Genomic DNA, 57671 nt, shown 5'->3' with positions numbered 1-57671 from the left:
GGAAAAATGGCATTTTCACATTCATGTCCATGATTTCTTCGAATGCCTCCACCGTCGTATCTTCAATTGGGGATACGAGAGCAATCCCTGCGTTGTTCACTAAGATATCGAAGTGATTGTCACCTGTACGCTCGATCAACAACTCATCTAATAAATGATAGAGTGTCTGAATACTTTCTGAAGAACCCAGTTTCGTACCAATCGTGAATGCTCTTCCTCCATTTTGCTCAATATCTTGTACGACTTCCTCTGCAGCTTGCTTGTTCGTACCATAATGAACGGCAACTAATGCTCCCTCTTGCGCTAAACGCAGTGCGATGGAACGTCCGATTCCCCGGCTTGCGCCTGTGACCAAAGCAACTTTCCCCATTAATCTAGTCATTGATTTATCTCCTTTTGTTTTGTATGACTTACAAGATAGTTATAACACGAGGCAAATTTTGTAATGTTGCGCTTATATTCTTCCTTGCTATGTCTTCCATCATATACAAACAGAAGCCGCAGTCAAAGGTTGTTAGCGAACATCCTTTGACTGCGGCTTCTGAACATGTATCTATGTTTCATCTCTATAAGTTACTGCATGCCAACACGAACGGATTGCACCGTTGATGTTCTCACTGCTTAATTCGAAAACTCCGTGCAGATGGGCCTTCAGCATGTAAACAAATGTGCCGTAATGCATCTGCACCATCATTTTCGGATTCATCGGGATAAACAGCTTCTCCTGAATGGCTTCCTCATATAACTCGTTCATGGGCCCGCACCATCCGCCGGTGTAGACTTCCTGCTTGACCTCTTCATAAATGTAAGGCGAGAACGAATACTGCTCAATAAACTGAAAGCCTTGAGGATATTGTTTTCCCAGTTCGATAACCTTATGCCAACCGTGTTCAAACCTGTCACGAATCGTAGTGCCCTTCTGCAAGCCTTCTCGCACATATTCTCCGTTAAATGTAACAATAGCTTTATACAATTCGTTTACGATATCTTCTTTACTTTTGAAATAATGATAAATATTCCCCGTCGACACACCTGACTCCTTAGCGATAAGCGCCATGGAGGTAGCCTGTAATTCCTTACGGATGATGATGTTCAGTGTGGTTTCAAGGACAGCCTGCTGCACCTTGTTATAGTTCTTCTCAAACATGGAGTTATCCCGCTCCCACCATTGGATCGAATGATCATTCTAAACTAACATACACCTCATCCAATCCGTAGTCAAGTTTGGCAGATCCGCCTGGCGCTAGGACAAATCGTTTTAAATAGGCGCTTACATATAATTTCTAGCGATCGTCTCCAAATATTCTTCAATGGGCACAGCATGTCTAAGCGCCATGAGATCATTGCCTGCTGTTCCGATGATCGTGCGAAATTTATTACTCTTCCCTGTCGCCAAACCGATGATGGCATCTACGATCATCTGCGGATCATCCAAGGAAGAGTTGGATTCCGCATGATTCATTACATGCTGCACTTTCGTCATTAGAGCGTCGTAATCCCGAATGTTTTCATCTTGGTTCCAAGTGATATTGCTCTTGAAATTATTTCCTGTGGAACCTCCCTGCTCGATTAATCGAAGCTCGATATGGAGCGGCTTCAGCTCGTAATAAAGGCCTTCCGTCAGTCCTTCCAAAGCAAATTTAGACATATTATAGAGGGATCCGAGCGGCACCGCTGTCGTGATTCCCATGAACGAGCTGATATTGATGAACATGCCTCCGCCATTCGCTCTGAAATGTGAGATAAATTTGCGGATCACATTGATCGGTCCTCGCGTATTAACAGCGAATTGCCAGTCGATTGCTTCCTCTTCCGCTAATTCCAATGCCCCGTAAGTCCCCATACCGGCATTATTGATGACGACATCGATTTTACCGAATGCGGCTATGGCTTGTTCTGCCGCCGTTTGAACCTCCTGCACATTGGTGACGTCGAGTTTGAAAATTTTGATATTCCCGTAACGGGTAAGCTCCGTTTCTTTGTCCGGTGTACGCATGGTTGCAGCTACATTCCAGCCCATCTCTGCAAACCGGATAGCTGTAAGTTTTCCCAGACCTGAACTGGTTCCTGTAATAAAAACGGTTTTATTCATGTGTAAAAACCTCCAAATTTTAAATTGAACGTTCATTCTATTCTGCGCGCATGGATATAGATCGAATGTTCATTCTATTATGTAACACGATTTATTTTCTGTCAAACACAAAAAAGAACAGCTGCCGGCCGCGGCAATCTGCTCCTTGGTTTGGAACTTCATTCCTTTCGTGTGATTCTCCTGCTCCCCTTACCTTTAATCCCAAATCTTAGGCCGCTTTAATCCGGCAGTTCTCATATAATCTAATAGCTGCCCTGCATGGACAGCTTCATGGTAGGCAATTCTCATCAGCATATCGCCTAATGCCCGAACATATCCGACGTCGCTTCGATCAATCTGAATGTTGGTTAAATCCTCTTGATCATAAGCTTTAATTGTATGGATAAAGGCGTTCCGATAAGGCTCAGAAAAGTTGAGTTCTTCTTGAAGTGTTGTAAAAACACGCGTCTCGTAGGGGGATTCATAGCTCTCTAGACTCCCTTTATTCAACAAGGCCAGATGATAGTAATGTTCGCTATCCAGTACATGGCGGATCATCTCTTTCATGCTCATAGCCTCCGAATCCGGTCTCCAGTCCATATATTCGTCAGGGATACTCTCCCAAACCAGGATGCTTCTGCGCCGAACCTCATTCAAATTGTGAACTATTGCTTCTACTGAATTCATGACAGCTTCCTTTCATTTCCCAATTTCCACTTTATTATATCAGAACTTACGTTCGTAATAAAGCCACCATTCGATCAGTCAAAAAAGGAACCGCCCTCTACGGGCGGCGTTCGTGTTACAGCGTACTGGAGGCTTGTTTCAACAAATCGGCCAGCATGCCGCTATCCATCTCTTGGCCGTTGCGAAACTTGATCGTTTTCCGTTCCGGTGGGCCGTCGAACAACCCTTCGGGCAGCTCTAGTCCAGTCGCGTTGAAAATCGTGAAGCTAACAGCGTCCTTCGATTTTGAAATTACCGCAGCATATTTCTTATTCTTAAGAAAATGAGGCTTGTTGTATTGGATGCGCTCCTGAACATCGGGAATCGCGTTATGAACGACTTGGCGCAAATCCTGGCACAGCTGGCCCTGCCACGGCTCTTTGACTTTCTCAATAAATTCGGTAACTTCTTGGCTCAAGTGACTTCTCCTCTCATAATGGCCTTATTCCATGGCGCAATCCGAAGCGCGCTTTAAGAGCAACTCTCGTTCTTTATCATTTCGCGTAAGGTTTGCAGCACGTTTGAATTCGATAGATGCTTCCTGTCTGCGGCCCAGCTTCATGAGGAAGTCCCCTCGTACGCTGGGCAAAAGATGATAGTTTTTCATGGACGGTTCTTGGATCAATGAATCAACAACTTCCAGGCCTACTTCCGGCCCGAACGCCATTGACAGCGCAACGGCGCGATTCAGTTCGACTACGGGCGACGGTGCGACTTGGGAGAGCGCGTCATAAAGCGCCGAAATGCGGACCCAATCCGTCTCCGAAGCCGTACGGGCACTGGCGTGACACGCTGCGATTGAAGCTTGGATCAGATAAGGACCGAAGACTTGGCCAAGACGTTCTGCCCGCGTTATGGCAGTCAGTCCCCGGCGGATAAGCAGGTGATCCCATAACGCCCGGTTCTGGTCCATCAGTAGAATCGGTTCCCCGCTCGGACTGACCCGCGCCCGGAATCTAGACGACTGAATTTCCATCAATGCGACGAGTCCATGGACTTCCGGTTCTTCGGGAGCTATCTCCGCCAGAATTCGTCCAAGCCGAAGCGCCTCATGGCATAGGACAGGTCGAATCCAGCTAGCGCCGGAAGTCGCCGCGTATCCTTCGTTGAACATGAGATAAATGACTTCGAGCACAGAAGACAATCGCGCGGCCAGCTCGTTCTTCGGCGGCAATTCGAATGGGACGCGCGCGGCCGTTAGCGTACGCTTCGCGCGAACGATCCGCTGTGCGACAGTCGGTTCCGGAACGAGGAAGGCGCTTGCGATTTCTTCGGTGGTCAATCCCCCGAGCAGCCGGAGCGTTAGCGCCACCCGAGCCTCGGCCGAAAGAACAGGATGGCATGACGTGAAGATAAGGCGAAGAAGATCATCGCCGACGGGATCGTCCAGCGCTTCCTCCCAGTCCGGTTCCTGCTGCCTGTCGATCTCCCGGCCGATCTCCTCATATTTGCGGTCGCGCAGCTTATTCCTGCGCAGGTGATCGATAGCCCTCCGTTTGGCAGTAGTCATCAGCCACGCTTCAGGGTTCTCAGGTATGCCCATCTCCTGCCACCGTTCAAGCGCAATGATAAGCGCATCTTGCGCCAGATCCTCGGCAAGCCCGACATCACGAACCATACGTGCCAGACTGGCGATGATTTTGGCCGACTCAATGCGCCAGATTCCATCGATGGTGCGGTGGACAGCCGATTCCTTCACTGCTTCGGATTCCTTCTAACCCGTGCTTGCATGTCGGTTACTTTGGCTAACGCTTCAGGGTCCTGTGTCAGCTCCGACACCTCGAACACTTGGCGCAGCTCAATGACACCTTCCCCGAAGCCATGCGGATCGGGCATCCGCATCGCCCACTCGATCGCCTCTTCCCTCGACTTCACCTCGATCAGCGTGAATCCCGCGATCAGCTCCTTCGCCTCCGTGAAAGGGCCGTCCACCACCTTCGGCTTCCCGCCCGGTTCGGGATAAGCGATACGAATCGCACCCGAACTTGGGTGTAGTCCTTCCGCTGCGACTAACACGCCGGCCCTCGCCAGCTCCTCGTTATACCTCGCCATGGCGTCAAAAAGCTCTGGATTCGGCATAGCCCCCGCCTCCGAATCTTTAGTCGCATGGACAATCATCATGAATCTCATCGAAAAATTCCTCCTAGTCTATGATTTGCCTTCATCTACACAACGAACGGAAAACCTCGGAATCGACAGGCCGAAAAAAAATTTTAGTAATTGTTCTATCATTAATAGAATGCCAATTGTTGGACACGTCGCTACTATACGACCTAATCAACCATTCGTCAAGTAATATCAACCGACTGGTCTAATTAAGATTGACTTCACCCCCTACATTCACTACGATATAGCTAACGTAAGCACTGGAGGTCCAATTTAATGGGTGAAATCAGAAATGCTGAACGCACGCGGAGAGCGATACTTCAAGCAGCAAAGGAAGAATTTTATGATAAGGGCTATGGCGGGGCTAGAATTGAAGCGATTGCCAAAAGGGCTGGGTGCAATAAGCAATTAATCTATCATTACTTTAGAAGCAAAGATCAGCTTATTAATGAAGTTATCGATGATTTCCTTACTTCACTGCCGCAAGGAAATTTTGCTCTTCCGTCTAATCCTGTTGAGATCGCGGAATTCAGATACAAAGTCAATGTGGATCACTTAAGGGATTTTCTAAAATATACAGCGTGGGAAGCTATCGAGTCGATACCTGAGAATAGCAACGGTGTGGAACGAAGAACGAATGTTCTGCAATCTTATGTTGAGGATATGAAGTCTAAACAGGAGATGGGCTTGGTGCCACAAGAGCTGGACCCTGCTCTCATCACCTTGATGATATCCAGTTTGACGATCTACCCTCTCCTTTACAGTAACGTTACGCGAATGATCACTGGATATTCTGCCGAGGATCCGGAATTTCAAAAGCAATGGGCGATGTTTTTACACCTTATAAGCGGACGCATTTTTGAAAATGTATAATCGAAACTGTGACTTTGTCACAGATTGAACTTCAACTTTATGCTAGCATCTTCAAGATAAGAAGCGAACAACTTAAGGAGCTGAACCGGTTGATATTGTCTGAACATCGATCTCGAATCATCTCATTATTTCCGAGCTTGGCAGACATTACCGAGCAGGACTGGAATCATGCTGGCATGAAAGTCATTCAGATGGAACCAAATTATATGATTGAAGAAGGACACTTTCTGGAGCACGCCATCCTGATTTTGGAGGGCACTGTCAGAATGTACAAAATAAGCGGCGGAGGCCGCGAAATCACGTTATACAGGATTCACAGCGGCGAATGCTGTCCTTTGATGACCTCTAGCATTTTAGGCGAGAGCGAATATGAGGCTTCCGCTTGCGTAGAAACGCCCGGATTAGTGCTGATTATACCTGTGGAGATTTTTCGGGACTGGACGGACCGCTATAAGAATTTCCGACAGTTCATCTTCAAATCTTTCGCCAAACGAATCGTCATCATGTCCAATCTGCTTGACAGCATCCATTTCAAATCCATTCGCGGAAGAATTTCGGAGTACCTGGTTCAAATGGCTGTTCAATCCGGTAATTCCGATACCCTTTATGTGACCCATGATAGCTTGTCCGTTGAGCTGGGGACGGCCCGTGAAGTGATCAGCAGAATGCTAAAGTCACTCGAGAAAGAAGAAATGATTAAGCTGTCGCGGGGAAAAATCACGATTATGAACCGAAGCGCACTCGAAAATTATATCGAATGATAATTTGTCCAACCAAAGCCACCCTGTCGTTCGGGTGCTTTTTTTTGTTTTTTAAATTCTTGACTATGTATGACATTTCGTTATGTGACAAAGTTACGGTTCATTACTATCCGTCCTTGTTATTATCGTATCTGTACCCAATCAAACCTCGAAACAAGAAAGGAGACATCTTATCATGAAAAACGTTGGAGGAGCAGATCGCGCCATTCGCATTCTTTTAGCTTTTGCCCTATTATCTTTGTTTGTAGTCCTGTCCGGTTACTGGAAATTATTCGGATTGGCTGCACTGCCGCTTCTGGTTACTGGTCTGACACAAAAATGTGCAATCAATAAATTCATCGGCCGCAATTCTTGCAGCATCCGATAAACGGCTGCAAGCCGAATTAACTTATATAGCAAGGGAGCTGTGCCGACTCGGCTGACAGCTCCCTGCTTTTTGAAATGGTGTTTCGTCTGTCGGATGTTCATTTGTTTACATAAGATTTTTTATGTCTACAATTTGGAAATTACCGAATGATTTTTAGCCAATGTCTCATAGCTTCTCAAAGCAATAAAAAAGCCCATACCTAAAAAGGTACGGGCGAACTCTGCTTACACTTGAGCCGTTGTGTTTTTGAGCCAGTCTTCGAAACGTGTCGTAGCAATACGCGCGTTGCTGCTATCGCTTGGTACGAGCGATTGATCATTGACCGCTGCGGATCCGAAGTAGAGCGCGTTGTCGTCCGTAACCACTTGACGCGGATCTTGAGTCGCTCTCAAGTATTGCCGGACCACTTCATCAAGAGGAATTTGATCGGGACCAGCCACATCAACGATGCCATTCACAGGCTCCCCGACAGCGAAATCCGCCATCGCAGCTGCAACATCATCCGATACCATAGGCTGCATAAGGGCTGAAGGCAAACGAACGGTGTCCCCTTCTGTCGCCACATAGGCAATGCTCCCGATGAATTCGAAGAACTGTGTTGCACGTACGATTGTATAAGGAATGCCGGAAGTCTGGATGAGTTCTTCTTGAGCCATTTTCGCACGGAAATAACCGCTTTGCAGCAGGCGATCGGTACCGACGACCGATAAGGCGACGTGATGACTTACGCCAGCGGCTGCTTCTGCAGCAAGCAGGTTCTTAGTCGAAGTTACGAAGAAATCCATAACGTCCTGATCTTCAAACGAAGGCGAGTTCGAGACATCCACAACAATCTGTGCGCCTCGAAGCGCTTCTGCCAGCCCCTCGCCAGTGAGTGTGTTGACACCTAGAGAAGGCGATGCTGCTACGACCTCATGACCAAGCTGACGAAGGTTGTTGACTGTTTTTTTGCCAATAAGTCCGCTGCCGCCAATAACTACAATTTTCATATTTATCCTCCTAATTTTTAGCCCAATCCAATGGACTAGAATAATTTTTTTTGTTGAACACTATGAAGACAACTGGCAGTTTCAATGTGTGACAAAGAATTTCATGAGTGATATTTTATTTGAAGTTATCGCCAGTAAAAGCAAGGAGCGAAAGAAAGAATAACAAGGAAACAAGTATAAAAATACCCATACTTACATAAGCAGATACTTTTTGGGATCGCGGTGAAACTGTGATGCCCCAGCTGATCAGGAAGGCCCATAAACCATTGCTGAAATGGAAAACCGCTGACAATATACCGATGACATACAGAGTAAAGTACACGGGATTCACAGCAATTTGATGCATCGTCGAACCTAGATCTTCATGTGTAATATGCCCCATATAAATTTGCAACCGCGTATTAAAAAAATGCCAAAAGACAAAAATAAAAGTAACAATCCCAGTAATGCGCTGCAGTGTGAACGCCCAGTTACGGCCGTATGCATATTGTCCGGCGTTCAGATTGGACTGATAAGCCATGTAAAGTCCATAAATGCCGTGAAACAATATTGGCAGGTAGATCCCAAAAATCTCAAGCAGCGGCTTTAACGGCAGACTGTTGATGACATGCACGTAGGTAGCGAACCCATCCGGCCCTCTTTCGTAGGCTTGGAAGTTGATCGATACGTGTACAAGAATAAAACCTCCCAGAGGAATGACCCCGAGCAGTGAGTGCAATTTGCGCCAGTAATATGAATTTCCTATCGTTTTTCACCTCTCTAAGTTGACTTATTTCCGGCAAGTGTATGAAAGATTCGAACACTTATAAGACAATCGGCGGCTTCCGTATGTGACATGTGAGATGAACCATTTTTTATATGTAAGTTGGAAAATAACAGTCAATAGCCAGTAAATTCACGAAAGCGACAAAGATTTTTGACAGAATCATGAGGCTTTGTTGAGGATCTGCACATAAACGACCCCTATATGGTAACCTGAAACTATAGAAGTGAATTTATATAAAAGGGTGTGTTAGCGGCATGCGAATCCAAGGCAATACGGTTAGTATCGAGCGAGTTCCCATCTCATTCACGAAGGTCCTCTTCGAGACGATCAAAATTGGCATTATTAAGTCGAACCTCATTGCAATGATCGCAGGGCTCAGCATGGCGTTGTTCGTTCATCATATACCGTTCTTCGATAAGATTGGTAACATTATGTTGGCATTGATCGGATCTGCCTTGGTGATCGGGGCGGCCGGAATCTTTAATAACTTGTACGACCGCGATATCGATCGCATGATGGAACGGACGAAAAATAGGCCGACGGTTTCCGGTATCATTGACATCGGGAGCGGGTTGATCATTGGGTGCTGGATTGCGATTGGCGGGCTTGTAGCCTTGTATATTGCTTCTCCCCTAGCCGCTTTCGTAGGATTTCTGGGGCTGTTTCTCTATGTCGTGCCTTATACCATGTGGACGAAACGCCGGACGATCTATAATACGGAGGTTGGAAGCTTGTCAGGTGCGATGCCTCCGTTAATCGGTTGGGCTGCGATCTCGCCTGATATTCTGCACCCCCACGCGATCGCCATTTTCTTGTTAATGGTTATTTGGCAAATGCCGCATTTCTATGCCATCGGGATTCGGCGAATGGAGGAATACCGGGCGGCTAACATCCCGATGCTGCCGGTCGTCAAGGGGATACGCAGAACGTATTTGCAAATGAACGTGTATCTGGTTGCGCTGATCCTAAGCAGCTTTTTGTTCTGGTCCTTTAATCCTTACATCGCCATAGCGAATGCCCTCCTGAGCTTAGGTTGGTTGATTCTGAGCATCAACGGATATCACCGCAAGCAGGAGGACAAGTGGGCCCGTTCGATGTTTATTTTCTCGCTAAATCACATCACGGTGCTCATGTTGATGATTATCGGCTACTCTCTCGGTGCACCTATGCTATCATAAAATGCTTGCAGGAAATAAGAACACCTCAAGGGTATCCCCTAGTGTAAGAACCGGGACCACCTTGAGGTGTTTGTGTTTATAACTCGCTAAAGCGATGAGATGACTTCAATCAATTCATCGGGAAGAGGTTCATTAACGAGTCGTTGAAGAATCTCTTTATTCGCTTCTTTCTCTTTTAAATAATGAAGCAATAAGTCAGACTTATCTTTGCGGTTCATGAGTGCATAAGCCACATACCATACTTCTGGGCTTCCAACATGAATCCCCTGCCAGAGGCTTACGGGAACAGCCGGCAGTTGGCAGAGTCCTTTATCGGAATGTATAGAGAAACTTCCTAAAATCTCAACTTGAGGGTTCTCGGATTGGACGACAAGTTTATATTTGCTTCCGAATGGATAATCTCCACTTCTCGCTTCTTGCACTGTGAGGTTCTCTAAAGCCTTCATCACCTGCTCTTTAGGAGCGTCGGTCATAATATCCCAGTCTCGAACCGCAGCTGTTAATCCCAAGCTATGTAATAAACCGCTTCCGCCTAATGCATAAGGAATACCTTCATGTTGAAGTCTTTCAGTTACAGCCAATAAATTCGTCGTGTCCGGTTTCATCGAAATACCCCGCTTTTTTTTCTGCCCACTCTGCTCGATAATTGCCTTGCTCAACCCATCCTATAATTGATAGGAAGCTCCCCTTAATATATCACAAGGCCTTTATTGATGCGGTAAACAGCTGTCGATGTCATGGACTTCCCTTTACAAGCGATCTCCCTCGTAAGTGGCTGACAAGCAATAAAATAATAGGTAAACCTACGATGAAAATCGGAAATATATAAATAATCCATACAAACTTCGCATAATCCAACAGTCCTATGATATTGGCAGGCACCAAAGAAATCGTGAAAATGGCGATCGCCGCAAAGCCGATGACTGCCCGCCAGTTCTTAATGCCAATCAATTGTGCCGTTCCATAACTGTTGATGAACAAGTAGATGGCCAATTTGACGAATACGCTGAAAATCCAGATGAACATAATCCAGACATCCATGTTTTGAATGAATTCCAAATAATTAATAAATCGAACCATACTGAAATACGGAAAAATTAAGGTTGACCCGATATTGGTTCCGAAAGTCATAATAACGAAAATCGCTGTAATAACGCCGATCATGGATGGAACACAAATCGCTAGCAGAGTGGGCTTAAGCATCTTATGCGAATTCGTAATAAAAGGCGCCAGCATCAAGATCATCATGGATTCTCCCAGGAATGAGGCATTCACCATTGACCCCTTCAGAATAGGGATTGCCCCAGAGTCTGCATATACGGGAAAAAGAAGCTCTAGGTGCAGATTCGTTATATTTAAGGCAAAAGTAATGACAATGCCGATCAGCAGCAAGGGGCCGGCCATTTCACTGAAGCGAGCAATTGCTTCAATGTTACCTGCGTAATTGATGTAAGCCATCGCTGCGACCATAAGCGCCGCGATGATCCAAATCGGCGTATCGTGAAATAGAAACTGCTTAATAAATAAGGAGAATATTCGCAGGATATCGGCAGATACTGAAAACCACACCATAACATACAATGCGCCTATCAGCTTGCCGACCCATTTACCAAAGAGCTTTTGGGCAAACTCCACCAGCGTCAGAGTAGGATGCCGTTGAGCAACTCGTACGATGATCAGCGTCACGACGAGTCCAATGACACCTGCTATTGTAAGCGAGATCCATGCGTCCTGTCTCGCGATCTCGATCGTAGGAGAAACAGTGAGCCAAATACTCATTGAAATTTCTAGGGTTGTAAGGATCCAAAACAGCTGCCAAGTCGAAATTTTCACTTTCTGTCTCCTATTCCAGGGATGCGCTTGCCAATACCTCCCGTGTTCTGAATCTTCAACTTCACTTCAACCGATATCTCAACCGCCGGGAAGTATTCGTCCCATCGGCTCTGAATTTCTTTCCAACGGTAAGGATGTTCTCTATGAATTTCTTCTCCGATGCCGAATACATCTTGTCCATATTGCAGCTGCAGCTTTTTAATCGTAGCTTCTACTTTCTTAGCTTTGATGTCATTCAGCTTCCGTTCTAACGGTATACGTTCCGAGGATGCAGAAATATCAATATCCGTGTTGTTTTCGAGAACTCTGCCGGTGCCTTCCAGCTTCACAACGGCTTTTATTTTATTGCCTTCTAGTACGGTATGAACGGATTTTTTTAAGTTGGATTCGTATAAGGATATGCTGCCTTCTCCCGTCTCTTCCGTAACAAACTGATCTTTCAACACGCCTTTCACCCAAAACATCTCCAGTGATTCTCTCCCGGTCACTTTCCCGACCATTTGCAAGTTCTTATTAAAAATAGCAACGGATCTAACTTCGAAAATTTCTTGTTTCTCTTGTTCATTGTTGGGTGTAATCTCCACCATCGGCATAGACGGCCGGATGCCATCCCGTCCGACATCGAGCAGTACATCTCGTAAGGCTGTATCCCCTAACCGGCAAAATCGGTCTTGCTCAACGGCCACAATCGCAGAGAATTGATTGAACGGACTGTTGATCTTCAGTACATCTTTCCCTTCTCCATTATTCACAACGAAGATATCCGTGCGCATACGCGTATCGGTGTTCCGTGTAAATTGATCCATGATTTCAATTAACCCTTTTTTCGCCAGCTTTTCGCCAATGAAGATGGACCTGCGGTGTCCAAGAAAAATTTTGCGCGGCAGTTTATCTTGAATTTGTTGTTCCAAATCAATGATTGTAGTTCCGTTAGCTGTGAGGACAATGTTTCCGCTTTGCCCTGACTTTCCTCCCCCGCTTTTGCTGTTGATATTGGCTGGAACAGCGATCTGTGCGCTTTTTTGAAGCTTTCCACCTTCCGACAAATCCAGGGCAGTGCCAATCCAGAACGCGTAGTCATTGATTTCATTTCGATCCCAACATCCGGAAATGATGACTGTGAGTATGAGCCAAAGAATCAAGCCAATTTTCCTCATTGTTTATTTCGCTCCGAAACGTATCGTTTATTCATTCTGATCAGCGTATCCTTCCAGAACTGCTTCCCAATAGGAGCTACCGGCTTCAGATAAGGAACTCCGAAGGACTTAAGGGTCACAAGATGAATCATGATGAACATAATCCCGATGGCGACACCATAAAGGCCAAGGAAACCGCCTAAGATGAGAAGTGGAAACCGCAGAATGCGAAATGGCAATGCCAAACTATAGCTCGGAAAAGCAAACGAGGCAATTCCGGTACCCGCAACGATCATCACGATGGGAGCGGAGATAAATCCGGCCTGGACGGCTGCTTCCCCAATCACCAGCGCCCCTACGATACTCACAGCTGAACCGATTGCTTTAGGCAGCCGTAGACCGGCTTCGCGCAAACCTTCGAACATCAATTCCATCAACAAGGTTTCGATCACGGTTGGAAACGGAATTCCTTCTCTGGATACCGAAATACTGAGCATGACGGCTAACGGTATCATTTGCGGATGGAACGTCGTAAGCGCTACATAGATGGAAGGAAGCAAGCAAGACATGATGGCGAGCAAGAACCGCAGGCTTCTGACTGCTGAGACATATAAGAATCGTTCATAATGATCTTCCGCCGCTTGGAAACCAGACCAGAAGGTCATCGGGAGCAATAAAGCATTCGGAGAGCCGTCCACGATAATAGCTACTCGACCTGCCAGAAGACTTGCAGAGACCGTGTCCGGACGTTCTGTATTCTGTATTTGGGGAAAAAAGGATAAAGACTTGTCCTCGATATATTCTTCGATATATCCGGAGTCCAGCAGCTGATTCGTATGAAAAGCATGCAGTCTTCTTCGAACCTCTTGAAGCAGCCCCGGTATAACTTTCTCTTCGATATACGCAACGACAAACTCCGTATTGGTGAATTCACCGGCTAGATGCTTTTCGAACTTGAGGTTGGGATGGCTTATTTTTCTTCGTATCATGCTTAGATTTGTTTTGAGGTCTTCGGTAAATCCTTCGCGCGGACCGCGAATAGATGCCTCATTGGTCGGTTCATTAATTGATCGTTGTTTGAACGACGTCAGGTCCGCTACATACGCAAAGGGCTTACCGTCAAGGAAGATCGCCGTACTGCCTTTCAAGATTTTGGCTACAAGTTCCGGGAAGTGATTCACGATACGATACTTTGTTAGTCGATCAGCGTCGCGGCTAATCATACAGGCCGATATGATTTGTTCCAATTTATCCGAGTCTGTCAGCTCTTCAATATAAACGAGTAGAAATTCTGGGCGGTCCGCAAGTTTTAACGGTCGAAATACGATATCCGCGCAATTGTCAAAAATAGATCGTAACACCTCGTGATTGATCGCGACACTTTCGTTAACAGCTGCAGGAGTACTTACTGCCATCTCACTTCCCCCTCTCCCCAAATCTCCGTTTTTTATTTTGTGTGGTTTATTTTTACTTTATTCCAATAAATAGAAAAAGAAGCCTGCTGCCAATTCGCAGCAGTGCTTCTAATAAGCGACTAGATGGGTTGTCTTTCGTTCTTGGACTGCTTGTACCACAGCAGCATGCCCAGCGAGATCACGCCAACAGCAAGCAGCATGCCATACACATGCTTGTACGAGGACACAAGCGGCGTCTGCGTCTGCAGCTCGAGCAGCAGTCCGCAGACGGCGACGGAGATGGATCCGCCGAAAAATTGGATCAGCTGCATGAGCCCCATGCCGGCTCCGATGAGCTGCTTGGGCAGCATCCGCGACGTCTCGTTGTTGAGCGCCGCGAGCGTCGCCGAGAAGGCCGGCGAGAAGACGATGTAGCCAAGCAGGATGACAGCCGGCGAGGTGCCAATGATGGCAAAGAAGCTCAGTAGAACAAGCGCCAGCAAGCCATGGCCGAGCAGCAGGAAGCGCACATTGCCGTAGCGGTCGATCCACCGCCCGACGAAGCGCGTCAGGAACGCGGAGAGAATCGCCCCCGGCGCTATGGTCAAGCCGATGCGCATGGCGCTGAGGCTGAACGCCTTGGCAAGGATGAGCGGCATGAGAAACAGGTTGCCGAGATTCAAGATCAGCAAGCAGAATCCGATCGTCACGAGCTTGAGGAAGGTGCCGTTTCTCAACAACGCCGGGTTAATGAAGGTTTCCTGCCCTCTGCGCAAATGCCAGGCATGAACGGCAAAGGAAGCTATGCTGACCGCAAGCCACACCCATGACAGCTGAGTGACCGCCAGCAGCAGCGTGGCTGCGTTAACGACTGTCATCAGAGCCCCGGCCAGATCGAAGCGAAACGGCGGAGCTTCTTCTCGGGGCAGCAATCGCAGCAAGACGGGCAAGATAACGAGAACAAGGCAGGTCACCGCGAACAAACCGTTCCAGCCGAAGTACTCGCTGATGATGCCGCCGACGATCGGACCGAGCCCGAATGCCATGGCGCTGCCTGCCGAGATCATGGCAATCGCGGAACCGCGGCGCTCTGCCGGGATATAGCGACTGGCGAGTACTAGCCCGAGACCGGCCATGACGCCGGCGCCGGCGGACTGCAGAATGCGAGCGGTCAGCAGCATGCCGAAGCTGTGCGCGAACAAGCCGAGTACCGAGGAGAATCCCAGCACGCACAGGCCGACGGCGAGCAGCTTGCGAATCGTCACGGTATCCGAGAGCCGGCTGTAGATGACCGTAGAGAGCGCGTAACCGATGGAATAGCTGGATATGACCCAGGAGCCGAGATCCGCGGTGATGTGTAAATCTTGAATAATGCTAGGGATGGACACATTAAACATCGTCGTGTTCATGACCACGATGAAAAGCCCGATCGTCCATACCGGCATCACAATTCTATCGTTCATATTCATACCGTCCAGTCTGCAGCTAAGATATTTGCTAGTGTTATTCCCCTAATTTACACAAAATAAAGGCAGCCATGCAAGCGGCTGCCTCCGTCATCTGTCAATTAATCCCGGTTTAAAAATAAAGAAACATGTGCGGCAAATAAATCCGGATACTGGAATAGAAAGCCATGACCGGAATCCGGGTAGATGATCAGTTGTGCGTTCGGTATTTTTTGAGAAATGATATACGAATTGATCGTGGGAACCATAATATCGTGATCCCCGTTGGCCACAAGAACGGGCTGCTTGATCTCTCCAAGCCGGTCAAAGGTTGAATCCGTTCTCCAAGCCATAGCTCCTTTGATCTGCGCTTGTACGGATTCCGGCTTGACTAACGGCGATCTGTCATCGCTTCTTCGCTGATTGAGCCGTTCCAAATACTTGGTTCCTGCGGTTCTGCTTGTTTCCGTCGGCTCGAAGAATAAATAAAGGAAATCTTCAGGTTCGTTAGTCTCCGGCTTGAACGCAACTTGGAATACTTCGGGTTTCCCGGATTCCGTACCTTCCCCTGTTCCGCCACCTGTCCCTGCCAGGATCAATCGGCGAACCAAGTCCGGACGAGTAATCGTTACGATCTGCGCGATATAACCCCCCATCGAAAACCCGAGCAGATCCACTTGCTTCAGACCAAGTGCCTCAATAAATGCAATCGCATATTCCCCGGTTCCATAGAACGTTTCGGCAACCTCTCCGGCAGATAGCCCGACACCGGCACTATCGAATAGGATCACCGTTCGTTCTTTCGCCAATGCATTCACTACGGCTGGATCCCAATCATCCATCGTTCCCCGGAAACGTTGGCAGCACACAAGCGGTACTTCCGATGGTTTGCCGAAAATGCGGTAGGCCAATCGAATTCCTTTGACATCGAGATAAGAAGTCTCAACGGTTTCAGCTGTTGCCCCAATGGTAGTCATCATACAAATCTCCTTTAAAATATTTTTATTTTGAGAATGATCATTCTAAAATGGTCTCATTCATATTATCAGAAAAGAAAACATAGATCAACATGCCTCCCCTGCTCCCTATTCAAATACTTGAACAAATTGTCGTGGATAAAAAAACCAACCCGTAAAGCGGTTGGTTCTCGGGTTGTTCCTGTTAGAAATACACGTGAATTATGACAGCTTGATGATTTGTCCGCCGTCTATGACCATACAGTGTCCCGTCATGTACCGGGACTCGTCGCTCGCCATGAACAGTGCCGCATCGGCGATATCTTCCGGCTGGCCGACCTTTCGCATTGGAATCGACATCACATAGTTCCCAATCGCCTGCGGATTGTCAATCAACGGTTGCGTCAACCTCGTTTCGATAAAGCCGGGGCATAGCGAATTGACGCGGATGCCGTGTTCGGCGAGCTCCAGCGCCATCGACATCATAAGCAGATTCAACCCGCCCTTCGATGCATTGTAGTGGGCTTGTTCAGACTCGGCAGCCAATCCGTTCACACTGGACATCTGAATGATCGAGCCCCCCGCTCCCTGACGCACCATCTCCTTGGCCGCACGTTGGGATACGAGGAACGCGCCTTTCAGGTTCACGTTCATGTGCCGGTCCCAATCTTCCTCCGTCATCTCGAGAAAGCGGGACGGCCTGCAAATACCAGCATTATTTACGACAACATCGAGCCTGCCCCATCGAGCGGTCACTTGATCGATCATGGCGTCAATCTGGGATTTACATTGCACGTCCGTAACGACCGCTAACACTTCCGCTCCTTCAGCGCGCAGCAATCCGCCGGCTTCTTCCAGCGCCTCCGCTTCGTTATCCGCGATGGCTACCTTCGCCCCTTCCCGGGCGAAACGGCGGGAGATGGCACGGCCGATGCCGTGCGCTCCCCCTGTAATTAACGTTACCTTTTCTTTAAGCCGCATATCCTTGCCTCCTCCCTTAACCGAGACGACTTAGAGCCCGATCTGCGGCAAGCAGCGTTTCTTCGATATCCGCTAGGCCGTGAGCCGTCGAAATGTACCATAAGCCGTTCGGCCGGAGCAGGACGCCTTCGCTGAGCATGAGTTCAGCGAAACGTGCATATTTGCCTGCATCTCTTCGATTGAACGTATCAAAATCCGCTACCTCTTGCTCATCGATGAACATCATATGGAAGACGGGACCGACTTGATTGATGACGCCTGGGAGGCCATGCTTCCCGAGCAGCCCGCGAAGACCGGCGGATAAAGTAACAAACAAATCTTCCATACGTTTGAAAGAGGCCCCTTCATCTTGGGCCAGCTCTCGGATCGTCGTCAGTGCAGCGGCCGTGGCCACGCCGTTCCCGTTCAAGGTTCCCAGATGACTGACCGCCGAGGTGTCGATATGCTGCATAAGCTCGGTTGAGCCGGCAACGGCGCTGACGGCCATTCCGCCGCCCATCGCTTTGCCGATGGTGACCAGATCCGGCTGGATGCCGAACCGGCCATGCGCGCCCCCAAGACTTAACCTGAAGCCTGTAATGACTTCATCCAATATAAAAACAATCCCCAGCTCCTTCGTTAAGCGGCGGACCAGCTCCAAATACCCGGGCTTTGGTTGAAGGCAGCCCGAATTGCACATAACCGGCTCCGAGATCACGGCGGCAATCTCGGAAGCCCGGCTCCTTAGCGTCGATTCCAGCGCTGCCGGGTCGTTCCATGGGAGCAGGATGATATCGTTCAGACTGTTACCGCTTTGCCCCTTCGTTCCCGGAGGTACCGGAGGTAACGCAGAAGTTCCTCCATCACCTGCCGGTTCGCTCAAACCCGCACCGGGAAAAGAGGTGAAGATCGAGTCGGACCAGCCGTGATAATGCCCGTGGAAACGGACGACCTTGCTTTTACCCGTATGGGCTCGGGCGAGGCGTAACGCTAGCATGACCGCTTCGGTTCCTGAACCGCTGAGCGCGACCTTATCCGCGCAGGGAAGCACTTCCACCAGCAGGTCGGCAAGCTCGATCTCGCCTTCATGCTGCAGCCCGTACGTATACCCTTTGCGCATCGCGGCTAAGATGGAATCCGTTAATCCGTCGTGAGCATGCCCCAGAATCAACGGTCCGTAAGCAAGTAAATAATCGATGTAGGTATTTCCATCTACATCCTGCAGCCGGGCGCCTTTGGCCGATTCGGCATATAACGGAACCGGCTTCATCGCAGCGCGCAGCGAGCTGGCGACTCCCCCGGCAAGATGCTGCCGCGCCCGCTCATAGTTAGCTTTGGAACGTTCAGTTGTTCGCATATCGGATTTACCCCCTAATACAATCTCAAATAGTTGATATTGTTTAATCCAACGGAAAAACAGGACGTTGGATTTGTTTATATGGAAAATGAGACAGGTTGGAGCTGCAGCAGCCCGGCGTATCGACCGGGATGACAGCCTTGCAAATCGATCCGAATGCCGTCTTCCAGGCTACGGCCGATTTGGCGACAATCACATGATAATCGTCTGCTTGAAGTCCCGCCGAACGGATATGGCCCGGATCCCAGGGAGCGGTTCGCTTTTCCGTTACCATGACCGTAAGCAATCCTGCTTCGATCACCGCGGTTTTCCCCATATCCGCCCGCTGTCCGGTCATATAAGGACCGATATGCGTATAACGACCGTCGAACAGCGTCCGGATGATTCCCCGTATCCGTACGGGTTCACCGTGCAGACGACCGCTTCTTCCTCCGATATGGCCGTCGTATTCGGCTCCGACACCGAGCTCGTGTGCGGCTGCAGCGGCTTCTTCGTCGCGAATGACGATAAGCGTTCTTCTTACAGGGTTGATGAGATGAACCAACGTATGGGTGGCATCCGCAGGTGCTCCGCCTCCGACATTATCCGAGCCTTCCACCAGGATGACGGGGCCTTCGGGAATCTCCATTGCGCGGGACACCGCTTCCTCCACCGGCAAATCCGCATAGGTGAACAGGTGCCTGCGATCCCAGGCCATCCGCTTCAGCTCCTCGGCATAGCACTCCGCTAGCGTAAGATCATTCTCAGTCGTCACCACGAAGGATAGACCCGCGTCCGGCACGTCACTGTAGGGGAATCCTCCCGCCACCGTAACGTTCAGTACGTTCGGCTCAAGCTCCATGGCAAACGCACGGTCCATCAATTCCTTCATCGGCCCCTCCTCGTGAGTCAGCATCACCTGAGGAACAACCAGCATACCGGGCTTGGCGAGGGCAAGCGTAGGCACAATGTTACCGCTGACCGTGCGAATCAGCAGTTGGGCTGCTTCAACCGCACGCTCATATGCATCGATATGCGGATACGTATCGTAGCCTACGAGAATATTGGCCAAGCGCGCCATTTCCGGACTTATGTTCGCGTGCAGATCCAGCGTCGCCACAATCGGCTTGGACGGGCCGATCCGCTCTCGCACCCGCCGCAGCAGTTCGCCTTCCACATCGGGAAGACCTTCAGCAACCATTGCCCCATGCAGAATGACCAGTACACCGTCCGATGTCACATCCAGCGAACCGGAGAAGGCATCAATCAGCCGTTCCCCCGCTTCCGCTGCCACAATCCCGCTCGGTGTCGCTCCGGCATACAATCCGCAGGCCAGCTGAATGTCCTCACCGCAGAGAGCGTCGATTGCGCCTCCCATCGATGTCCGCGTGCCGCCATAGCGGCTCACAAATGCTTCATTGCCGAGCACCCATTCGGAGCTGAACGCCTCCAATCCCGTGATGTCCGGCGCAAATGTATTCGTTTCATGGAAAACACCGAGAACAGCAATCTTCATCTTGTTCATCCTTTCGCAGGAAGCAGTCCGCACCAGTCAATGATCATCTCCGCATACCAGCGAATCAAGCGCTCGTAAGCATCGAGGTCGAGGCATTCATCCGCCGCGTGGGCATTCGCCCCGCTCGGACCTATGACGATGGCAGGCGTACGGCTATACAGATTAAACATAAAGGCGTCACATGCGAACGGAGCGCCTTGAGGCGGGCCGACAGGAGCTTCAAGCACCCTTTCGCCGGTACTGGCGGCGATGCGCATAAAGCTGTCTGTCCGATCGTCCCTGGGCAATTCACTCCCGCTTAAGTATCGAATCAACGGCTTAATCTGCGGTCGGCATTGCGCAAGCGTCGGATAATGAGGCGATTGAGCTTCGTAATACGCCCATAGTTCAGCCATTATCTCCTCTCCGGTCACTCCGGGATAACCTTCGATCCAGAAGTTCAATTCGCCCGTCGCGGGAAGCTTCTCTTGCAGCTCGCGGCTTGCGTCGCCGGAGTAAATGCTTAGCAGCGTTACCTCTGGCTCCCGGCCCCCTTCCCATAAGGGATGTGCGGGCATCCTGCCGAAGCGGTAGGCGCGGAATGCTTTCAGCATGGCGGCGAACTCCACCGTCGCATCCAGTGCGCTCACGAGCTCCTCCCCTGCGAAGCCGATCCCGCTTCTCCCTTCGAAAGACGCCTTCCAGATGCCGCCGCCCAAATGTGCCGTATACAGCCGCATATTGGATGGCTCGGGAATGATCGCCATATCCGCATTCGGTCCCCGCAATCTCCCGGCCAGCGACCCGTTGGCACCCCCATGCTCTTCATCGACAACGCTCTCGATATGTACCGTCCCCGCAATGGGAACGTTCAGCGAGATCAGGCATTTCACCGCCATCATGGCGGCGGCCATGCCGCCTTTCATGTCGTATGCGCCACGGCCGTACAGATAGCCGTCATGCACTTCACCGCCATAAGGCGGATATGTCCAAGCCTCATTCCCCTCATAAACCGTATCCGCATGGCCGGAAAATAGCAACGATCTGCCGTTCCCGCCAAAAAAACTTCCCGCAACATTGGGACGGTTCGTATACACCCTGCTGTCCATATAAGCGGGATGGTCCTTTAAGCCGGGTACGTCCGTAAGCGGGTACATTTCTACCGCAGCCCCGGCTTCTTGTAACCATCGGGCCATAAACCGCTGATATTCCGCTTCTTCCCCATGCGGCGGGTGATTGACGCTTGGTATTCGGACGAGTCGGGCCGCCAGTCCGACGGCCTCCTCCCGATGCTCTTCCACCCATCGCCGGACCGCTTGCGACAATAGATCTCGTTCCATCCCTCATCCCCTCCTGAAAGGTCCTTTATTGCTGCGTTCTTTTGGCCGGCGCATAGGCAATGACGTCGATCTCCACCAAGTACGCTCCCATATCGACAGGCGCGGTTGTTCTTGCGGGGTAAGGCTGTTGGAATATCTCAGCATAAGTCCGGTTGTATCCGGGGAAATCCTCCGTTCTGCTGACATAAGCGTTCGATTTGACGACATGATCCAGCGTAAGTCCCACCTGCTCCAAGATGATTTCGATATTCCGCAGACACTGCCGGGTCTGATCTTCAATGGTCGGACCGGCAACAGCAAGCGTAACGGGATCCACGCCAACCTGGCCGGAAACATATACGAAATCTCCCGCGATAACGGCATGAGAGAACGGCAGCGGGAATTGCGGTGCCTGAGGAACGTTGGAAGCGATAGACATTGTAATCAACCTCTCTTTATGAAAGTTATTGGATACGCCCGCGAGCGTCGACGGTTATCGGTCTCTCAACCTTCCCATGACGCACGCCTTGTAAGGTGTTGTGAAGATTAGTTACCGTACAGCAATGATTGGGAATGAATTCGAGCCGGTCTCCGATAGCAAACCTCGCCCCTTCGGGAACTGCAACGATGCCGTGCTCCTCGCTAAGCCGTTCAATGAACACCGACGGATCGTTTCGGAGAAAGCCGTAACCCGGGCGGTGCGGATTGGTGTCGCTGCTGAAGGTTTTGGAACCTGCGTCGATAATGATGGTCCCGGGCCGGGGCGCAGCGACAACGGTAGCCAAGATGCTCATTGCAAGATCATCCATCGTGATGGAACCGATCGCCAGCTGGGCGATGTCGCCGAATACGTAAGCGCCCGGTCTCGTTTCCGTCGCGCCTGTCTGTTCCGCAATAAACTTGGAGGTCGGAGTCGACCCGACGCTGATGTCGGGAATGTGAATGCCCGACTTGGCAAGCAGCTGCTTCGTCAAGACAAGTCCGCCGACTTCGTCAGAAGCTGTTTGCCGAAGCTCGCTTAGGCTTTTCTTGCCGTAGGCATGACCGCCATGCGTCATCAGCCCGCGCACCTCCACACCGGGCATCTCTGCAATTTGCCGGACCACATTGGCGGTCTCCTCGCCAGGCTCGCCGCCGCAGCGGTTCAGGCCGGTATTCACATCGATATACAGCGGAATACGGCGCTGAAGCGATTCGCCTAATCGGGATATACCTCGGGCTACGTCAGCATGATCCGCGGATACGGTAATCTTGATCCCGCGTTCGATCAACGCACGCAGCCTGGCAAGCTTGGCTTCACCGACAATCGGGAAGGCGACAAGTATATTCTCGATTCCCGCATCCGCAAGCACTTCAGCTTCGCCAAGCTTGGCGACCGTCAGGCCGCAAGCGCCGTAATCCATTTGTTGACGTGCGATCCAAACGTTCTTGTGTGTCTTGAAATGCGGTCTCAGTTTCACTCCGGCCTGTTTGGCCAGCTCCGCAGTGAGCTTGATATTTCGTTCAAGTACGTCCAGCTCAATAAGCACAGCCGGTGTTTCCAGCTCCGCTACGTCCAATAATCCGGCTATGATAACCGCCTCCTACTCAATCGCTTTGTCCACTAAGCCACCAACAGCGTTCACGTTCGACAAAAAAAGCCTGACGATTCCCAGCGTCAGGCAGCTATCTCAAGACAAAGAACTACGCATTCAGCACCTGTCCGTCCAGCACTAATCTTTCACGGAGCTTGGCGTAGTCGATCTCCTGCACGGCGCAGCCGGCCTCCAAGGCGAGTGCCGCCGCCGTTGCCGCTGATTGCCCGAGAATCATGAAGACGGGCTCCATGCGGATCGAACCGTACGCAATGTGCGAGGAGGACAAGCACACCGGTACGATCAGGTTCGTGCACTCCTCGCCCTTGGGGACAATCGAACGATAAGAAATCGGATAAGGTCCGATCGGATTTATTTCTACATTGCCTTCGTTGATACAACGTCCGTCCAACACAAGCCTGCGGCAATTATGGGAATCCATCGTGTAAGTGGCCAGACCTACGGAGTCTTCCGCTACGGTATATTTGCGGCAATGATGCTCGGTCATCACGACCTCGGCGATCATTCGGCGGCCTTCCCGAATATAGAGTTGATGCGGCCATCCGCCCGTCTCTTTGAACTCGTCGGCAGGCAGTCCCCATTGGCGCGCTTCAGCTCGTACGTAGGCCGGGAGCGATTCGTCGTTGGCGAGAAAATAGAGCATTCCCAGATTATAATTCACATGGTCCTGAAAGATCGCCTCCCGAGCGGCATAACTCCCCTCCGGCCAATCGTAATTCGCTCCGATATGATCGGTGCTGATTGCGCCTCGGTTGTTCAGGTCGGACTTGCCCCTCGGCATAATTTTATTCAGCTGCAAGGCATCCCACACACCGGATTGTATGTAGCGAGACAGCAGCGCGAACCGGTCGGGATTGTAATTCGGCGGCTCGGGGAACGCGATCCGATTGTCCGGAACATTCGTCATACATATACGGAAATTGTAGGCCTGAACGCTGCGGTCCCCCTGCCCCTGATAGCCCGGCGGTTCATCGCTGATGCCCGGAAGCAAGCCGCTGTCCGGTTTCCCTGCGATCCGGTACGGATCGGTCCAGGCATAGAAATTATGCTTCGGATGCCCGAAGTGCACGCCGTTCAACGTCTCTCTGTAGACCGAGTTCGCTTCCCTGCCTACATGATAGGACACACCGGCCCGAGCCAGAAGATCTCCCTCATACGTAGCGTCAATGAAGATGGAAGCTGTGAAGGTATTGCCGTTTTCCATCCGCATGCGGACGATCCTGCCGTTCTCCATCTCGACGGAGTCCAGATGCTGCAGGTAATAAACAGGCGTCTCCGCTCGTTCCAACCATTCTCGATAGATCGCTTCCGCTACATGCGGCTCGAAGGCCCATGCGGCTCCGTCCGGCTCATCGCTGCCGTAATGCTTGCCGATCGTACGGTAAAACTCCCGGGAAATGCCGCCGATAGCCTCTTTGTTCCCAACATCCGTGCGGCCAAGCCCGCTAGCCGTCATTCCTCCGATATGGGAGCCGAACTCGGCTATGACGGGGCGAAGCCCCATCCGGCTTGCTTGAACGGCGGCGGCTATCCCCGCAGGCGTTGCACCGTATATACACAAGTCCGCATGGATATGCTCCGGCGGTTCGTTCGCCGCTTGCGGAGCATAATAGAACAATTTACTGAAATCAGCCATCTTTTCCTATCTCCTATCTCATGGACTCTGCCGCAGTTTCAAACCATCCGCCAACATAACCGGTGATATCCCAGTTGCCGTCCGACCGCCCCTTCAAGGTTATCGAATCGCCGGGATTCGCGGATTTCAGTTCTCCCTTGAGACCGGCTGGCGTCCTGAACGCCGATCCGGATTGCGGCGTCAGCTTCACCGAATAAGGAGACTCCACCGCAACCGTGATGAACTGCCCCTTCTTGGACGGCGGCAGCGAGAACGCGGAAGCGCCGGAAGCCCCTGTATTCGTGACGAGATGTCCGTTGGCACCCGGATCAATCGCTGCAGTAGACGCCAGCGCCAGCTCCGGCTGCGGGTGCAAGTCGGCGAACACGCCGTCTGCGGCCGGATCTACATACAGCAGACGCTGTGCGCCTCCCTTAGCCGTGCAGTTGACGAACCTGATGTCCCGGATAGCCTCCGAACTGTTTTTCTTAATCGAGAATCCGCGAACAATGAAAGGAACAGGCCGCTCCTCAATCGACGAGCATTCTACAAACTCCACATTGCCAATAGCTTTTCTTGGAAACTGCGGCACGGTCGTTACGATGAAAGAAGAACCGTAGCCATATGGATCTTCGGGCGCATTCACCGTATTGCAATTGACCGCCCGGCAGCGTACGAAGGATACTTTAATGCTTTCCGGGGAGCTGGATAGGACCGAAAAGCCGGCGTATTGCTCTTTCTCAGCCACGCAATCGATGAATGTCACCTCTCCCTTGACAGCATTCGCTCCTTCAGCGCCGTAATTAACGGAGCTGCCGAAGGAATTGCCTTTGGTGCGGCAATGCTCGAAGGTAATATCGACGCGCTCATTGGCTGCGGTCATCCGGTGGAGCGTGACGAGGAAGCCCCGCCCGACATTGCCTTCGGCCACACAATCCACGAAGCGGATTTTCTTCAGGACATCTTGACCCGAATTATTGTTGGGCTCGATATCGACTCCGCTCTTCGGCGCTGTACCGGTCGTGTTCGTGAATCTGCAATTCTCCACCAGCAATCCGTCCACGCTAATGACGGAAAGCCCCTGCCTGCGGTTATTGTTAGCCGTGCAGTGCCGCAGGACAATATCCTTGCAATACGGCTGGGACGCTTCGTAATTGCCGATGTAGAAGCCGTCCCCCCCGCTGTCATTCGCCTGGATCCCTTCGATGACGACGTTCTCCGATCCGCTGATATCGAAGATATGCGCCTGCTCTCCGGAGCTGAAAGCTGCTTTGTTCATCCGCAGGGTAGCCCCGTTGCCGATGATTTGCACATGCTTCGCATTCTTAATTCGGATCAGCCGTTCATATGGAGCCACTCTTTTTAGCGTGTCGATCGCTTGGATCACGGTGCCGGGTTCGAACTCGATGACAATGTCGCTCGGCACGATCAGCTGGCCGGACAAATAATATCCGCTCCGCTGCTTCGGGATATAGAGTCTCTTGCCGGCAGCGGCGTTCAGCGCATTTTGCAAAGCTTGTGTTTCTACGGTTGTACCGTCCCCTACGGCGCCGAACCAGGAAAGCACGATGGTTTCGCCGTATACTCGCTTGAATCTTCGGCCCTGCGTTGTCACGACAACCGTTCCGGTATTGTCCACCGAGGTCGTATCCGCCATGTCCAGCAGATAAAAGCCTTCCTTGCCTGCATCCGTCACATAGTAGGCGGCATCAGGAAGCTGATCTGCGGAGGTACTGAGTTCGCTCAACGTGAGGGGCAAGCAAAAGTCGAGATTGCGCAAATCGTTCAGCTTTATTTTCTCATTTAGCGACCCATACACGTTCCCGGTAACGGACGATTGCGCTGACGCTACGCTTTGGAACCTCCCGTTCAGCAGGCCGCCGGTCGCAAAAGCCACCCCCGCCGCTCCAATCGAAGCGAGCAGCTTCCTGCGGTTGAACCTCACTCCTGCTCTGTCTTGGGCGGAAACTTCCGCTATTTCGTTATTCGGATTTGACGGTTGCTCACTCATACTCATAACCCTCCTAGCAAGATGTTGGATTAGTTCCCAATATTAAGCCGGCGTAACGGTTAGTTGACCTGTGTCGGTAACGCCCACGATGAAAACACTTCCACCCGGAGATTTCAGCTTCACAGACGAAGCGCTAAGCGCACCCGCCGATCCGATCGGCTCCCAGACGCCGGGCGTGCCGTCGGATACGCAAATCCATCCAGTCGGGGAGAGAACAGACGGCTGAGCGTTCCACAGGATGGAACCTCGTTTCCATGTCCCCGAGACAGGTGCGGCTGCAGCCCATCCCGTTATGGCATCCTTCGTCTGAATTTCCGGCGAAGTCCATGCTTTCAGATTAGCACCTCCGAATACGGGAGTTCCCGTGCCTGCGAACACGTTTCCGGTTGTAATCCGAAGGTCGGAGCCGGCCGCCGCCGCATCGATTTGCACGCATTTCCCCGCACATTCCGTCACATTGCCATCGAACAGCGTCTCCGTCACCACACCGCCGAACCAGTAACCGACACTGCCGATATTGACCAGCTGGTTACCGGCGATCAGATGACGGCCCGTCGCCTGCGGCCCTGCGAACCGGACCGCTCCGTTGGACGAGTTAATATCCTTGATCAGGTTGCCAGTGAATTGGACGGAAGAGCAGTTGGTAAACGATACGGCTATCGCCCGTGACGATTCGATCCGGTTGCCCGCAACGATCGGGGCTGCCGTATTCGCGATATTCCAGCCTGCGGCGCCGGTCGCATAATCGCGGTTGCCGCTGATTTCGAGTCCCTTGGTCACATTAGAGCATTGGATCATGCGGGCATCGGAGACAGACCCGTAGAAATCGTTGTCTTTGATGGTCACCTGCTCCGTGATCGCCGGAGCGCTGTTACACCGGAAGAAATACCTCGCTTGGCCCTTGTTCCCCGTAATGGTGATCCGCTTATTGGGATAGGACGTATTGGGATTGTATGAGTTAATGAAATAAATTTCGCTGTAATACTCATTGTTCGCGATCCAAATATCTTCTACGATATCCGAGCCTGTTGAAGAGCTGTTCGGCTCCAAATCGATGGTGGCCACATACGGAAAGGGATCCTTGATGACATTGCCTGAGATCCATACCTTGCGCCCGGAAACGACAGCAACCGCGCATCTCCTTGGATTGCTGAGCACGTTGTCCAGGATATGCACATTCTCACTGGGTGCAAGATACACGGTGCCAACACTGGAGCCGATATAGACACAATCTCCATATGGAGCATGCAGCATATTGTTATGAACGAAAACATTGACGGAATTGGCGATTCGGACAAGATGGGATTGCTCGTCGGCCGTGCCGGTCGTATAACCGCCGTTCAGGTAAAGTCCCGTTACATGCAGTCCGCCGCCCTGATAATTATGGATGAGAAACATGCGTTTCTGATCGGACCCGTTGGAACCGCTCATCTGGATTTCCGGCATGCCGATACCGATGATGGAAGCCGTTAGCGCTACCGGACCGCTCAGCTTATAGAATGCCGTCGGTTTAGGAACAATCATCGGTTTACCGGTAGCGGCAGCGTTCACGAAGGCGTTCGTGTCATCCGCAATGCCGTCTCCGGCGGCGCCGTAGTCAAGTACATTAACCCAGCACGGGTCGCTTGTGTTTAACAAATCTAACCCTTTCCGCCCGTACACATTACCGGTCACCGTACTTGCTGCCGCTGCTGCCGGCGATCTGAGCAGGCTCCATACAGCCCCTCCGGCAGCCGCTGATATTCCAGCCGCCCCAAGAACGCCAAGCAAGCTTCGGCGGGTCATTGTACGGGATGGCTCGTTATCTTCCTCTTGTCCGGCGCTTTCCAACTGGTGCTGAGTGTCGGTCGTCTCTTGAAGTTTGACATCATGGAGCTCTGAATCCCTCATCATAATCCCTCCTACATCGTAGTTATTCGGATCTATGCGGTTCGAGTCATTGGTGTACAATACTTCTCGTTTCCAGCTTACACGCTCTTCCTTCCTCTAACCGGACATGGCCTCCGAATCTAACAGCAGGCAAGCGGTCAAGGCAGCCGACCAGTGAAAATCACGGATCGGATCGATCTTCCGGCGTATGTCGTATTGCTGCAAAGGCGGGCCTTTCCGGCAGCAGGCGGACGGCGGCCTCTTGTCTTCGGCATCGAAATATTCAAAGATGACACCATGCCGCTCATACCAGAACTGCACGGCAGCAATGGTTCTCTCCGCCAGCTTGCTTGCTTCCTCCTCTTTCCCCTGCTTACGCAGACCTCGGATAACGAGGTAATTCGTACTGATCCATACAGGCCCGCGCCACATATCCGTGGAATACGCAGACTCGGAGACGGCGGTGCTGGGAATGGGCAGTCCGGTACCGAAGTGCTGCGGATTGTGCAGCATCGCGAGCAGGCGTTCTGTTCTTGCTTCGTGTATATCTTCAAGCAGCAACGGCATGAATCCGCTTACGGCCTTCACCTTCGACTTCCTTCCGTCCATGCCTAGATCGTAATAAAATCCGTCTTCCTCATCCCACAGTTGACTGTGGACATTCGCCGACATGTCAGCTGAACGCCGGGACCATAGCAACGCTCGCTCACGATCTCCCAGCTCTTCGGCGATCAGTGCCATATATCCCATATCGGCGGCCGCATAGGAGGAGAAATCCACGGCATCCAGCTGAGCCGCTTCATCGAATCTCGGAGAATTATCCATACCGGATTCGCCGGACCGGCAGAGCGGGTTGCCCTCGATCATCCATTCCAGAAGACCGTTCCGATTACCGTCCCGTTGTTGAAGTATCCATTCCATATAACGCTCAAGCCGGGGCAGCGCATAGGCCAGATCGGTCCTTCGCTTCGTATATCGGTAATTCTCCCATACCCCCCATGCCAATATAGGAGGCTGGGTGATGGAAGAAACGGTGCCGTCGGCTCTGCTCATATGCGGAATCATTCCGTCATCGCGCTGGGTCTCGAGCACGCTCCGGAGGAACATCCAGGCGGTACCGGCGTGCAGCCTGTTCATGGCGAAGGAATGAAACACGGAATCCCACAGCCACATGGCTCTGTGCGGCACCCGGTCGGGCGTCGACCATATCTGGCCTATGGATGCTTCGGCAGAAAGTGTATTCACTTTCATAACGCTTAAGCATTTATGCAGCAGCCTTGCTCTTGCAGGATCGCTAAGCTTGGGCAGCTTGGCATAGACGGCCAGCCGTTCCTTCGCCACCTGATCTCGATCCAGCTGAAGGGCGCCAACTGCGCGATCCGTCGCTTCGGCCGAACTCCTGCCGAAAGCCAGTGCCCAGGACCTTCCATCCGCCGCCACCAGAAGCGCGATGACATCCCCAGCTCCGGCATCCTCCGAGATCGTAAGCTGTCCGCCATCGGTGCGCCCCTCCATCCGGAGCCTCGTCCCAGCGATAAGCTCCGGGCCGCCGTCTGCGAACGCTAAAGCCACTTCACCATCGCCCGGCAGATGGCCGGTCAGCGTATGCCAAGCTGTATACGTCATCATCACCTCTCCCCCGGCAGTATCGGCAATCAGTACGTCGCCCGTAGCGACCCGTACCTTGCCGGAATCAGCGGGCCGAAGTTTAAGCAGCCGCCGGGCAGGCGTATGAATAAGCAGATCGTAGCCTGCCGACCCTGCGGCAGCGACAAACTGCGAACGTGTATCGGTATCTCCGTCAAGTCCTGAGAATGCAAACAGAGCTCCTTCTCCCCAAATATCGGGCATATCGGGCATATCCGCCCATACCGGCACATTGGCTTCCATCTCCAGCTCCCCTCTCTCTTCCTAGTTCATCGGCCCGGTTGACCGGGCCGCAGCAGCGCGAAGCGCCGCCATCATCCTTTTAACCCCGAAGACGCCACACCTTGCACGAATTGCTTCTGGGCGAAGAGAAACACGATCAGTACCGGAAGCAGCGTAATGACGGAACCGGCCATAATGATCGTCGTCTTGTTGTCCACTTCATTGCGCAGAAACAGGAGTCCGAGCGGCAGCGTATACAGCTTTTTGTCCTGCAAATAAATAAGCGGCTCCAGCGTGCTGTTCCACGAAGAGATGAAGGTAAACACGGCCAGGGCGGATAATGCAGGCTTTGTCAGCGGTAGGTAGATTTTGTAGAAGATGGTCCAAGGATTCGCCCCGTCCACCCAGGCCGCATCATACAGCTCCCTCGGAAGGGTCTTGTAAAATTGGTGCAGCAGGAAGATACCGAACGCGCCTCCCAGGAAGCTGCGCAGGTACAGCGGATAATACGTATTCAGCATATCCAGCTCTTTCCATATGAAATAAGTTGGAATCATCGTGACTTGCGACGGAAGCATCATCGTGCCTAACATCGCCAGAAAAATAAAGCTGCGTCCTTTAAATTCGAAAAAGGCAAGTCCGTAAGCGACTAACGCGCAGGAGACGACCATCCCTACCATATCAAGTACGGTGACAATCACGCTGTTCATCGAGTACCGCACAAAATTAACCTCGACCCAAACCTTATAGTAATTGCTCCACTCGATCGGTTCGGGCCATAATTTGGGCGGCAGCGTCAATTCATCGCCCGGCTTCATTAAAGAGGTAGAGAGCATCTGCAGGAACGGCACCAGCATGAACAGCATGCCGCCGATCAAAACGATATAGGCAGCCCACTGCAGACCAACAGACGGTTTATTCATAGTGGACCCACCTCTTCTCCATTTTTTTCTGAAACAATGTGACCAGCAGGATGATTGCGAATAACCCCCAAGCCCAAGCGGATGCAGCGCCCATCTTGGCGTTGAGGAACGCATCGCGGTAGATCAGAATGTTCGGCACCATATTCCGGTCATGAATGGAGTTGATGTCCCCCTTCTCGCCAAGCATAACCAGAAACACGTCGAACGCGTGAAATGCTGAAATCGTCGACAGGATCATGACCATATAGACCATCGGAGATACGATCGGGATCGTTATTTTCACGAAATATTTCCAGCCGTTGGCACCGTCGATCCGGGCCGCCTCCATAATGTCTTTGGAAATGTTCTGCATCCCTGCGAGAAGCAGGACCATCGAATATCCGGCCCCCTTCCAAATGTTGACGATGGCGATCGAGCCGATAACCAGCCACCACTTTTCGCTGCGGACCCAATTCACCCTGTCCAGACCCAGCGAATCCAGCACCCAATTCAGAATCCCGAACTCGTTATTGTAAATCCAGAGCCACACCAGCCCTCCGGCGACCCACGGCGTAATGACCGGCAGAAAGTAAATCAGGCGAAAAAACGTTTTTCCGCGAATTTGCAGATTCAGCATATAAGCCAGCAGCAAGGAGACCATCGTCTGACCAGGCACGAACAGCAGAGCGAAGTAGAACACATTGCGCAGCGCGATCCAGAACACGTCGTTGTGGACCATTAACGACCAATTTCTCAGCCCGATCCACTGAGGCGCGTTGAACAGATCCCACTTGGTAAATGTTAAGTAAAACGAGAAAAAGAACGGGAACAGGAAGAAGACGGCCAACTGTAAGAGAAAAGGTAAGGTGAAGCAGAAGCCCCACCAGCCTTGTTTGCGCATCGAAACACCTCATTCGACCGGACCCGGAGTCCGTGCTTATTTATTCTCGTCCAGAACGGACTGCACTTTTTGCTGGATTTCCTTCGCTCCATCAGCCGGTGCTTTCTTACCGTCGAGAATATCGTTCAATATCGGAGTCGCCGCTGCGCGCCATTGATTCCAGGACGGATTCTCATCCAGTGTGCCTCCGGCCTCCTCGACGCCTTTGGTGAAAGCCTTCTTATTGGCCGGCTTGCTGGTCGACTTCTCGAGAGCTTCGAGCACCGATTTCTTCACAGGCAGGCTGGCGCCGCTTTCGGATAGAAACGTTTGTGCTTCGTCACTCAAATAATATTGAAGGAACGTCCATGCCGCTTCCTTGGCTTCCGGCTTCGCTTTGGAGTAAATCAGCCATTGGTTGACCACCATAGGGACGAACCGTTTGCCGTTAAAGCCAATGGGAACCTTAACGACGTCCCAGTCCAGATTAGGCTTGTTTTTGTTCAAGCTGACTTGACCGGAATATTGCAGGAAAGTCATGGCCGTTTTCTCACTTTGAAAATAATTCTGGTTCGTCTGCATCTCACGGGTCGGGCTGATCTTATCCTTATGAATCGTATCGGCCCAACGCGTCAAGCCTTCAATCGTTTTGGGATCGGTGAATGTCGCCTTCGTCAAGCCCGCATCAAGCGCTGAGCCCCCGACCGACTTGATCCATGGAATCCAACCCTGGGCAATGGAGCTGGCCGTCTGGAAACCGTATACATCCGTCTTGCCGTCCCCGTCCGTGTCCTTCGTCAATTTCTTGGCTGCATCGATCATATCCTGATAGGTCCAGTCGTCGGTTGGGAAAGGGACATTGTTCTCCTGGAAGATTTTCTTGTTATACACGAGCGCGTTCGGGTTAACACCGTGCGGAATGCCGTAAACTTTGCCGTCAGGCGTCTTGGCGGAGAGCAGAGAATCGATATAATCCGCGGTCTTCAAATCCCGCTTGATGTAGGGCTCGAGATTTTCGGCAACGCCCCTGGCACCGTAACCGAGGATGACGGCATTTTCTTGAAACCAAATGTCCGGTGCGTTATTGCCCGCGATATTCGTGACGATTTTGGTTGTAAAATCAGCCCATGGCGCTTCTTCAATCTGCAGCTTGATGTTGGGATATTTGGCTTGGAAGCCTTCGATGATTTTCTTGCTTGTGATATCATAGCTGCCGGGCAAGCCGATCTTTAAAGTGACTTCTTTCGGCGCGGCTGAAGGCGCACTGGACGCTGCGCCGGACGGACTTGCAGCAGGCGTATTCGTAGTTTTGTCTGAGGAGCAGGCTGCAGTGGCAAATACAATCAAAACGGATGCGGATATAAGGTTGAACTTTTTCATAGTAGAACCTCCCTTTTGAATGGACGAAAGAACTTGGTATAAGCCATCTTATTACACGTGTTCGTAAATAAGCGCACTTAGATGCTTCTTGTCGACTTGCGCACATTCAGCTCGCATTTGATCTCAATATCCTCCATGCGATCTTCGCTTTGCCTCTCTTTGCCGGCAATGATTCCCAAGGCAAGTGCAGCCAGCTTCCCTATCGGAGGTCCAACCGTCGTTACGGGAATTTCCAACCTTTCCATTTCTGGAATCTCGTCATATACGATTAACGAGTAGTCGTCGGGCACACGAATCTCTCTGTCTCTGAACAGCTTGATCAGACCGAACGCGAAGGATTGGCTGTCGACAATGAAAGCCGTCGGTTTATCGGGACTGTCCAGCAGCCCAGCAACCCGATGTTCGGGAAAAGGATCCCCCTCTTTGACGGCAATCACATAATGCTCATGGTACTCCAGCCGCTGTTCCAGAACGCCTCTGGTGAAACCCAGCTGCTTGTCGGAGGAATCCCCGACGAAGGTGATTCTGCGGTGACCGTTAGCCGCCAAATAGCGTACTGCCTCATAAATTGCACCGCTGCGGTCCACACTGATCCGGTGCGCGCCCTTCAGGGCGCCGCCGCCCATCAGCAGCATTCGTCCATGGAAGAGCTCCTTCTGTTTGATGAAATCCAGGTCCGGCTGCCAGCCCGGAGGGCTCCAGAAAATGATCCGGTCGACAAAATGCTCGTTGAACGCACGCAGTCCGCGAGGCGGATCGGCGAGCGAAATCATCACGTCCAGCCCCCGCCTGGCGGCTTCCTGCTGAATCTGCAGGCTGAGGTGATGAAAGAACAGCGCTTCCGACTTCGGCCACAGCAAACCGATGGTCTGTGTCTGCTTGTCGGCCAGTCTGCGGGCGGCCTGATTCGGGATATAATTCATCTGCTCGGCGATACTGACGATCCTTTGCCTGACTTCTTTGCTGACTCCCGGAGAGCCGTTCAACGCTTTCGATACGGTGGGGTGGCTCACCCCTGCTGCACGGGCGATATCCTTAATGGTTACTTTCATGGATTGGATTTGCTTCCTTTCAACCTACACATGTCTATTATGTTTCTAAGTATATTACACGTGTTCGTAAATAGGAATACAAAATTTTCGGAATATTAAAACTTCACCAAACCGTCGATTCCGATCTGGCGTCCGGTGCGCATGGAGACATTGCCTGCGATCCCCGTCAATATCGAGACGGCGCCGTCGATATGCGAGGCTGCCCGGTTCAAACGATCGGGCTCCGGTTCGCCGAACAGATCGTTCAACAGAATCGGATCTCCGCCGCCATGCCCTCCGCTTCTTTCTTCAATCTCTACTTCATAAGCCTTCTGGAACATGGGCTGGACGGTCAACTGCTTGTAGGAAAGTGCCCCTTCATCCTCCTTCGCCCCCGCCGAGTTGATGTAGGATCGTTCCACGACCTTCAGCTCCATCCTTCCTTTGCTGCCATTAAATACGACATTGAACCCTTCCCAAGGCTGGTAAGCGTTCAACGAATAAGTGAGCACCGCCTTGTTCTCGTAACGCACCATAACGCCCAGCGTATCTTCAATACTAATTCCGTCGCCGAAGACGCTTTGGTCCCGCTGATAACCGTCTGCGATCTCCGCATCGAGATACAACGACTTCAAATGATCGTTCGTATCCAGATGAAGCGCGAACGGATCATTTCTGGCCGCTTCGCTGCCGAGTGCCCGCTGGTAAAATTGCGTGACTCCTCTGCGCTCCGCGTTTTCGCGTCCATAATACATCAGACCGCCCATAGCGAATACCGATTGCGGGCGGGTTCCCAGCCAGAAATTAACCAGATCGAAATGATGTGTCGATTTGTGGACGAGCAGGCCTCCGCTGTTACGCTTATCCCTGTGCCAGCGGCGGAAATAGTCTGCGCCATGCTCGGTGCTGAGCAGCCATTCGAAATGCACGGAATTCACTTCGCCGATTGCGCCATCCATGATCAGTTCGCGGACTTTGCTATTATGCGGAGCATAACGGTAATTGAAGGTGACTCTAAGGCTGCGTCCGGTCCGCTTCACCGCATCGAGAATTTCTTGGCACTTGTCCTCATCTACCGTCATCGGCTTCTCGGTAATGACGTCGCAGCCAAGCTCCATGGCACGGATAATATACTTATGGTGCGTCCTGTCGATGGTCGTTACGATGATGGCGTCGGGCTTTTCCTTCTCAATCATGGTATCGAACGCTTCGGCGCCGTAGACGGCGATCTCCGGATGGGCGTACTTTTCTCTAAGCAGCCGGTTCGCATAAGCTAACCTTACAGGGTTGATGTCGCAGAAGGCCACCAGCTCTGTACGATCACGGAATCCTCCGGCAAGTGCTCCATAAAAAAATTCGGCGCGACCGCCTGTACCGACCAGTGCATATTTTTTTCTATTCATAGCTACTTCCCCTTTCACTTATTATAACGCTTTCATTGTAACGCAATAAATCATTCCTTTCTGCTGATTATTTGCGATTATATCCCACTTTCTTTGCATTTTTTGCGCATTTCTTCGGAAGATCGTGCTATAGTGTGGAAAAGGAGGGATAACCGGATGCAGAAGGAATTGTTCATCCACCACCATACGCGGCACGGCTTCTACACGATGCAGAAAAACCACTTTCACGACCAATATGAAATTTATTATTTAATCAAGGGGGAGCGGACTTATTTCATCAAAGATCTCACCTATCGAATCGGAGAGGGCGATCTAGTTTTCGTTGATAAATATGAGCTCCATAAAACAGGCGATACACGTCTGCCCAATCACGAGCGCATTCTGATTAATTTCGCCGACGGCTTCCTGCGCCATTTCAACCAGCCGCTGTTGTATGAGCCGTTTCGGATGAAGATCAGGCTGCTTTCGGTTCCCCTCCAGGACCGGGAATGGGTGAGCTCGCTGCTGTTCGAGATGCTGAAGGAGTTCAACGATGGTCTGTCAGGATCCGAAACGGCGCTTCAGGCTCAATTGGCGAGATTTCTAATTTGGTGCGCACGCCGATTGAACCGCGGCAGCGGCGCGGATTTCGAACATGAGAGTCCCGCCCATAAGAAAATTGCCGATATCGTCGCCGACATCAACGGCAGCTTCGATGAACCTCTATCCTTGGAATCCGTCGCCAAGGAGCATTACATCAGCCCCTATCATCTAAGCCGTATGTTCAAGCGCGTAACCGGCTTTTCCTTCGTCGAATATGTCAACAGCATCCGGATCAATGAAGCTCAGCGGCTTCTTCGGGAGACCGACTGGAAAGTTACGTTGATCGCTCAACGCGTCGGATATGATAACATTAGCCACTTCGGACGCGTCTTCAAGGAGATAGCCAAGACGAACCCGCTTGAATACCGTAAAACATCTAAGCGCGAGGATCATTAATGCGAGGACAATTCATAGCCTTAGTCTATGATAATCATGTCTCCCCTGTTTGACATGAAATTTAAATAACCCTAAGATGGTTAGTAAAACAACTTTTTTCATAACGGAAAGCTGGTGTTCGTGTGCAATATAGTATCGGCGTTGAGTATGCCCTTCATTGCCTTGTTTATCTAATTGATATTCCGCCCGATTCCACCATTGGGATTAAAGAACTCTCCGCTTTTCAAGGCGTTTCAGAGACCTATCTGTCCAAGATTTTCAGTAAATTGACGAAGGCGGGCATTGTGAGTTCGGTGCCTGGTGCCAAAGGCGGCTATAAACTCGCGAAATCTCCGGATGACATCTCTTTCTGGGATGTCGTAGAAGCCGTTGAAGGAGCAACACCGATCTTTCAATGCAAAAATATTATCGAGAACGGCTATCTTTACAGGGATAACAGGGATAAGTCCTACTCGGCTTGTTCCACAGGCTCTTCGTCCTGTACGATCAATCTCGTTATGCTCGAGGCTGAAGATACGATGCGTCATTTCCTTCGCGGCAAGTCACTCACCTGGCTGAACGAAGAGCTTGACCGGGTTCTGCCTCCCAGAAATCGACAAGAAACGCGAGCCTTCTTCGCCAAAGACAGCATGTAAAAAATCCCCGCTAAACAACTTCTGACTAGAAGCTGCAAGCGGGGATTTTGAATGATTTGCGCTGTACGTACTTTTTAAAATAATGTCTTCGTCATAATGAAATCCGTTTGTTCTTCTTCACCCATATAGAAAGAGTGAGTCCCTGTTTGAACAAACCCCATCTTCTTATAAAAAGCGATAGCATTTTCATTTTTTTCCCATACGCCTAGCCAGATGATCCTTTTATCAAGTTTCTTCGCAATCTCCATAGCTTTATTGTACAAATATTTGCCAAGCCCACGGCTTTGGAAGCTGCTTCTCACATAAATCCTCTCGATTTCAAGCGATTCCTCCCCCATTTCTTCCGACTGAGCATCATGGGTATTGACCTTCAAATAACCTGCAAGTTCATGATGATCATAGACCAAAAAGAATTGCGAGAAAGGATTGGATAATTCCTTTTCCAGTTGTTTTAGGTTAAACGCCTTATCCAAATAGGCTTTCATGTTCTCGGGTGAATTCTGATCCTTGAAGGTCTGATTAAACGTTTCATAACTGATTTCTTGGAGCTTGCTTGAATCTTCAAGGGTACACTCTTTTATACTTATAGTCATCGTTAAGTCGCTCCTTCTGCAATATAAATCAATACATTCTTTCGTTTCCCTTTTTGACAAATTCCCAATCTTTCTCCACATTTTTTCTTATTCTTTGAAGAAGAACCAGAACCGTTTCTGCTTCCTGATCCGAAAATCCCTCTAATGCAACACGATCCGAATGCTCATTTTCTCTTTTGATAAAAGGATAAACGGTCTTCCCTTTCTCCGTTGGAAACAACTTTCTGATTTTTTTATTTTGTGCATCGTCTGTCTTCTCTACAAATCCGTTCATTTCAAGTTTCTTGATCGCACGGGCCGCTGTTGTTCGGTCCACTTTTATCATCTCAGCTAACTTTTCCTGAATGATTCCCGGGTTTTCACAGATTCGCACAAGATATAGATACTGCCCCTTGGTTAAGTCATACTCTTTAAACTCGATATTGCTTATTGAATCTAATGCCCTTGCTATCATGCCAATTTCACGAAGGATTTCTTTCATCATGAACTCCTTACCACATATTTTGTTGCATATTCAACAAAAACGGAATACTTCTACTTTACCTCAAAATTGTTGCATTTGCAACAAAGATGATTCGGAGATCATGCGCATACAAATCTCTCAACTTATTTTTTTGGGGCAGCTGCAACCTATTCGGAACGACTCCCGTCTGAAGGATTGTCAACAAGATTGACGATAGATTACAGATTCGGAAGGAGCTTTATGATATGAAAAAGAAACTAACGGTCATATTAACTTTGGCTGGGATCTTGGGCACAACGGCCGCAGTCGGAGCTGAAGATTTGGTAGAAAAGGTTACAGGGTACCTGCAAAAAGATGTAAAAGTTCTTGTGAACGGACAAGACAGCACACTTACCCCCGTCTATATTGATGGCAAAGCGTATCTCCCGGTGCGCGATGCTGCGACCAAACTTGGATATACAGTAAGCTACGATGAAGCGAACCAAGAAATCGAGCTTAACGAAGCGGCCGACCTGATGCGTGCATCCGGCGTGGTCGTAAGCGTGCAGACTACCGAAGACGGGAAATCCCGTATTGAACTGCTCGGCAGCACATGGGTCATCCTGCATGTCGACAACTCGACAGCTATAAAAAGTCTAGACGGCAAAACGCTAACACCTGCCGACTTGAAAGCCGGCACACAAATCGACGCGGAATTCGGTCCAGCCATGGCCATGAGCTTCCCGGGCCAAGCACAAGCCGTTAACATTAACGTTCACGCGGATCGCTTAGTTAAAGAAGATACAATTAAAGAAGTCAAACATACGGATGACGGCTGGAGAGTTCAATTAGGCGACGACTTGATCTTGAACGCAGGGAAAGAAACTCGCGTCATGACATCCCAAGGCGAATCCGTGAATTGGGAAGACCTGAAAGCCGGAACGAAAGTTAAAGCTTACTATGGCCCAATTCTAACGAAAAGTCTTCCTCCGCAAAGCCCTGTGTACCTCTTGGTTGTACAGGCTCAAACCGCTGTAACAGGCAAAATGTCGCCGGAAACCGCACAGGAGTACCGCAACTTGGCATGGGCGCAAGTGAAGGAGCAGGCTTCTCATATTACGACGAAGCAAGACGAAGCGATCGTCCAAATTGTGTCCTCCAAAGAGGTTGGCGTCTTAGCCGCTACAGATGATCAGAAGAAATTGCTCGCAGACGTTCAAGCTGCGAACGGCAACTTCGTAACGGTGACTTACAACACAGACCAAGACGAACTGCTTGGGCCTTTGACAGCTGTGTTCGATTTCAACACAAAAGCATTTATCGGCTTCAACGCAAGAAGATAACCGTTGGATAGCCAGCCATGAAGTTCAACTTCCGTTGAATTTCGTGGCTTTTTTATTTATGCGGGCACCTATTATGAAAATTAAATAAAGCCGCGACTTCCGCGGCAGTTCATGAGATAATATTCTTGTCATCGACACATGAAGTTCAATCCTCATAGGTAAGAAAGGAGCCCTTTCATGACCTTAAGACAAACTTCTGAGATTGCCATGAAGAACGAGTCCACCTTTCGTTATTGGGATATTTTGAAATCGACGGCCCGTTACGTGCTTTCAAGAACAATGATCAGAAAGTGGCGTACGGACCGAATCGTGCTGCCTGGCACTTCGCGAGTTATTTATGTCAATCCGACTGAGAATCGAGGGAGAATCTTATACATGACCGGCGGAGTGACACAACCTCGATTAAACCTCTTCTGGAATCAGGCCGTCGCCACTTTCCGGCCGACATTGGTTGTAGATGTGATGAGTCAACTATGGCGAATGCCTCTTCTCGGCAACCTATCCCAAGAACTGCAAACTAATTGGCATTGAAGCCAACCCCCACATGCAGCCTTACATCGAACGCTCCAAGACCGCCCACCCCAACCGCTCAAAAATCCAGACCGTTTATGCAATGGCATCAGATGTAGACCAAGAGAACCAATCCTTTTATATTCACGAATACTGGTCGGGACTCTCCTCCGCTTCTCTTGCTAAAGCCGATTCTTTGAAGCCATACACACAGCATTACATTACAAGCATTACGCTGGATTCCCTGCTAAGCAAGCATGCTCTTCCCAAAGAGAGGCTGCTATTCAAGATCGATGTCGAAGGCCACGAGGAAAAAGTGATGAAAGGCATGCTGCATTCGATCGAACGATGTCCGCGCATGCTTGGCTTTATTGAATTTGACAGTAAATATTTAGCCAAGAGCGGCACGGATGCCGATGCGTTCCTGACATTCTTGGAGCAACGATTCAACGTTTACATTTACATAAACAATCAAGAATTGGTCCGTTTCGGTCGGATTTCTTTGACAAAATTGCAGGCGTTATTCAAGAAACAAAACATTCATACGGATATCATTCTGGCCTCAAACGATGTCGATATACCCAAAATTTATTCGCAGCTTACCCTGCTGGAATAAAGTCAGCCCATGAATAAAACGGGCAGGAGACATGTTCTCCGCCCGTCTCTTTCTCCTTCTAATTATTGCGGCAATGGACAGGCCTCCTCCAATTCCATGATGAAATTGGGCAGATGATCCTCAAACCGATTCCAATCTCCGAGCATTTCCTCCTCCGTTAATAAGCAGGCATCCAGAGAAGCGATGAGGGCATCCCGGTCCATATCCATGCCGATGAAGACGATTTTATTGATGCGATCCCCATGGATAGCATCCCAATGCTTCATCAGATCGGCCTCTTCTTCCAGCACGGCTTCTCTTTCCGCATCGGGGAGCGCAGATATCCAAAGTCCTGCAGGCCCGAACCGGATAGACGGTCCTGCCTGGCTTAGGCTCTGCGCGTAATCATTGCGGCTCGCAAGCCACATCATCCCTTTGGCTCTTACGATCTCGGGAGGCCAAGCCTCCATCCATCTCATCAGCCGCGAAGGCTCGAAGGGGCGGACTCTTGCATACACGAAGGAGGCAATCCCATACTCCTCTGTCTCCGGCGTATGAGCCCCCTTCTCCATTTCCTCTATCCACCCGGCCGACGTGCTGGCCTTATCGAAATCGAATAGATGTGTGTTAAGAATTTCCGCCGGCGCCACCTGCCCAAATACGGAACGAATCCATTTGGCTCTAGGCTGCAGTTTGCGCAGTACGGCTTCCAGCTCGTTCAACTCCTCTGGCTCCAACATGTCGCATTTATTCAAAATGAGAATATCGCAGAACTCGATTTGATCAATCAGTAGATCAACGACTTCCCTCGTATCGTCTTCCCCGACCGCTTGATTCCGTTCGAGAAGAGTTTCCCCTGAGGAATAATCCGTCCAAAAGCGATAGGCATCTACGACTGTCACCATGCTGTCCAAGCGGCAAATTCGGGAGAGATCAATGCCCTGCTCCTCATCCAGATAAGTGAAGGTTTGAGCCACCGGCAAGGGCTCGCCAACGCCGGTTGATTCGATCAAGATGTAATCGAACCTATTCTCCTTGGCAAGCCGCTCCACTTCCTTCAACAGATCTTCGCGCAATGTGCAGCAAATACAGCCGTTGGACATTTCCACCAGGCTCTCGTTCGTCCGCGATAACCCGTTCCCCTCCCGAATAAGCCCGGCATCGATATTGACCTCGCTTAAATCATTGACGATAACGGCAACCCGCAAACCGTCCCGATTATGTAAGATGTGGTTTAATAAAGTTGTTTTGCCAGCCCCTAAATAACCGCTTAAAACGGTGACTGGAATTTGCTGATTTGACATGGCGTTCTCCTTTTATATGTAATAGTTACGATTAACACCCAAGTAATAAGCAAACACTAGGTTTGCAGGTTTGCTCTCTCTTCCTTCTATTCATTTAACGCTTTCTTCAACGCTTCCAAGTTATTGGTCATGACACCGATGTAATCCAGGTTTTGCTTCTTCTCTTCATCTGTCAACCCTTCCAGCGGATTCAACACATCCGTTTTGGCATGGAGTTCTTTGGCAATGGTTGCCGCTACTTTCGGGTCCACTAAAGTTTCAAAGAATATCGTCTTCACCTGGTTCTCTTTGGCAAATTGAATGATATCGCCCATTCGTGAAGGAGACGGCTCTTCTTCAGGCGATAGCCCGGCGATTGGAACTTGTGTCAGTCCATACTCTTGGGCCAAATAGCTGAATGCTGCGTGCTGGGTCACGAATTCCTTCTTTTTCACTTGCGCAAGACCCGTCCGGTAGGAGGCATCCAACTCTTTCAGCTTCCCGATAAACACATCTGCATTTTTACGATAATCGGCTTCATGGGCGGGGTCTGCTTGAGACAAGCCTGTCAGTATGGATTCAACCTCTTGCTGAGCAAGCACCGGATTCAACCATACATGCGGATCCAGCATTTCCCCATCGTGATGCTCTGAATGGGCCTCTTCCTCGTGATGCTCCTCTTCCTCCGGTAGCCCTTCCTTGAGTTCGATCCCTTTGCTGGCTTCGACCACAACCCGCTTTGAATTCTCAGCACTCGTTAATGCTTGCTCCACCCAGCCTTCCACAACTCCGTTGTAAACAAACACGTCCGCTTTTTTCAATCTTTCCATATCTTTGGCGCTGGGCTCCCAATCATGCGGCTCAGCACCGGCAGGAATTAAAGCAATCACATCCGCATGTTCGCCGGCAACTTGCTTGGTGAATTCATACATCGGGTAAAAGGTTGTAACAACGTTAAGTTTTCCGCTGCTTGAAGCAGGATTAGAGCCGCAACCTGATAGAAGAAGCGTTGTCAAAGCGGTGAATGCAAGTGATTGGACTGCCCGTGATTTTTTCATGATTAATTAATCCTCCTGATAAGTATGAGTTGTTTTGGCGGTGTCTCCCGACGATTTCAGCAGTCGGCCGAAAGCCGCCGGCTCTGCTAGCACAGTTCTATGATTGTTGGCTTTACTGTACTTGACGACCAGTTTTTTCATGCTTAATCCGCTAAGCAAAGCAATTAATAAGCAGATCGCAATGGTTCCTCCAGGCGGGGTGCTCAGTTCATACGAAGCCGTAAGCCCGGAGAACACGCCAAGCAAGCCAACCCCTATAGCGATCGCAAGCGCCGAAGTGAAGCTGGGAGCGATTCTGATAGCCAGAGCCGCAGGAAGTACAATCAGGGCTGAAACAAGTAACACGCCTACGATTGGCATAGCTGCGGATACGATCATACCGGTTAATACGCTAAAACCAAGAGACAGCCATTTGACCGGCAGTCCATTCGTTCTGGCGGTATCTTCATCGAACGTCATTTGGTACAGAGGCCGCCTGAACAAGTAGAAGAAAAGCCCCCCGACTACCGCTACACCCAGCATGAACAATAGCTCCGTCTCCTTCACCGCAACGACCGAACCGAATAAATAAGCCGAGAATCCTTTGTTAACACTCGGATTGAGACTCATGATAATAACAGCTGAAGATAATCCGCCTACCATAATAATCGCAACGGATATTTCACTGTAGGATTTGTAGGCTCTCCTCACCCATTCAACCGCGACCGCTCCCACGGCCGCTACAACAAATCCGGATAGCGTCGGATTGATATGCAGATAAGCGCCCCCGGCTATGCCAGCCAACGATACGTGAGACAGCATATCTGCCATAAGCGCCTGTCTGCGCAGCATTAAATATACGCCGAGCACCGATGCGATAACGGCTATCAACCCACCGGCACAAAATGCCCGCTGCATGAAGTCGTAGTGCAGCATCTCCATCCGCCGTCCTCCTTTCTCTCCAACGCAATGATGCGGTCCAGGTAAGGGGATACTTCATCGAGATGGTGTGTCACCATAATAACGGTCCGTTTATGTATGCTTACATGATGATGCATCAATTCATAGAATCCGGATCGGCTATCCTGATCCATCCCCGTCGCAGGTTCATCGAGAACGAGCACATCCGGTTCTTGGGCCAGAGCCCTGGCGATGCATATCCGCTGCTTCTGACCGCCGGAAAGCTCGCCGATTTTGCGTTTACGCAAATCCCACATGCCAACTTGCCGAAGCGCTGTTTCTGTCACCCTCTCGTCTTCCCCGTTAAGCTTGCGGAGCCATGATCCGCTGGCGTATCTGCCCGAACGGACGAACTCTCTTATGGAACTTGGGAATCCGCTGTTAAAAGCAGCAATTTGCTGCGGGACATACCCGACTTGCAGCTTCTTCCCTTCACCATTCTTAGGCGAGAGGTAGACGCGGCCTTTCCACGGCTCAATTAAACCCAAGATGAGCTTCAGCAGGGTTGACTTGGCTGCGCCGTTCGGTCCCGTCACCACGACGAACTCGCCCGATTGAATCTCCACGTCGGCATCTTGCAGACAAGGAATATCCGTATATCCAAACTCGACCTCTTTCAGAGATGCAATTAACATCACATATAACCTCCTGCATTTATTGTAAAAATTACGAATTAACGGCTTGAACTTTCATTTTTTCGTAGACATCCACCTATTGTTACATGTAATTATTACGAATATAATATCCCATTAATCGTAAAAATTACTTTTACCTAGACGAATATATCCGCTTTTTAAAGCAATGTCAATCCTGAATTTTTTCAGACCTTGCAGCGTTCCCTCTTTTATACTACAATTTAATTCGTAATAATTACGCTTTCAATACATACATAGTAAAGGAGTCCTGCAATGAGTAAAGTGCCTGTGATCGTAATAAGCGGATTTCTAGGCAGCGGCAAAACGACCCTGCTCGTTCGTATGCTCCAAGAGGCTGACGCCTTGGAACTCTCGCCTGCTGTTCTCATGAATGAACTCGGGAAACAAGATGTTGACGGGCACCTTCTGCAGTCCGCATCTCCGGATCTCAACATGGCCAAACTGCTGGATGGCTGCATCTGCTGCAGCAAAAAAAGCGATATTTCCGCATCCGTTAAACAGTTGATCGTTCGTAATCCCGATGTCATTCTCATTGAACTTACCGGTGTTGCTAACCCCGAGGAGATCGTCGATGCCCTGACGGAGCCTTCCCTGCTTCCTTATGTCAAGCTTCATCAAGTTATTACCGTGCTTGACGCTGAACATGTGCTCGAATATAACAGTATATTCGCATCGGACCGGGAACTCGTCCACACAATTAGAAGACAGATGGAAGTGGCCGATCTTCTGGTGCTCAATAAAATCGATCTCGTATCTGATAAACAATTGAAGTCTATCGAAAAAACAATTCGTAAATACAATGAACGTTCCATATTATTGAACACGGTTCATAGTCAATTTGATTTAAACTATATTTTCACGGGTCTAGCATCCAGACATTCGCAGCCTCCAAGCTCACTTCACTTGAACAAAAACATGCGGTTTCAAGCCGTAAAACCATTCCAAGCGACGAGTCATCCATCCAAGCAACCCGCATCTTTCTCCCGCATACAGACCCTTTCCATCCCTTTAGAGGAAGGGCATATCGTGACTAGACGCCTTGTGGAGCATTATTTGGCTAGGTGGGGACGAACGCTGCTTCGGGCTAAAGGATATTTGCGAATCGGCCATAAGCGCGAGCCTTTCCTTATGCAATTTGCAGGTAAACGAGTCAATTGGGAACCTATCGATTTTCAAGATGCGCCCTATATCGTTCTCATAGGTCTTGATTTGGATGTAGAAACCATTGAGGACGACTGGACAAAGTGTCTGGTGGAATCTCAGGCATCCATTCATGATTCGTAAGGAGCTGCCCCCATGCCAAGTACCGTTTTTCGAGCGAGCCTACAAGCTCTAGCCGTTATTTGCTTCTTGCTCCTAATTCTTATCTTCCTGAACAGAGACGTACCGTCTTTCGTTCTTCAAACCGAGCAAATTCAATCATTCAAAACGATTTTTATAAGCATCCTATTAGAAGCCCTTCCTTTCATTATCTTAGGCGTACTGCTGTCGTCGCTGCTGCAAACGTTTGTATCTGAACAAACGATTCGCCGAATCATTCCGAAGAACCCCGTCCTTGGCATTGTGTTCGCCTGTTTACTAGGCATCCTGTTCCCCATGTGTGAATGCGGGATGATTCCTGTCGTGCGAAGACTGATTCTCAAAGGCATGCCTGTTTACATTGCTGTCGTTTTCATAATAACCGGCCCGATCATTAACCCCATTGTATTTGCAGCAACATTCATGGCATTTCGCAGCCAGCCTGCTATTGCCTATTCACGCATGGGACTTGCTTTTGCCGCTGCAGCGATCATCGGCCTGCTCCTCTACCGGTTCCTGAGAAGCAGTCCGCTGCGAAACAGCCGCACGAACTTTATGAATCCAGATGAACACCAACATCAAGGGGGCGGGTTCGCAAGCCGAATGAATACCTTTTTCGTGCATGCGTCCGATGAATTTTTTGAAATGGGGAAGTATGTGGTCTTTGGTTCCTTGCTTACCGCACTGATCCAAATTTATATGCAGCGCGAAAGCCTGCTCGCCATCGGACAAGGCCCGATCAGCTCTCACTTGTTTATGATGGGTTTCGCCTACATCCTATCTTTATGTTCAACCTCGGATGCCTTCGTAGCTTCCTCTTTTCAAACATCGTTTACGCCAGGCTCCCTGCTAACCTTTTTAGTGTTCGGTCCTATGCTGGATTTCAAAAGCACGCTCATGCTGCTCTCCGTGTTTAAATCCAAATTTGTCATCATTCTCTCTCTATTAATCGCAGCCACTGTTCTTACCTGTTCGCTGCTTCTGGAGCATTTAGGGTAACTCTATCTTAAGGGGAAATGCACATGGATCAAATTCGCCTCATCAGCTTCCATTATTTCGCTCGAACATTGATTCTTCTCGGATTTTCCAGCTATATCGTAGTTCTGTCCAAGTCGGATGCGCTGCAATATTACATTGCACCGCGAATGATGATCTATGTGAAACTGGCTGCCGTCATCTTGTATATCATTGCCTGCTTTCAAGGTTATATGGCACTGCGGGCTTACTGGGGGAAACCCGTAACGTGTGCATGCGAGCAGCCGCTAACCCGTGGGGCTATACGGAACACAGTCGCATATGGACTGCTGTTGCTTCCGCTGTTCATCGGCTTTTTGCTGCCGGATACTGCTCTAAACTCTGCGATGGCTGCTGCCAAGGGAATGAATCTTTCTGCTGCTCAATCAAGCATTGCAAAGTCTGCCGCAGACGCAGGTGAACTCCCATCCGCCCCGTTGCAGACGACGGTCCCGGCGCCTTCGGCAGCTCCCCCTGCTTCCCAACCGGATAAGCCGATAACTGCGAATTCGGATGCCGACTTGCAGGCATTATTTCCTATTGATAATGAATGGGACGAAGATTTTGCCAAGGTAGGCATGATCCTTTATAAGAAGGATACCATCGTCGTTCAACCCGAAGTTTATATGGAAATACTCTCCTCCATCGACTTGTTCAAAAACAATTTTATCGGTAAAAAAATGGAACTGTCCGGCTTCGTCTACCGGGAAGACGGGATGACCAGCAGCCAATTCGTCGTCGGCCGATTCGCTGTGAGCTGTTGTTCCGCGGATGCTACCCCCTACGGAGTTCTGATCGACTTTCCTTCCGCCCAGACATATCCCAAAGACATGTGGGTCAAGGTCACCGGAACCATTCATAACGGCAGCTACAATGGCAACGATATTTTCATGATCAAGGCTAATCAAATTGAGAAAATCGCTCCTCCTAGCGAGCCCTACGTGTACCCGAACTTCGAACCTCTTAAAGTGCTCACTGATCATTAGACCCGGCTGCCGCCTGTCAACCGAAAGAAAGAGGAGCTGCATCCCTGCAGCTCCTCTTTCTTTCGTTGCGTACTCGTTAAGTACGATTGGAAACTTCCTTCTCCATGATAAAATCATCCATGACGTATCCGTTCCCGATATCCGCCATTTGTTCCCGCACGGTTCTGAAACCTTTGCTCTCGTATACCCCAATGCTCGATTCGTTATGACGATTGACCGTCAGCCATATATGGCTGAGGCTTCGCTGTTGGCACAGCTGCTCCAGGAAAGCCAATGCTTGGGTCGCATATCCGTGTCCCCGGTGCTCCTTGGCTATATAAAATTTGCTCAAGAAGAGCTTCCCCTCGACGGGTTTGACGGCCATATATCCGACTGCTGCGCCCTCTTGTTGGATGAAGAAATATTCGTAACCTTGGTGATGAATTTGATCCGTCATCGCAGGTACCGATTGGAACTTGTCAATCATGTAATCAATCTGTTCGATGGTAATCAGAGTTACATAATATTCGCGCCATATGGCTGCAGCCAATCGAGCTGCTTCTGCGATTTCCTCCGGTGTGCTAATCATTGGGAACATTAGCTTCATGACCTATACCGCCTTTTCTCGTTCTCTCGCTTCATCCTTTTAGAATAACATAGCGACCCGATCTGCGAAACTGTCAATCCCCCTACGAATGAAAAGAAAAGATCCCCTGCGACGGGGATCTTAGGAGCGCCTCTTTAGTGCGACGGCACCCAGCCTATAATTTGCAAAATAGTAATGACCACCTCGATGACGATGAGGATCACGACAATCCATTCCACGAACAGCCCTCTAATCGAGTGGCTGATGTTCGAAAATCCCTCCATTATATGGTACAAAATATCCGTTTTACTTTTGAGAATTTTATAGCGATCATTCAACTCAAAAAAGTTCATCATCCCGTCGTAAAATTCGCTTGCCGCGCTATGCGTCCACGTCAGATCAGGCTTATCCAAAATCATGATATAAGCTAATGTGTTGTATTCATGCCTCACGATTTTCGCAGTCGTTCTTGCCAGTTCTTTGTTGCCGACCCGAAGCTTCCCTTTCTCCAACCGGTCAATCATCAGCTCCAGATTATCCTGGATTTTGCCGAGCTGTTCCTCAATCTTCTCAAGGGCTACCGATTTGGCCAGCACGGTCGAGATCAGCTCGGGAAGGAAATACTCATACTCGGCTACAACGACATATTCGTCGGTTAATTCCATATGATCCACTTCACCGACATGCAGACTATAGTCGTCCGTATATTGCTTCGCCTGAGTCAAATCGAGATCCGGTTCGAACGATTGCAGAAATTTCAAAAAGTGTTGAATCTCCGACGTTTTCGAATGATTGACAAAGACGACACTGCCGAATGAAAATACCATTACCTGCTGTAATTCGTCAATCTCGGTTTGATAAATGTTTTTCAGAAAGCTGTTCCGGATGATCAACGGCTTTTCCCATGTATATTTTTTAGGAATGCCGCAGTGAATGGCAATTTTATTGAGGTCGATTTCATTGGCAACGGCGGCTGCCTTGAATGTAATGTTTTTCATAGAACTCCTATTGTAACCGTAATCTAAAGAAAAGTACTTCACTGCTACTCAGTCTTAACGGAAATAAGCCGTTCTAACCCTCATCGTCCTCGTCAGAACAACAAAAAGGATCAATTGCAAGGAACGCAACTGATCCGTAAGTTTTACATCTATTCGGCCACGAAAGGACTGACATGGACGGCGCAAACCTTGAAGCCTGGCATTCGACACGTCGGGTCCAAAGCATCGTTCGTAATTTTGTTGACGTTCTGCGTGTTCCCCCAATGCATCGGGACGAAAACGGTATCCTCACGAATGTCGCTGCTGTAACGGCACCGCACATAGATTTCCCCCCGCTTGGATGCCACCTTCACTAATGCAGCATCTTCAAGGCGGTACTTTCTCGCTGTTTTCGGGTGAATTTCCATGAACGACTCGACATCTCGCGCTGCCAATGAATGGCTTCTTCTTGTTTGCACACCTGTCAAGTAATGGGTAAGCACACGGCCTGTGGTCAAGTATAAAGGGAACGCATCGCTAATACGCTCTTGTGGCAAATGGTTCGCCACCGAAGTCAATAGCGCTTTGCCGTCCGGCAGCGGGAACGAAGCTTCGAACAAGCGGCGCTGCCCCGGGTGCTGCGGCTCCGGACACGGCCAGTAGATGCCCTCCTCTTGGCGCAGACGCTCGTAGGTGATGCCGTAGTAATCCGCAACACCTCCTCGGCTTGCCAAACGGAGCTCGTCAAAGATGTCTTCGGCATCTTGATATTGGAATAACGAGCCCCTCCCCAAGGAGCCAGCCAACTCGCATAATATTTGCCAATCATGCTTCACCTCGCCCGGAACGGGCTGGGCCGATTCTCTCAACAGCACACGTCCTTCCAGATTGGTGAGTGTTCCCCCGTTTTCCAGATAAGTGGAGGCAGGCAAAATCAAGTCAGCAAGCTGCGCGGTTTCCGAAAGGAGGAAATCGGCGACAACGAGGAAATCAAGCTTTTTCAAGCCCTCTTCTACAAAATTGGCATTCGGATTGGATACGATCGGGTTGGATCCCATGACGAACAAGGCGCGAATCTCCTGCTGGTGTACCAATTCCATCATCTCATAGGCGGAGACGCCTTTCCCCGGAAGCTCGTTCGGATCAATCCCCCATACACCCGCTACATAAGCTCTGTCTTCCGGATTCTCGATCAGCCGGTACCCCGGCAATTGATCCGCCTTCTGGCCGTGCTCCCTGCCGCCCTGACCGTTCCCTTGTCCGGTGACGGCCCCGTAGCCGCAGCCCGGCTTGCCAATTTTGCCGGTGAGCAGAACGAGATTCAAGAAATTACGAACCGCCATATGCCCGTCTGTCTGCTGCTCGACGCCTCTGGCCGTGAACACCATGCCGGTCGCCGCTCTCCCGTAAGCCAATGCCGCTTGTCGGATTAACGTCTCAGGTACCCCCGCTAACTCGCTAATCTCCTTCATATCAAGCGATTCCAGGTGGGTTTTGAGCTCTGAGAAGCCATTCGTCCGGTGGTCGACGAAGTGTTGATCGACAAGCCCTTCTTCCAACAGCACTTTCAGCATGCCGTTGGCCAAAGTCGCATCCATCCCCGGTTTAACCCGCAAATGCAGATCCGCTATCCGTGTAGTCCCGGTCTCCCTCGGATCGATGGCAATGAGGAAGGCGCCTTTCTCTTTTGCTCTTGTCAAATAAGGCATTAAAGTCGGCTGGCACTCGGCAATATTCGTTCCCGCCAGTAGAAGGCATTCCGCCATCTCGATATCGGACAGCTGGTTCGTTAAACCGCGATCGATTCCGAATACCTTTACGCCAGCCGATGCAGCTGCCGACATGCAAAATCTTCCGTTATAATCGATGTATTTGGTTTGAAGGGCAACGCGCGCGAACTTGCCCAACAAGTACGCGGATTCGTTCGTTAAGGAGCCTCCGCCATATACACCTACCGAATGTTGGCCATATTGATCACGAAGGTTATGGAAATTACGCACGATATGCGCATAGGCGTCCGCCCAAGTAACTTGGACAAACTTGCCATCAATCTTCATCATCGGATGCAAGATTCGCTCGGCAGTGAGCGCATGCTGATAGGCATTCATCCCTTTGATGCATAACCGTCCCTCCGAAGCTTGATTCGGCTTCGGAACTACGCTGTAGGACGGCACGCTGCCTGCTGCCGCCACCTCTTCAATGACTTGCATTTTGCACTGTACGCTGCAAAATGGACACTGCGTGTCCATGACACGCTTCACACCTTTTGGTTCCGCAATTAGACTCATAGACTCACCTTATTAATGCAGCTGCTGGCTGCGTATTTGCTTGATGATCCGTAGATACGGCCGTTGCCAGACGCATTCTGGCCAGTAATGCTGCACGGAGATAGGGGTTAAACAGCCCTTCGCGCAGCTGCACGATGCCTAATCGCTCAACCCATTGCGCCGACGTTTCACCGTAATTGGCCTCTTCCCTGTACCACTGCAGGAATGCCGCCGACATCTCCAACACCGCCTCCTCAGAGGACTCCATACATAGCAGCTCGCCCTGCCGGAGCTTAGTTCCGGAGCTGCCGCCGACGTAGATTTCCCATCCGCCCGGGCTGCCGGCAATGCCAAGATCTTTGGCCAGCGTGCCTGCCCGGTGCAGAGTGCTCGCAGATACGGCGACACTGACGAGAGAAGGCATTTGCAAATGTTCGATGGCCTGCTCCAGCCTTGCGCCCAAACGAACGGAGTCTTGAAGTGCGCTGGTATCATAGCCTATACCCGCGCAAGTGGAGACAGCCGGAATTAATTTGCCATAGAGCGGCAAAGCGGCAGCAGGCTGCCCAAGCTCAGAGCGGATGGAAGCGACATGAGACTCTTCGATGCCTAGAAGGTTCAAATGCGTCCCGCTCGTCAGCTTCGCCAGCGGAATATCGTATTTGTCGATGACGTCCGCGATCTGTCTTAGCTGAGCAGCGTTCGTCACACCGCCATACATACGAGGAATGATGGCGGTGGTGTTGTTCGCTGCCGCGCTCGCAGCAGCGTCTGTCCCCCGGGCATCGGCTTCCCGCGCCAGCCCGATGTAGTAGTGCAAAGCCGGACGGCATATCGCACACCCGTCCGACAGCCACCCCAGCGCCGACATTGCTTCGCGCGCTGTACCGAAGCCGGAGCTGCGCACGGCTGCGCGCAGCTCTTCATGACTGTGCGACGTGCAGCCGCACACCGTTGCTTTCTGTGCGGCAGGCGCATCCTTGCTCTGCAGCGCCAGCTTCAGCATCGCGGATACGAGCGGCTTGCAGCCGCCGCATGTACTCGATGCCCGCGTGCATGCGCGAACGTCCTCGACCGTCTCGCAGCCGCCCTCAAGGACCGCATCCATGATCGCGCCTTTGCTCACGCCGTTGCAGGAGCACACCGTTGCCGTTAGCGGCAGCGATTCCGCAAAGGCATCGTCCGCGCCGCCGGCTGCCGACTGCTCCTCCAGTACGGAGACGTCCGCCTGCCGTTTAATATACCCGAGCAGCTTATTGCCTTCGCTGCTGTCGCCGAACAAGACGGCACCGACGATTTTATTGTCACGGATTGCAATTTTCTTATACGTGTTGCGAACGCCGTCAATGGCTTTTACCGCCGTCGTAATCTCGGCATCGCGAATTTCGCCGGCAGAGAATACTTCTACCCCGGATACTTTCAGCTGCGAATACAGAATGGACCCTTCATAAGGTTCAGTATCGAGGCCGCAAATTGTTCTCGCAAGCACTTTGCCCTGCTCATATAAAGGCGCAACCAGACCGTACACCATGTTGCGATGCTCCGCACATTCCCCAACCGCATAAACGCCGGGAACATTCGTTTCCATATAATCATTGACCATGATCGCACGATTGGTCTCGATGCCGCTGTCCGCCGCAAGCTTGATATTCGGGCGTACCCCCACCGCGATAACGATTAAGTCGGCTTCCACCTTGCTTCCATCCTTGAACAGCAGGCCTTCCACGCGCTTCTTGCCGAGAATTTTCTCCGTTTGCTTCTCGAGAAGGAACCGCATGCCTTGTTTCTCCAGCTCTTTGCGAAGCATGCCGGCGGATGTCGGCGTAAGCTGGCGTTCCATCAAATAATGAAAAATGTGTACGACATGCACTTCCATACCCAGATTCAACAATCCGCGCGCCGCCTCCAACCCAAGCAAACCTCCGCCGATCACAACGGCTTTCTTGTACGACTTGGACGCTTCCAACATTTTGTTGCAATCGTTGATGTCCCGGAATGCCGTAACTCCCGGTTTATCCGCTCCGGGCAGCGGCAGCATGAAAGGCAGTGAACCGGTTGCCAGGATAAGCTGATCGTAAGCGACGATTCTTCCTGATTCACTGATGACTTTACGCCCCGCCGTATCGATTTGGATGACCGGATCTCCTGCATACAGCGTAATGCCGTTATCTTGATACCACTGCCAATCGTTAATCGTAATATCCGCGATGGACGTATCCCCTTGAAGCACCTTGGACAGCATAATGCGATTGTAATTCGGATGCGGCTCGCTACCGAATATCGTGATTTCGAATCGGTCTGGCGCAAGCGCTATAATCTCTTCGATGCAGCGGACTCCGGCCATACCGTTACCGACTAGTACAAGTTTCTGTTTCCCCATGTATGATTAACCCCCACTCACTTTCCCATGTGCTGCAGATGGGATTCATCCTTTAGAACGCACTGCGGTTATGCCGCAGTGCTCTGTTTATGTAAGGCCAGACGTTTGGTTGCCAGATTCATCCATAAACAGACGAAAGCAAATACCATGAGCAGGATGAATCCGAGCGTATACGTCCCCGTCCAATCTTTAATCAGGCCGAGCACGATCGGCGGAAAAAATCCGCCAACGCCGCCGGCGGCACCGACAATCCCGGTCACGGCTCCCGTGTTGCCCGTAGATACCTCCGGCACCATTTTGAACACAGCCCCGTTGCCGATACCCAGTAAAGCTGCAGCGGCCAAACAGCCGGCGCTGAAGGCAGCGAACTGATGCAGCGATGCGGCCATGGTCAGCGAAGTGGCGATGAGACCGGTGAAAACGAACACCAGCACTTTGCGTGAACCGGCGCGGTCCGCCATATAGCCCCCCAAGGGGCGAATCAGCGTTGCGATAACGACAAAGCCCGCTGTCTTCAAGCCCGCATCCGTGGCGGATAGTGCAAACAGCTCCTTAAGAAATGTCGGCAGGTAAGCTCCGAATGCTACGAAGCCGCCGAACGTTAGGAAATAAAATATCGATAAGTACCACGTGGATTGTTCTTTAAGAACGACCATCGATTGCTTCAATGTTTTGGGCTGCGCCGGAGCAGGCAGATCCTTCGCGCCGAGCAGGAAGACGACCGCTACGGCGATGATCATGATCGCTAAGCTCCAGAATACCCAAGGCAAGCCGAAGCGGTTGAACACGATGGGCAGCGTGTAGCTGGCAACCGCTCCGCCCAGGTTCCCGAGCCCGGCTAGCCCAAGTACAAGGCCTTGGCGTTCCGGCGGAAACCATCTGGAGACATAGGTCAAGGAAATCGCGAACGTCGTACCTGCCATCCCGATGAATACGGCGCACAGCAGCAGCCACCCATACGACTGCACCCAACCGGCCGCTCCCAGTGGCAATGCAAGAAACAGCATCGTGATCGTGAATACGCGTTTACCGCCGAAGCGGTCCGTATAAATCCCCATTGGAATCCGCAGGATTGAGCCTAGCAATACCGGCGCTGCGATCAGCAAGCTTTTCTGTATGGTACTCAGCTGGAATTGTTCCTGAATCTGACCCGCAATCGGCGAAAATACGCTCCAAATGATGAAGGAAGCCATCATGGCAAATGTCGAAAATCCAAGCGCTAGATAAGATCCGTTGTGTCGCATATGACGTATCCATTCCCGGCTAAGATGCCAGAATACTTTCTTCTGGAATGTGCAAATACATCTCTCCGCTCGCCTCGTCGATCTCCACTTGGAACGAAGTTACACAGCCGTCATCCGGCGCTTGAACGAGTCCGTCATGCAAATCGATCTTCCAGTCATGAAGCGGACAATACACATGGTGATCGCAAACGATTCCTTCGGAAAGCTTACCCGCTTTATGCGGGCAGCGGTTCTCGATCGCCTTCACGACACCGTCGGAGAGTTTGAACACGGCGATCTCCAAGGTCCCAATACGAACCACGCGCGAGCGTTTTACAGCAATCTCTGACATATGGCCAACATGTACCCGTTTCATAGACGTCATCCTTTCTTATTTCAAAATCGTCTCAGCCGCTTGTTCCTCCATCGGCAGGAACGTTTGGCGCAGCGATTGCTGCTCAATAATTTCTTTCCAAGGATCTTTCATTAAGCTTAGCGTCTTATTAATGCGTGCATTCAAAGCATCTCGATCCGCCTTGTTTTCCAAAGCTGCTTTGATCGTGTCTAAGCCGATACGTTCCAGCCACTCGGATGTTCGTTCATTATACTTGCCTGTCTCGCGGTAATATTGCAGGTAAGCCCCGGACCACTCCAACACTTCCTCTTCCGTTTTCACTTTGCACAGCAGGTCGGTTCCGCGAAGCTTCGTTCCGCCGTTGCCTCCGACATGCAGCTCCCAACCGCCATCGATGGCGACGACGCCGAAATCCTTGATGGTGGCCTCCGCACAATTCCGGGGACATCCGGATACGGCCATCTTCACTTTAGCCGGCGTATACAAGCGTTCGAACTTTTTCTCGAGCTGAATGCCCATGCCGATCGCGTCCTGCGTGCCGAAGCGGCAAAATGTCGAGCCTACGCACGTCTTAACGGTGCGCAGCGATTTGCCGTAAGCATAACCGGACGGCATATCGAGATCCGCCCACATGCCCGGGAGATCTTCTTTCTTCACGCCGAGCAAATCGATGCGCTGGCCCCCTGTGACTTTCACCAGCGGCACCTCGTACTTCACGGCAATTTCCGCGATTTTCTTCAAATCCTGCGGTGTTGTGACGCCTCCGTACATTCTAGGTACAACCGAATAAGTGCCGTCTTTCTGGATATTCGCATGATTGCGCTCGTTCACGAAACGGGATTCTCGCTCGTCTTCATGTTCTTCCGGCCATACCATGCCCAGGTAGTAGTTGAGCGCTGGGCGGCACTTGGAGCAGCCCTCCGTATTCGACCATTCGAGCACGTTCATCACTTCCTTGGTCGTCGTCAGCCGCATGGAGCGAATGGCTTCGACAACTTCATCGCGACCAAGTGTCGTACAGCCGCAGATTCCTTCTTTGACGGTTTGGACTCCGTCGGCACCAAGGACATAGGTCAGCACGTCGGCGACAAGGGGTTTACACCCTCCGCAAGAAGCGGAAGCTTTGGTGCAGGCTTTGATATCATTGACGCTGGAGCAGCCTTTCTCCTGAATGGCACTCACAATCGCTCCCTTCGAAACCCCGTTACAGCCGCAGACGATTTCATCGTCGCTCATGGCCGCAACCAGCTCTGCGCCCGACTTCGTCTTACCTCCGGCTTCGCCCAGCAACACCGTCTTTTCTTTGC

55 protein-coding genes (2 of these 55 running past the window's edge) are annotated in these 57671 nt (G+C 50.7%); 12 read left to right on the top strand and 43 right to left on the bottom strand.

Going from position 1 to position 57671, the window contains the following annotated elements; translation table 11 throughout:
* The 7 genes from PUT07_RS25715 to PUT07_RS25685 form a co-directional block, all read right to left on the bottom strand.
* Window positions 1–382, bottom strand: partial view of an SDR family oxidoreductase gene (locus PUT07_RS25715; RefSeq protein WP_274471601.1) — the start only. 383 nt of this gene lie to the left of the window's left edge; only the first 382 of its 765 coding nucleotides appear in the window; it begins with the start codon at window positions 380–382; its stop codon lies off the left edge, out of view.
* Window positions 383–553: 171 nt separating this feature from the next.
* Window positions 554–1147 (bottom strand): TetR/AcrR family transcriptional regulator, encoded by a 594-nt coding sequence (locus tag PUT07_RS25710; RefSeq protein WP_274471600.1) that lies wholly within the window; start codon window positions 1145–1147, stop codon window positions 554–556.
* A gap of 123 nt (window positions 1148–1270) precedes the next feature.
* Window positions 1271–2092: an SDR family oxidoreductase gene (locus tag PUT07_RS25705; protein WP_274471599.1), complete on the bottom strand. Its 822-nt coding sequence runs from the start codon at window positions 2090–2092 to the stop codon at window positions 1271–1273.
* 195 nt (window positions 2093–2287) lie between these two features.
* Window positions 2288–2758, bottom strand: a complete 471-nt coding sequence (locus PUT07_RS25700; protein ID WP_274471598.1) for a DinB family protein — start codon at window positions 2756–2758, stop codon at window positions 2288–2290.
* A gap of 115 nt (window positions 2759–2873) precedes the next feature.
* On the bottom strand, window positions 2874–3215 hold the full coding sequence (locus PUT07_RS25695; RefSeq protein WP_274471597.1) for a DUF1801 domain-containing protein: 342 nt from the start codon (window positions 3213–3215) through the stop codon (window positions 2874–2876).
* A 24-nt stretch (window positions 3216–3239) separates the two neighbouring features.
* Window positions 3240–4496, bottom strand: a complete 1257-nt coding sequence (locus PUT07_RS25690; RefSeq protein WP_274471595.1) for an RNA polymerase sigma factor — start codon at window positions 4494–4496, stop codon at window positions 3240–3242.
* Window positions 4493–4927, bottom strand: coding sequence for a YciI family protein (locus PUT07_RS25685; RefSeq protein WP_274471594.1), 435 nt, complete (start codon window positions 4925–4927; stop codon window positions 4493–4495). Before PUT07_RS25685 ends, PUT07_RS25690 begins: the two co-directional genes overlap by 4 nt.
* Before the next feature lie 252 nt (window positions 4928–5179).
* Here PUT07_RS25685 and PUT07_RS25680 point away from each other — a divergent pair, with 252 nt between their 5' ends.
* The 3 genes from PUT07_RS25680 to PUT07_RS25670 all read left to right on the top strand — a co-directional run bounded on the left by PUT07_RS25680 (window position 5180) and on the right by PUT07_RS25670 (window position 6904).
* The gene (locus tag PUT07_RS25680) at window positions 5180–5776 is read left to right on the top strand and encodes a TetR/AcrR family transcriptional regulator (RefSeq protein ID WP_274471592.1); all 597 of its coding nucleotides are present in this window, start codon (window positions 5180–5182) and stop codon (window positions 5774–5776) included.
* Window positions 5777–5865: 89 nt separating this feature from the next.
* A complete protein-coding gene (locus tag PUT07_RS25675) occupies window positions 5866–6537 on the top strand; it encodes a Crp/Fnr family transcriptional regulator (RefSeq protein WP_274471591.1) in 672 nt (223 codons plus the stop codon).
* A 175-nt stretch (window positions 6538–6712) separates the two neighbouring features.
* Window positions 6713–6904, top strand: coding sequence for a YgaP family membrane protein (locus PUT07_RS25670; RefSeq protein WP_274471589.1), 192 nt, complete (start codon window positions 6713–6715; stop codon window positions 6902–6904).
* Between the two features lie 224 nt (window positions 6905–7128).
* Here PUT07_RS25670 and PUT07_RS25665 read toward each other — a convergent pair whose 3' ends face one another.
* On the bottom strand, window positions 7129–7893 hold the full coding sequence (locus PUT07_RS25665) for an SDR family oxidoreductase (protein ID WP_274471588.1): 765 nt from the start codon (window positions 7891–7893) through the stop codon (window positions 7129–7131).
* Window positions 7894–8008: 115 nt separating this feature from the next.
* The gene (locus PUT07_RS25660) at window positions 8009–8638 is read right to left on the bottom strand and encodes a succinate dehydrogenase cytochrome b558 subunit (protein ID WP_274471677.1); all 630 of its coding nucleotides are present in this window, start codon (window positions 8636–8638) and stop codon (window positions 8009–8011) included.
* Between the two features lie 275 nt (window positions 8639–8913).
* Between PUT07_RS25660 and cyoE the strand changes: the two genes are divergently transcribed.
* Window positions 8914–9837 (top strand): heme o synthase, encoded by a 924-nt coding sequence (gene cyoE / locus PUT07_RS25655; protein WP_274471587.1) that lies wholly within the window; start codon window positions 8914–8916, stop codon window positions 9835–9837.
* A gap of 86 nt (window positions 9838–9923) precedes the next feature.
* Here cyoE and PUT07_RS25650 read toward each other — a convergent pair whose 3' ends face one another.
* The 21 genes from PUT07_RS25650 to PUT07_RS25550 all read right to left on the bottom strand — a co-directional run bounded on the left by PUT07_RS25650 (window position 9924) and on the right by PUT07_RS25550 (window position 36266).
* Entirely contained in the window at window positions 9924–10496 is a 573-nt protein-coding gene (locus PUT07_RS25650) for a hypothetical protein (RefSeq protein WP_274471586.1), read from the bottom strand.
* A 76-nt stretch (window positions 10497–10572) separates the two neighbouring features.
* Entirely contained in the window at window positions 10573–11670 is a 1098-nt protein-coding gene (locus PUT07_RS25645) for a GerAB/ArcD/ProY family transporter (protein ID WP_274471584.1), read from the bottom strand.
* Window positions 11667–12827, bottom strand: coding sequence for a Ger(x)C family spore germination protein (locus PUT07_RS25640; RefSeq protein WP_274471583.1), 1161 nt, complete (start codon window positions 12825–12827; stop codon window positions 11667–11669). The genes PUT07_RS25645 and PUT07_RS25640 overlap by 4 nt, the downstream gene beginning before the upstream one ends.
* The gene (locus PUT07_RS25635; protein ID WP_274471582.1) at window positions 12824–14221 is read right to left on the bottom strand and encodes a spore germination protein; all 1398 of its coding nucleotides are present in this window, start codon (window positions 14219–14221) and stop codon (window positions 12824–12826) included. Before PUT07_RS25635 ends, PUT07_RS25640 begins: the two co-directional genes overlap by 4 nt.
* Window positions 14222–14340: 119 nt before the next feature.
* Complete coding sequence (locus PUT07_RS25630) at window positions 14341–15663, bottom strand: MFS transporter (RefSeq protein WP_274471581.1); 1323 nt, start codon at window positions 15661–15663, stop codon at window positions 14341–14343.
* A gap of 104 nt (window positions 15664–15767) precedes the next feature.
* Window positions 15768–16625, bottom strand: coding sequence for an alpha/beta fold hydrolase (locus PUT07_RS25625; protein ID WP_274471580.1), 858 nt, complete (start codon window positions 16623–16625; stop codon window positions 15768–15770).
* A gap of 198 nt (window positions 16626–16823) precedes the next feature.
* Window positions 16824–17582: an SDR family NAD(P)-dependent oxidoreductase gene (locus PUT07_RS25620; RefSeq protein ID WP_274471579.1), complete on the bottom strand. Its 759-nt coding sequence runs from the start codon at window positions 17580–17582 to the stop codon at window positions 16824–16826.
* 16 nt (window positions 17583–17598) lie between these two features.
* Window positions 17599–18918 (bottom strand): aspartate aminotransferase family protein, encoded by a 1320-nt coding sequence (locus tag PUT07_RS25615; RefSeq protein ID WP_274471578.1) that lies wholly within the window; start codon window positions 18916–18918, stop codon window positions 17599–17601.
* Between the two features lie 43 nt (window positions 18919–18961).
* A complete protein-coding gene (locus PUT07_RS25610) occupies window positions 18962–20413 on the bottom strand; it encodes a M81 family metallopeptidase (RefSeq protein WP_274471576.1) in 1452 nt (483 codons plus the stop codon).
* A 5-nt stretch (window positions 20414–20418) separates the two neighbouring features.
* Window positions 20419–21732 carry a M20 family metallopeptidase gene (locus tag PUT07_RS25605; protein WP_274471575.1) on the bottom strand — a complete coding sequence of 438 codons (1314 nt, stop codon included), beginning with the start codon at window positions 21730–21732 and terminating at the stop codon, window positions 20419–20421.
* A 25-nt stretch (window positions 21733–21757) separates the two neighbouring features.
* Window positions 21758–22150 carry a RidA family protein gene (locus PUT07_RS25600; protein WP_274471574.1) on the bottom strand — a complete coding sequence of 131 codons (393 nt, stop codon included), beginning with the start codon at window positions 22148–22150 and terminating at the stop codon, window positions 21758–21760.
* Window positions 22151–22175: 25 nt separating this feature from the next.
* Complete coding sequence (locus PUT07_RS25595; protein ID WP_274471573.1) at window positions 22176–23270, bottom strand: alanine racemase; 1095 nt, start codon at window positions 23268–23270, stop codon at window positions 22176–22178.
* Window positions 23271–23394: 124 nt separating this feature from the next.
* Window positions 23395–24942, bottom strand: a complete 1548-nt coding sequence (locus tag PUT07_RS25590) for an FAD-dependent oxidoreductase (RefSeq protein ID WP_274471572.1) — start codon at window positions 24940–24942, stop codon at window positions 23395–23397.
* A 13-nt stretch (window positions 24943–24955) separates the two neighbouring features.
* Window positions 24956–26932 (bottom strand): right-handed parallel beta-helix repeat-containing protein, encoded by a 1977-nt coding sequence (locus PUT07_RS25585; protein WP_274471570.1) that lies wholly within the window; start codon window positions 26930–26932, stop codon window positions 24956–24958.
* A 42-nt stretch (window positions 26933–26974) separates the two neighbouring features.
* Window positions 26975–28825 (bottom strand): right-handed parallel beta-helix repeat-containing protein, encoded by a 1851-nt coding sequence (locus tag PUT07_RS25580; protein ID WP_274471568.1) that lies wholly within the window; start codon window positions 28823–28825, stop codon window positions 26975–26977.
* Between the two features lie 93 nt (window positions 28826–28918).
* Entirely contained in the window at window positions 28919–30691 is a 1773-nt protein-coding gene (locus tag PUT07_RS25575) for an amylo-alpha-1,6-glucosidase (protein WP_274471566.1), read from the bottom strand.
* 71 nt (window positions 30692–30762) lie between these two features.
* Entirely contained in the window at window positions 30763–31593 is an 831-nt protein-coding gene (locus tag PUT07_RS25570; RefSeq protein ID WP_274471563.1) for a carbohydrate ABC transporter permease, read from the bottom strand.
* Complete coding sequence (locus tag PUT07_RS25565) at window positions 31586–32473, bottom strand: carbohydrate ABC transporter permease (RefSeq protein ID WP_274471560.1); 888 nt, start codon at window positions 32471–32473, stop codon at window positions 31586–31588. The genes PUT07_RS25570 and PUT07_RS25565 overlap by 8 nt, the downstream gene beginning before the upstream one ends.
* A 36-nt stretch (window positions 32474–32509) precedes the next feature.
* Window positions 32510–33832 carry an ABC transporter substrate-binding protein gene (locus PUT07_RS25560; protein ID WP_274471558.1) on the bottom strand — a complete coding sequence of 441 codons (1323 nt, stop codon included), beginning with the start codon at window positions 33830–33832 and terminating at the stop codon, window positions 32510–32512.
* Between the two features lie 77 nt (window positions 33833–33909).
* Window positions 33910–34884 carry a LacI family DNA-binding transcriptional regulator gene (locus PUT07_RS25555; RefSeq protein ID WP_274471556.1) on the bottom strand — a complete coding sequence of 325 codons (975 nt, stop codon included), beginning with the start codon at window positions 34882–34884 and terminating at the stop codon, window positions 33910–33912.
* Window positions 34885–34979: 95 nt separating this feature from the next.
* Window positions 34980–36266: a Gfo/Idh/MocA family oxidoreductase gene (locus PUT07_RS25550; protein WP_274471555.1), complete on the bottom strand. Its 1287-nt coding sequence runs from the start codon at window positions 36264–36266 to the stop codon at window positions 34980–34982.
* A 156-nt stretch (window positions 36267–36422) separates the two neighbouring features.
* Here PUT07_RS25550 and PUT07_RS25545 point away from each other — a divergent pair, with 156 nt between their 5' ends.
* Together PUT07_RS25545 and PUT07_RS25540 are read left to right on the top strand one after the other, a co-directional pair.
* Window positions 36423–37244, top strand: a complete 822-nt coding sequence (locus PUT07_RS25545; protein ID WP_274471553.1) for a helix-turn-helix transcriptional regulator — start codon at window positions 36423–36425, stop codon at window positions 37242–37244.
* A 122-nt stretch (window positions 37245–37366) separates the two neighbouring features.
* Entirely contained in the window at window positions 37367–37879 is a 513-nt protein-coding gene (locus tag PUT07_RS25540; RefSeq protein ID WP_274471552.1) for an RrF2 family transcriptional regulator, read from the top strand.
* 74 nt (window positions 37880–37953) lie between these two features.
* Here the strand turns inward: PUT07_RS25540 and PUT07_RS25535 are convergent, their stop codons facing one another.
* Both PUT07_RS25535 and PUT07_RS25530 read right to left on the bottom strand, forming a co-directional pair.
* Window positions 37954–38472, bottom strand: a complete 519-nt coding sequence (locus PUT07_RS25535; protein WP_274471551.1) for a GNAT family N-acetyltransferase — start codon at window positions 38470–38472, stop codon at window positions 37954–37956.
* Window positions 38473–38500: 28 nt separating this feature from the next.
* Window positions 38501–38953, bottom strand: a complete 453-nt coding sequence (locus PUT07_RS25530; protein WP_274471676.1) for a MarR family winged helix-turn-helix transcriptional regulator — start codon at window positions 38951–38953, stop codon at window positions 38501–38503.
* 227 nt (window positions 38954–39180) lie between these two features.
* Here PUT07_RS25530 and PUT07_RS25525 point away from each other — a divergent pair, with 227 nt between their 5' ends.
* The 3 genes from PUT07_RS25525 to PUT07_RS25515 all read left to right on the top strand — a co-directional run bounded on the left by PUT07_RS25525 (window position 39181) and on the right by PUT07_RS25515 (window position 41383).
* Entirely contained in the window at window positions 39181–40257 is a 1077-nt protein-coding gene (locus PUT07_RS25525) for a stalk domain-containing protein (protein WP_274471550.1), read from the top strand.
* A gap of 177 nt (window positions 40258–40434) precedes the next feature.
* Window positions 40435–40788, top strand: a complete 354-nt coding sequence (locus PUT07_RS25520; RefSeq protein ID WP_274471549.1) for a hypothetical protein — start codon at window positions 40435–40437, stop codon at window positions 40786–40788.
* A 13-nt stretch (window positions 40789–40801) separates the two neighbouring features.
* Window positions 40802–41383 (top strand): FkbM family methyltransferase, encoded by a 582-nt coding sequence (locus PUT07_RS25515; RefSeq protein ID WP_274471547.1) that lies wholly within the window; start codon window positions 40802–40804, stop codon window positions 41381–41383.
* Between the two features lie 62 nt (window positions 41384–41445).
* Here the strand turns inward: PUT07_RS25515 and PUT07_RS25510 are convergent, their stop codons facing one another.
* The 4 genes from PUT07_RS25510 to PUT07_RS25495 all read right to left on the bottom strand — a co-directional run bounded on the left by PUT07_RS25510 (window position 41446) and on the right by PUT07_RS25495 (window position 45277).
* Entirely contained in the window at window positions 41446–42666 is a 1221-nt protein-coding gene (locus PUT07_RS25510) for a GTP-binding protein (protein ID WP_274471545.1), read from the bottom strand.
* An 86-nt stretch (window positions 42667–42752) separates the two neighbouring features.
* Complete coding sequence (locus PUT07_RS25505; RefSeq protein WP_274471544.1) at window positions 42753–43703, bottom strand: metal ABC transporter substrate-binding protein; 951 nt, start codon at window positions 43701–43703, stop codon at window positions 42753–42755.
* A gap of 6 nt (window positions 43704–43709) precedes the next feature.
* Window positions 43710–44624, bottom strand: a complete 915-nt coding sequence (locus PUT07_RS25500; RefSeq protein WP_274471542.1) for a metal ABC transporter permease — start codon at window positions 44622–44624, stop codon at window positions 43710–43712.
* Window positions 44570–45277 (bottom strand): metal ABC transporter ATP-binding protein, encoded by a 708-nt coding sequence (locus PUT07_RS25495; RefSeq protein ID WP_274471541.1) that lies wholly within the window; start codon window positions 45275–45277, stop codon window positions 44570–44572. The genes PUT07_RS25500 and PUT07_RS25495 overlap by 55 nt, the downstream gene beginning before the upstream one ends.
* 273 nt (window positions 45278–45550) lie before the next feature.
* Here PUT07_RS25495 and PUT07_RS25490 point away from each other — a divergent pair, with 273 nt between their 5' ends.
* Genes PUT07_RS25490 through PUT07_RS25480 form a run of 3 tightly spaced genes read left to right on the top strand, consistent with a single transcriptional unit; the run spans window position 45551 to window position 48597 of the window.
* Window positions 45551–46582 (top strand): CobW family GTP-binding protein, encoded by a 1032-nt coding sequence (locus PUT07_RS25490; protein WP_274471538.1) that lies wholly within the window; start codon window positions 45551–45553, stop codon window positions 46580–46582.
* A gap of 12 nt (window positions 46583–46594) precedes the next feature.
* Window positions 46595–47596: a permease gene (locus tag PUT07_RS25485; protein ID WP_274471537.1), complete on the top strand. Its 1002-nt coding sequence runs from the start codon at window positions 46595–46597 to the stop codon at window positions 47594–47596.
* A gap of 23 nt (window positions 47597–47619) precedes the next feature.
* The gene (locus PUT07_RS25480; RefSeq protein ID WP_274471535.1) at window positions 47620–48597 is read left to right on the top strand and encodes a TIGR03943 family putative permease subunit; all 978 of its coding nucleotides are present in this window, start codon (window positions 47620–47622) and stop codon (window positions 48595–48597) included.
* Between the two features lie 76 nt (window positions 48598–48673).
* Here the strand turns inward: PUT07_RS25480 and PUT07_RS25475 are convergent, their stop codons facing one another.
* From PUT07_RS25475 to nirB (PUT07_RS25445), 7 genes are all read right to left on the bottom strand, one after another.
* Window positions 48674–49183 (bottom strand): GNAT family N-acetyltransferase, encoded by a 510-nt coding sequence (locus tag PUT07_RS25475; protein WP_274471534.1) that lies wholly within the window; start codon window positions 49181–49183, stop codon window positions 48674–48676.
* Window positions 49184–49317: 134 nt separating this feature from the next.
* Entirely contained in the window at window positions 49318–50160 is an 843-nt protein-coding gene (locus tag PUT07_RS25470; RefSeq protein WP_274471532.1) for an RMD1 family protein, read from the bottom strand.
* 149 nt (window positions 50161–50309) lie between these two features.
* Complete coding sequence (gene nasC / locus PUT07_RS25465; protein WP_274471530.1) at window positions 50310–52427, bottom strand: assimilatory nitrate reductase catalytic subunit NasC; 2118 nt, start codon at window positions 52425–52427, stop codon at window positions 50310–50312.
* Window positions 52428–52431: 4 nt separating this feature from the next.
* The gene (nirB, locus tag PUT07_RS25460) at window positions 52432–54786 is read right to left on the bottom strand and encodes a nitrite reductase large subunit NirB (RefSeq protein WP_274471528.1); all 2355 of its coding nucleotides are present in this window, start codon (window positions 54784–54786) and stop codon (window positions 52432–52434) included.
* Window positions 54787–54854: 68 nt separating this feature from the next.
* Window positions 54855–56030 carry an MFS transporter gene (locus PUT07_RS25455; RefSeq protein WP_274471527.1) on the bottom strand — a complete coding sequence of 392 codons (1176 nt, stop codon included), beginning with the start codon at window positions 56028–56030 and terminating at the stop codon, window positions 54855–54857.
* Between the two features lie 19 nt (window positions 56031–56049).
* A complete protein-coding gene (nirD, locus tag PUT07_RS25450; protein WP_274471525.1) occupies window positions 56050–56385 on the bottom strand; it encodes a nitrite reductase small subunit NirD in 336 nt (111 codons plus the stop codon).
* A gap of 15 nt (window positions 56386–56400) precedes the next feature.
* Window positions 56401–57671, bottom strand: the 3' portion of a protein-coding gene (gene nirB, locus PUT07_RS25445; RefSeq protein WP_274471524.1) for a nitrite reductase large subunit NirB. 1162 nt of this gene lie beyond the right edge of the window; 1271 of the gene's 2433 nt are visible here — the last part of the coding sequence; its start codon lies off the right edge, out of view; it ends in the stop codon at window positions 56401–56403.

The organism is Paenibacillus sp. MAHUQ-63 (genome assembly GCF_028765165.1).
Classification (GTDB): domain Bacteria; phylum Bacillota; class Bacilli; order Paenibacillales; family NBRC-103111; genus Paenibacillus_E.
The sequence above is the reverse complement of the archived record's forward strand: the minus strand, read 5'-3'. Positions and strand labels throughout refer to the sequence as shown.

Bases quoted from the DNA above. Each gene is read 5' to 3' on its own strand.
- PUT07_RS25585 (WP_274471570.1), bottom strand. From the start codon at position 26,932: ATGAGTGAGCAACCGTCAAATCCGAATAACGAAATAGCGGAAGTTTCC.
- PUT07_RS25530 (WP_274471676.1), bottom strand. From the start codon at position 38,953: ATGAAAGAAATCCTTCGTGAAATTGGCATGATAGCAAGGGCATTAGAT.
- nirD (WP_274471525.1), bottom strand. From the start codon at position 56,385: ATGAAACGGGTACATGTTGGCCATATGTCAGAGATTGCTGTAAAACGC.
- PUT07_RS25615 (WP_274471578.1), bottom strand. From the start codon at position 18,918: ATGCGAACAACTGAACGTTCCAAAGCTAACTATGAGCGGGCGCGGCAG.
- PUT07_RS25580 (WP_274471568.1), bottom strand. From the start codon at position 28,825: ATGATGAGGGATTCAGAGCTCCATGATGTCAAACTTCAAGAGACGACC.
- PUT07_RS25480 (WP_274471535.1), top strand. From the start codon at position 47,620: ATGGATCAAATTCGCCTCATCAGCTTCCATTATTTCGCTCGAACATTG.
- PUT07_RS25495 (WP_274471541.1), bottom strand. From the start codon at position 45,277: ATGTTAATTGCATCTCTGAAAGAGGTCGAGTTTGGATATACGGATATT.
- PUT07_RS25565 (WP_274471560.1), bottom strand. From the start codon at position 32,473: ATGCGCAAACAAGGCTGGTGGGGCTTCTGCTTCACCTTACCTTTTCTC.
- PUT07_RS25485 (WP_274471537.1), top strand. From the start codon at position 46,595: ATGCCAAGTACCGTTTTTCGAGCGAGCCTACAAGCTCTAGCCGTTATT.
- PUT07_RS25475 (WP_274471534.1), bottom strand. From the start codon at position 49,183: ATGAAGCTAATGTTCCCAATGATTAGCACACCGGAGGAAATCGCAGAA.
- PUT07_RS25610 (WP_274471576.1), bottom strand. From the start codon at position 20,413: ATGAAGATTGCTGTTCTCGGTGTTTTCCATGAAACGAATACATTTGCG.
- PUT07_RS25555 (WP_274471556.1), bottom strand. From the start codon at position 34,884: ATGAAAGTAACCATTAAGGATATCGCCCGTGCAGCAGGGGTGAGCCAC.
- PUT07_RS25515 (WP_274471547.1), top strand. From the start codon at position 40,802: ATGCAGCCTTACATCGAACGCTCCAAGACCGCCCACCCCAACCGCTCA.
- PUT07_RS25510 (WP_274471545.1), bottom strand. From the start codon at position 42,666: ATGTCAAATCAGCAAATTCCAGTCACCGTTTTAAGCGGTTATTTAGGG.
- PUT07_RS25505 (WP_274471544.1), bottom strand. From the start codon at position 43,703: ATGAAAAAATCACGGGCAGTCCAATCACTTGCATTCACCGCTTTGACA.
- PUT07_RS25700 (WP_274471598.1), bottom strand. From the start codon at position 2,758: ATGAATTCAGTAGAAGCAATAGTTCACAATTTGAATGAGGTTCGGCGC.
- PUT07_RS25620 (WP_274471579.1), bottom strand. From the start codon at position 17,582: ATGCGGCTTAAAGAAAAGGTAACGTTAATTACAGGGGGAGCGCACGGC.
- PUT07_RS25600 (WP_274471574.1), bottom strand. From the start codon at position 22,150: ATGTCTATCGCTTCCAACGTTCCTCAGGCACCGCAATTCCCGCTGCCG.
- nasC (WP_274471530.1), bottom strand. From the start codon at position 52,427: ATGAGTCTAATTGCGGAACCAAAAGGTGTGAAGCGTGTCATGGACACG.
- PUT07_RS25490 (WP_274471538.1), top strand. From the start codon at position 45,551: ATGAGTAAAGTGCCTGTGATCGTAATAAGCGGATTTCTAGGCAGCGGC.
- PUT07_RS25520 (WP_274471549.1), top strand. From the start codon at position 40,435: ATGACCTTAAGACAAACTTCTGAGATTGCCATGAAGAACGAGTCCACC.
- nirB (WP_274471528.1), bottom strand. From the start codon at position 54,786: ATGGGGAAACAGAAACTTGTACTAGTCGGTAACGGTATGGCCGGAGTC.
- PUT07_RS25590 (WP_274471572.1), bottom strand. From the start codon at position 24,942: ATGGCTGATTTCAGTAAATTGTTCTATTATGCTCCGCAAGCGGCGAAC.
- PUT07_RS25500 (WP_274471542.1), bottom strand. From the start codon at position 44,624: ATGGAGATGCTGCACTACGACTTCATGCAGCGGGCATTTTGTGCCGGT.
- PUT07_RS25575 (WP_274471566.1), bottom strand. From the start codon at position 30,691: ATGGAAGCCAATGTGCCGGTATGGGCGGATATGCCCGATATGCCCGAT.
- PUT07_RS25705 (WP_274471599.1), bottom strand. From the start codon at position 2,092: ATGAATAAAACCGTTTTTATTACAGGAACCAGTTCAGGTCTGGGAAAA.
- PUT07_RS25670 (WP_274471589.1), top strand. From the start codon at position 6,713: ATGAAAAACGTTGGAGGAGCAGATCGCGCCATTCGCATTCTTTTAGCT.
- PUT07_RS25635 (WP_274471582.1), bottom strand. From the start codon at position 14,221: ATGGCAGTAAGTACTCCTGCAGCTGTTAACGAAAGTGTCGCGATCAAT.
- cyoE (WP_274471587.1), top strand. From the start codon at position 8,914: ATGCGAATCCAAGGCAATACGGTTAGTATCGAGCGAGTTCCCATCTCA.
- PUT07_RS25525 (WP_274471550.1), top strand. From the start codon at position 39,181: ATGAAAAAGAAACTAACGGTCATATTAACTTTGGCTGGGATCTTGGGC.
- PUT07_RS25625 (WP_274471580.1), bottom strand. From the start codon at position 16,625: ATGATGACTACCATTGGGGCAACAGCTGAAACCGTTGAGACTTCTTAT.
- PUT07_RS25685 (WP_274471594.1), bottom strand. From the start codon at position 4,927: ATGAGATTCATGATGATTGTCCATGCGACTAAAGATTCGGAGGCGGGG.
- PUT07_RS25560 (WP_274471558.1), bottom strand. From the start codon at position 33,832: ATGAAAAAGTTCAACCTTATATCCGCATCCGTTTTGATTGTATTTGCC.
- PUT07_RS25710 (WP_274471600.1), bottom strand. From the start codon at position 1,147: ATGTTTGAGAAGAACTATAACAAGGTGCAGCAGGCTGTCCTTGAAACC.
- PUT07_RS25570 (WP_274471563.1), bottom strand. From the start codon at position 31,593: ATGAATAAACCGTCTGTTGGTCTGCAGTGGGCTGCCTATATCGTTTTG.
- PUT07_RS25470 (WP_274471532.1), bottom strand. From the start codon at position 50,160: ATGAAAAACATTACATTCAAGGCAGCCGCCGTTGCCAATGAAATCGAC.
- PUT07_RS25630 (WP_274471581.1), bottom strand. From the start codon at position 15,663: ATGAACGATAGAATTGTGATGCCGGTATGGACGATCGGGCTTTTCATC.
- PUT07_RS25455 (WP_274471527.1), bottom strand. From the start codon at position 56,030: ATGCGACACAACGGATCTTATCTAGCGCTTGGATTTTCGACATTTGCC.
- PUT07_RS25550 (WP_274471555.1), bottom strand. From the start codon at position 36,266: ATGAATAGAAAAAAATATGCACTGGTCGGTACAGGCGGTCGCGCCGAA.
- PUT07_RS25640 (WP_274471583.1), bottom strand. From the start codon at position 12,827: ATGAGGAAAATTGGCTTGATTCTTTGGCTCATACTCACAGTCATCATT.
- PUT07_RS25535 (WP_274471551.1), bottom strand. From the start codon at position 38,472: ATGACTATAAGTATAAAAGAGTGTACCCTTGAAGATTCAAGCAAGCTC.
- PUT07_RS25545 (WP_274471553.1), top strand. From the start codon at position 36,423: ATGCAGAAGGAATTGTTCATCCACCACCATACGCGGCACGGCTTCTAC.
- PUT07_RS25680 (WP_274471592.1), top strand. From the start codon at position 5,180: ATGGGTGAAATCAGAAATGCTGAACGCACGCGGAGAGCGATACTTCAA.
- PUT07_RS25605 (WP_274471575.1), bottom strand. From the start codon at position 21,732: ATGGAACGAGATCTATTGTCGCAAGCGGTCCGGCGATGGGTGGAAGAG.
- PUT07_RS25665 (WP_274471588.1), bottom strand. From the start codon at position 7,893: ATGAAAATTGTAGTTATTGGCGGCAGCGGACTTATTGGCAAAAAAACA.